This is a genomic window from Specibacter cremeus (assembly GCF_003946885.1).
Lineage (GTDB): Bacteria > Actinomycetota > Actinomycetes > Actinomycetales > Micrococcaceae > Specibacter > Specibacter cremeus.
Genome location: NZ_RWKQ01000044.1, coordinates 1 through 41090, shown reverse-complemented (window position 1 = coordinate 41090; position 41090 = coordinate 1). Strand labels below are relative to the sequence as shown.

The 41090-nt window shown below is 69.6% G+C and carries 39 protein-coding genes, 1 pseudogene and 2 riboswitches; of the genes and pseudogenes, 19 read left to right on the top strand and 21 right to left on the bottom strand.

The annotated features are described in order from the left end of the window. The first annotated feature begins 237 nt into the window (after nt 1–237). A complete protein-coding gene (locus tag EJC77_RS15815; protein ID WP_125614753.1) occupies nt 238–3606 on the top strand; it encodes a DEAD/DEAH box helicase in 3369 nt (1122 codons plus the stop codon). A gap of 77 nt (nt 3607–3683) precedes the next feature. On the opposite strand, the gene EJC77_RS15810 is transcribed toward EJC77_RS15815, so the two are convergent. The 5 genes from EJC77_RS15810 to dnaK form a co-directional block, all read right to left on the bottom strand. Beyond that, nucleotides 3684–4613 carry a hypothetical protein gene (locus EJC77_RS15810; protein ID WP_240630294.1) on the bottom strand — a complete coding sequence of 310 codons (930 nt, stop codon included), beginning with the start codon at nt 4611–4613 and terminating at the stop codon, nt 3684–3686. Between the two features lie 205 nt (nt 4614–4818). Then, entirely contained in the window at nt 4819–5259 is a 441-nt protein-coding gene (locus EJC77_RS15805) for a heat shock protein transcriptional repressor HspR (RefSeq protein WP_125614740.1), read from the bottom strand. 140 nt (nt 5260–5399) lie between these two features. Then, nucleotides 5400–6374: a DnaJ C-terminal domain-containing protein gene (locus EJC77_RS15800; protein ID WP_125614737.1), complete on the bottom strand. Its 975-nt coding sequence runs from the start codon at nt 6372–6374 to the stop codon at nt 5400–5402. Between the two features lie 124 nt (nt 6375–6498). Then, nucleotides 6499–7062 carry a nucleotide exchange factor GrpE gene (locus EJC77_RS15795; RefSeq protein WP_125614733.1) on the bottom strand — a complete coding sequence of 188 codons (564 nt, stop codon included), beginning with the start codon at nt 7060–7062 and terminating at the stop codon, nt 6499–6501. 2 nt (nt 7063–7064) lie between these two features. After that, complete coding sequence (dnaK, locus tag EJC77_RS15790) at nt 7065–8927, bottom strand: molecular chaperone DnaK (RefSeq protein WP_125614730.1); 1863 nt, start codon at nt 8925–8927, stop codon at nt 7065–7067. Nucleotides 8928–9215: 288 nt separating this feature from the next. On the opposite strand from dnaK, the gene EJC77_RS15785 reads away from it, so the two are divergent. From EJC77_RS15785 to EJC77_RS15735, 11 genes are all read left to right on the top strand, one after another. Next, nucleotides 9216–10028, top strand: coding sequence for a MerR family transcriptional regulator (locus tag EJC77_RS15785; RefSeq protein WP_125614727.1), 813 nt, complete (start codon nt 9216–9218; stop codon nt 10026–10028). Nucleotides 10029–10136: 108 nt separating this feature from the next. Further along, on the top strand, nt 10137–10943 hold the full coding sequence (locus EJC77_RS15780) for a methyltransferase domain-containing protein (protein WP_125614724.1): 807 nt from the start codon (nt 10137–10139) through the stop codon (nt 10941–10943). A gap of 23 nt (nt 10944–10966) precedes the next feature. After that, the gene (locus tag EJC77_RS15775) at nt 10967–11548 is read left to right on the top strand and encodes a TMEM175 family protein (RefSeq protein ID WP_125614722.1); all 582 of its coding nucleotides are present in this window, start codon (nt 10967–10969) and stop codon (nt 11546–11548) included. A gap of 92 nt (nt 11549–11640) precedes the next feature. Beyond that, nucleotides 11641–12102 carry a hypothetical protein gene (locus tag EJC77_RS15770; protein ID WP_125614718.1) on the top strand — a complete coding sequence of 154 codons (462 nt, stop codon included), beginning with the start codon at nt 11641–11643 and terminating at the stop codon, nt 12100–12102. Between the two features lie 145 nt (nt 12103–12247). Then, nucleotides 12248–12715 (top strand): IS66 family transposase, encoded by a 468-nt coding sequence (locus EJC77_RS21620; RefSeq protein ID WP_420820328.1) that lies wholly within the window; start codon nt 12248–12250, stop codon nt 12713–12715. Nucleotides 12716–12719: 4 nt separating this feature from the next. Continuing rightward, nucleotides 12720–12977, top strand: a complete 258-nt coding sequence (locus EJC77_RS15760) for a type II toxin-antitoxin system Phd/YefM family antitoxin (protein WP_125614712.1) — start codon at nt 12720–12722, stop codon at nt 12975–12977. A gap of 7 nt (nt 12978–12984) precedes the next feature. Then, complete coding sequence (locus tag EJC77_RS15755) at nt 12985–13374, top strand: PIN domain-containing protein (protein ID WP_125614709.1); 390 nt, start codon at nt 12985–12987, stop codon at nt 13372–13374. Between the two features lie 114 nt (nt 13375–13488). Beyond that, entirely contained in the window at nt 13489–14112 is a 624-nt protein-coding gene (locus EJC77_RS15750) for a LysE family transporter (protein ID WP_125614708.1), read from the top strand. 41 nt (nt 14113–14153) lie between these two features. Then, on the top strand, nt 14154–14495 hold the full coding sequence (locus tag EJC77_RS15745; protein WP_125614705.1) for a hypothetical protein: 342 nt from the start codon (nt 14154–14156) through the stop codon (nt 14493–14495). 30 nt (nt 14496–14525) lie between these two features. Further along, nucleotides 14526–15011: a low molecular weight protein-tyrosine-phosphatase gene (locus EJC77_RS15740; protein ID WP_125614702.1), complete on the top strand. Its 486-nt coding sequence runs from the start codon at nt 14526–14528 to the stop codon at nt 15009–15011. After that, nucleotides 15004–17124 (top strand): chorismate-binding protein, encoded by a 2121-nt coding sequence (locus EJC77_RS15735; protein ID WP_125614699.1) that lies wholly within the window; start codon nt 15004–15006, stop codon nt 17122–17124. The genes EJC77_RS15740 and EJC77_RS15735 overlap by 8 nt, the downstream gene beginning before the upstream one ends. Nucleotides 17125–17221: 97 nt before the next feature. Here EJC77_RS15735 and cls read toward each other — a convergent pair whose 3' ends face one another. Then, nucleotides 17222–18700 carry a cardiolipin synthase gene (cls, locus tag EJC77_RS15730; protein ID WP_420820326.1) on the bottom strand — a complete coding sequence of 493 codons (1479 nt, stop codon included), beginning with the start codon at nt 18698–18700 and terminating at the stop codon, nt 17222–17224. A 103-nt stretch (nt 18701–18803) separates the two neighbouring features. Between cls and EJC77_RS15725 the strand changes: the two genes are divergently transcribed. Next, nucleotides 18804–19733 (top strand): aminodeoxychorismate lyase, encoded by a 930-nt coding sequence (locus EJC77_RS15725; protein ID WP_125614693.1) that lies wholly within the window; start codon nt 18804–18806, stop codon nt 19731–19733. Here EJC77_RS15725 and EJC77_RS15720 read toward each other — a convergent pair. Then, on the bottom strand, nt 19704–20264 hold the full coding sequence (locus tag EJC77_RS15720) for a Pr6Pr family membrane protein (RefSeq protein ID WP_125614689.1): 561 nt from the start codon (nt 20262–20264) through the stop codon (nt 19704–19706). The genes EJC77_RS15725 and EJC77_RS15720 overlap by 30 nt on opposite strands. 123 nt (nt 20265–20387) lie before the next feature. Beyond that, a riboswitch (SAM riboswitch) is annotated at nt 20388–20507 on the top strand. A 90-nt stretch (nt 20508–20597) separates the two neighbouring features. Here EJC77_RS15720 and EJC77_RS15715 point away from each other — a divergent pair. From EJC77_RS15715 to EJC77_RS15705, 3 genes are read left to right on the top strand one after another with little or no spacing between them, the layout of a single operon-like run. Further along, nucleotides 20598–20813 (top strand): DUF1737 domain-containing protein, encoded by a 216-nt coding sequence (locus tag EJC77_RS15715; RefSeq protein ID WP_125614746.1) that lies wholly within the window; start codon nt 20598–20600, stop codon nt 20811–20813. Next, nucleotides 20810–21202 carry a rhodanese-like domain-containing protein gene (locus EJC77_RS15710; RefSeq protein WP_125614686.1) on the top strand — a complete coding sequence of 131 codons (393 nt, stop codon included), beginning with the start codon at nt 20810–20812 and terminating at the stop codon, nt 21200–21202. The genes EJC77_RS15715 and EJC77_RS15710 overlap by 4 nt, the downstream gene beginning before the upstream one ends. Before the next feature lie 10 nt (nt 21203–21212). Continuing rightward, entirely contained in the window at nt 21213–22421 is a 1209-nt protein-coding gene (locus tag EJC77_RS15705; RefSeq protein WP_125614683.1) for an O-succinylhomoserine sulfhydrylase, read from the top strand. Between the two features lie 170 nt (nt 22422–22591). Here EJC77_RS15705 and EJC77_RS15700 read toward each other — a convergent pair whose 3' ends face one another. Then, the gene (locus tag EJC77_RS15700; RefSeq protein WP_125614680.1) at nt 22592–24124 is read right to left on the bottom strand and encodes a UDP-N-acetylglucosamine 1-carboxyvinyltransferase; all 1533 of its coding nucleotides are present in this window, start codon (nt 24122–24124) and stop codon (nt 22592–22594) included. 243 nt (nt 24125–24367) lie between these two features. Between EJC77_RS15700 and EJC77_RS15695 the strand changes: the two genes are divergently transcribed. Next, nucleotides 24368–25435 carry a LacI family DNA-binding transcriptional regulator gene (locus EJC77_RS15695; RefSeq protein ID WP_125614677.1) on the top strand — a complete coding sequence of 356 codons (1068 nt, stop codon included), beginning with the start codon at nt 24368–24370 and terminating at the stop codon, nt 25433–25435. A gap of 21 nt (nt 25436–25456) precedes the next feature. On the opposite strand, the gene EJC77_RS15690 is transcribed toward EJC77_RS15695, so the two are convergent. The 7 genes from EJC77_RS15690 to EJC77_RS15660 all read right to left on the bottom strand — a co-directional run bounded on the left by EJC77_RS15690 (nt 25457) and on the right by EJC77_RS15660 (nt 33076). Next, nucleotides 25457–26719 carry a glycoside hydrolase family 32 protein gene (locus EJC77_RS15690; protein WP_164520450.1) on the bottom strand — a complete coding sequence of 421 codons (1263 nt, stop codon included), beginning with the start codon at nt 26717–26719 and terminating at the stop codon, nt 25457–25459. 14 nt (nt 26720–26733) lie between these two features. Then, nucleotides 26734–27609, bottom strand: a complete 876-nt coding sequence (locus tag EJC77_RS15685; RefSeq protein ID WP_125614671.1) for a carbohydrate ABC transporter permease — start codon at nt 27607–27609, stop codon at nt 26734–26736. A 10-nt stretch (nt 27610–27619) separates the two neighbouring features. Continuing rightward, a complete protein-coding gene (locus EJC77_RS15680; protein ID WP_125614668.1) occupies nt 27620–28579 on the bottom strand; it encodes a carbohydrate ABC transporter permease in 960 nt (319 codons plus the stop codon). Continuing rightward, nucleotides 28579–29973 carry an extracellular solute-binding protein gene (locus EJC77_RS15675; RefSeq protein ID WP_125614665.1) on the bottom strand — a complete coding sequence of 465 codons (1395 nt, stop codon included), beginning with the start codon at nt 29971–29973 and terminating at the stop codon, nt 28579–28581. The genes EJC77_RS15680 and EJC77_RS15675 overlap by 1 nt, the downstream gene beginning before the upstream one ends. 195 nt (nt 29974–30168) lie before the next feature. Next, nucleotides 30169–30966: an energy-coupling factor transporter transmembrane component T family protein gene (locus tag EJC77_RS15670; RefSeq protein WP_125614662.1), complete on the bottom strand. Its 798-nt coding sequence runs from the start codon at nt 30964–30966 to the stop codon at nt 30169–30171. Continuing rightward, nucleotides 30963–32444: an ABC transporter ATP-binding protein gene (locus EJC77_RS15665; protein WP_240630293.1), complete on the bottom strand. Its 1482-nt coding sequence runs from the start codon at nt 32442–32444 to the stop codon at nt 30963–30965. The genes EJC77_RS15670 and EJC77_RS15665 overlap by 4 nt, the downstream gene beginning before the upstream one ends. 8 nt (nt 32445–32452) lie before the next feature. Further along, the gene (locus EJC77_RS15660; protein WP_125614659.1) at nt 32453–33076 is read right to left on the bottom strand and encodes an ECF transporter S component; all 624 of its coding nucleotides are present in this window, start codon (nt 33074–33076) and stop codon (nt 32453–32455) included. Nucleotides 33077–33124: 48 nt separating this feature from the next. Beyond that, a riboswitch (TPP riboswitch) is annotated at nt 33125–33245 on the bottom strand. Nucleotides 33246–33337: 92 nt separating this feature from the next. Between EJC77_RS15660 and EJC77_RS15655 the strand changes: the two genes are divergently transcribed. Further along, nucleotides 33338–33598 carry a DUF4235 domain-containing protein gene (locus EJC77_RS15655; protein WP_125614657.1) on the top strand — a complete coding sequence of 87 codons (261 nt, stop codon included), beginning with the start codon at nt 33338–33340 and terminating at the stop codon, nt 33596–33598. A gap of 134 nt (nt 33599–33732) precedes the next feature. Here the strand turns inward: EJC77_RS15655 and mnhG are convergent, their stop codons facing one another. From mnhG to EJC77_RS15625, 6 genes and pseudogenes are all read right to left on the bottom strand, one after another. Then, on the bottom strand, nt 33733–34080 hold the full coding sequence (mnhG, locus tag EJC77_RS15650; RefSeq protein WP_125614652.1) for a monovalent cation/H(+) antiporter subunit G: 348 nt from the start codon (nt 34078–34080) through the stop codon (nt 33733–33735). Continuing rightward, the gene (locus EJC77_RS15645; RefSeq protein WP_125614648.1) at nt 34077–34352 is read right to left on the bottom strand and encodes an MrpF/PhaF family protein; all 276 of its coding nucleotides are present in this window, start codon (nt 34350–34352) and stop codon (nt 34077–34079) included. Before EJC77_RS15645 ends, mnhG begins: the two co-directional genes overlap by 4 nt. Continuing rightward, nucleotides 34349–34906 carry a Na+/H+ antiporter subunit E gene (locus tag EJC77_RS15640; protein ID WP_420820327.1) on the bottom strand — a complete coding sequence of 186 codons (558 nt, stop codon included), beginning with the start codon at nt 34904–34906 and terminating at the stop codon, nt 34349–34351. The genes EJC77_RS15645 and EJC77_RS15640 overlap by 4 nt, the downstream gene beginning before the upstream one ends. A gap of 56 nt (nt 34907–34962) precedes the next feature. Continuing rightward, a complete protein-coding gene (locus EJC77_RS15635; RefSeq protein WP_125614642.1) occupies nt 34963–36585 on the bottom strand; it encodes a Na+/H+ antiporter subunit D in 1623 nt (540 codons plus the stop codon). Next, nucleotides 36582–37031 carry a Na(+)/H(+) antiporter subunit C gene (locus tag EJC77_RS15630; RefSeq protein ID WP_125614639.1) on the bottom strand — a complete coding sequence of 150 codons (450 nt, stop codon included), beginning with the start codon at nt 37029–37031 and terminating at the stop codon, nt 36582–36584. Before EJC77_RS15630 ends, EJC77_RS15635 begins: the two co-directional genes overlap by 4 nt. Beyond that, nucleotides 37032–39612: pseudogene (locus EJC77_RS15625) on the bottom strand (proton-conducting transporter transmembrane domain-containing protein). 87 nt (nt 39613–39699) lie between these two features. Between EJC77_RS15625 and EJC77_RS15620 the strand changes: the two are divergent. Beyond that, the gene (locus EJC77_RS15620) at nt 39700–41001 is read left to right on the top strand and encodes an MFS transporter (RefSeq protein WP_125614636.1); all 1302 of its coding nucleotides are present in this window, start codon (nt 39700–39702) and stop codon (nt 40999–41001) included. The last annotated feature ends 89 nt before the right edge of the window (nt 41002–41090 follow it).

Below are 41090 nucleotides of genomic sequence, written 5' to 3'. Positions count from 1 at the left end.
ATGACCCGGAGGCTGGCACCGGCCCCGGGACGCCGGCCATGGCAGACGGGAACAGCACAATGAGCGCTTTCCCAACACGTTCTAAGTGCGCTCTACTTGGGACTGATGGGTCCGGCCCAGCGCGGGGCCCGGCGGAATCGCACTAAGATTGATTGGATGTGGTCCCGTTCCCCGGGGCCGCCGGTTCCTGCAGGAAGATTTTTCGTGACGCCAGCCTCCGCCCGCTCACAGGACCTCATGACACGGGTCACCGGGTTCAAACCGAACGCCATCGCCGCGGGCCGGCTCTACGCAGCCCAGGGCCGGGTTTCGAAGATCACGCTGGAACCGGCCACCGGGCTGCTTTCCGGCCAGGTGCTGGGCACGCGCGTCTACCAGTCGACGGCGAAGCTCGTGAACGAGCACGACGGCCGGGTCGCCTGCCGCGTCGGCATCTGCAGCTGCCCAGTGCAGCAGAACTGCAAGCACGTGATCTCGCTCATCAGCGCGGCGGAGAACGACCCGGCGCTGCGCCACTTCTTCATCCCGGAGCGGAAGATCCAGGAGCCGACCTACCTGGAAATGTTGTTGAACAGGTCCAGGCTCCACGACGCGGCGGCCCGGGCCGCCGCCGCCCGGGTCCCCGACTGGGAACTGGCCCTGCAGGGGTTGCTGCCCGCCGCCGAACAGCAGACCCCCGCCGACGTGCCGCCGCTGGCGCTGCAATTCGAGGCGCGGACCCATACGCCGCGGTTCGGCCAGCGCGGCGGCGAGAGCGAGCTGGTCCTGTACGCCCGGCCCGTGGTCCGCGGCAACAAGGGCAAATGGGTCCGCACCGGGATCGGCTGGACCCAGCTCGGCTACCTGGGCTACACGCGCAGCCACGACGCCGCCCAGGTCGGCTGGCTGCAGGACATCCTGAAGTCGCACTCGACCCGCTCCTATTCCACCAGCACCCCGGCGTGGCTGTCGTTCAACGACTTCGGCGGCCGCGACCTGTGGCTGCTGATCCACGAGGCCGCACGGCACGGCGTCGCGCTCGTGCAATCCGGCACCGGCGACCCGGTCCGGGTTCTGCCGGACCCGGTCACCATCGCGCTTAATGTGACCCGCACGGCGGACGGGCTCGACGTCGCGCCCCGGCTGGAATCGGCCGGGCGGGTGCTGCCCGCCGAGCACCTCGGCCAGATCGGCCACCCGGCGCACGGGCTGTTCCTCGTCGACCCGGCCACGGCGAAGGGTGCCCGAACGGCGCAAGGCGGCGACGCCGTCGTACCCGGGACCATCACGCTGGCGCCGCTGGCGGCCGGCACGCCCCGGCAACTGCTCGACTTCGCGCTGGCGCACCGGCGGGTGCATGTGCCGGCCGCGGACGAGGACAGGTTCCTGACGCAGATGTACCCGCAGCTGCGCCGCCAGAGCGCCATCGTCTCCGCGGACGAGTCGATTGAGCTGCCGGAGACGGCCGCACCGGTGCTGTCCCTGCTGGCCCAGTACGGCGGCGACCACCGGGTCCGGCTGCACTGGGAATGGCACTACGCCACCGGCTCGCGCACCACCTCGCTGCCTCTGCGCCCGGAGCCGGGCGAATCCGGGCCGCGCGACGACGCCGCGGAGGCCGCCCTCCTGGCCACCCTCGGCGAGCCGTGGCAGGACGTGCCGGCGCTGGGCGAGCTGCCGGACCACGAGTGGGGCGCGCCGCGGCTGGCCGCGGTGGCCGTGCTCGACGGGCTGGACACCATGGTGTTCACCGAGGATGTGCTGCCCCGGCTGCGCGCACTGCCCGGCGTCGAGGTGGAGACCAGCGGCGATCCCGCCAGCTACCGGGAGGTCACCGAGGCGCCGGTCGTGAAGATCTCCACGACGGAGACCGACGACCGGGACTGGTTCGACCTGGGCATCGTCATCACGCTCGAGGGCCAGCCGGTGTCGTTCGCGGCCGTGTTCTCCGCGCTGGCGGCCGGCCACACGCGGCTGCTGCTGCCCTCCGGCGCGCACTTCTCCCTCGACATCCCGGCCCTGCACCAGCTGCGCGACCTGATCGAGGAGGCGCGCGGGCTCGACGACAACAACGACGGCCCGTTGCGGTTGAGCCGCTTCCAGGCCGGGCTGTGGGACGAGCTGGCGCAGCTGGGCATCGTGGAGGCACAGGCCGCGGAATGGCGGCGGCAGGTCTCCGGCCTGCTGGAGGCCGCGACCGCCGAGCCGCTGGCGGCCCCGGACACGCTGCACGCCACGCTGCGCCCCTACCAGCTGGAGGGTTTCAACTGGCTGAATTTCCTGCGCACACACGGGCTCGGCGGCGTGCTGGCCGACGACATGGGGCTGGGCAAGACGTTGCAAACGCTCGCCCTGGTCTGCCAGGCGAAGACGGACGACGCCGGGACGCCCCCTTTCCTGGTCGTCGCACCGACGTCGGTGGTGGGCAACTGGGCCAGCGAGGCCGCGAAGTTCGCGCCGGGGCTGTCCGTGGCCACGGTGACGGAGACGTTCTCGAAGAGCGGCCTCGACGCCACCGCGTTCATGGGCGCCGCGGACGTCGTCATCACCTCCTACGCACTGTTCCGGATCGACTACGAGTCCTACGGCCGGCACCGCTTCGCCGGGCTGATCCTGGACGAGGCGCAGTTCGTGAAGAACCACCAGTCGAAGGCGTACCAGTGTGCCCGGAAGCTGGACGCCCCGTTCAAGCTCGCCGTCACGGGCACGCCGTTGGAGAACAATCTGATGGAGTTGTGGTCGCTGACATCGATCGTGGCCCCGGGCCTGTTCCCCAGCCCGAAGCGGTTCGGGGAGTTCTACCAGAGGCCGATCGAGAAGAACAACGACCCCGCACTCGTGGCCCGGCTGCGCAGGCGGGTGCGCCCGCTCATGCTGCGGCGCACGAAGGAAGAGGTCATCAAGGACCTGCCCAGCAAGCAGGAACAGATCCTCGAGGTCGTGCTCAACCCGCGCCACCACAAGGTGTACCAGACGCACCTGCAACGGGAACGGGCCAAGATCCTGGGCCTGTTGGAGGACGTGAACAAGAACCGGTTCACCATCTTCTCGTCGTTGACGCTGCTGCGCCAGCTCAGCCTCGACGTGACCCTGGTCGACGAGGATTTGAAGGGCGTGCGCTCGTCCAAGCTGGATGTGTTGTTCGAGCAGCTCGAGGACGTGCTGCAGGAGGGCCACCGGGCACTGATCTTCAGCCAGTTCACCGGGTTCCTGGGCAAGCTGCGCGACAGGCTGACCGCGCAGGGCGTGCCGTTCAGCTACCTGGACGGCACCACACGCAACCGCGCCGCCGTCGTCGACGGGTTCAAGAACGGCACGGACCCGCTGTTCCTCATCAGCCTCAAGGCCGGCGGGTTCGGCCTGAACCTGACCGAGGCCGACTACGTGTTCCTGCTCGACCCGTGGTGGAACCCGGCCTCCGAGGCGCAGGCCGTGGACCGCACGCACCGGATCGGCCAGCGCAAGAACGTCATGGTGTACCGGATGGTCGCCAAGGACACGATCGAGGAGAAGGTCATGGCGCTCAAGTCGAAGAAGTCCCAGCTGTTCTCCGACGTCATGGGCGGCGACGGGCTGTCCTCCGGCGCGCTCACGGCCGCCGACCTGGCCAGCCTGTTCCAGGACTGATCTCTTATGTATCGAGTGATCGATACATCGGGGTGCGGCAGGCTCACACGGCGATGTATCGATCACTCGACGGGTTGTTACGGTGTCCAGCCGCGTTCCCGGAGGGCGTGGTCGAACATTGCGGCGACCCAACGGTCCCCGTGACGCATGTCCTGGGCGTACACCTTGACCTGCAGCCAACCGCGTCGGGCCGTCAGCTGGTCCCGGTAGCGGTCATTGGCCTGCTTCTGCGGTGTCAGGTGGTGCTCTCCCTCGTACTCCCCGCAAACCCGATACGGGCGGCATCCCACATCCGCCCACAGGGGGCGCTCACCGGATTCCCCCTCGATCGCCACGTCGGGGACGAACTCGGGCAGCCCCGCCCGGTACAGGATCAGGCGCAGTTTTGTCTCCTGCGGCGAGTCCGCGCCCACCCGCATGAGTTCCAGTGCGTGCCTGGCCTTGACCAGCCCACGCACGCCGGAGACGCCCGCCAAATGGGCGCGCAACTCGTCGGCGGGGACGATGGCCGCCCTGTCCCGGTACCCGTGGTGGTGTTCGCAGATGAGGTAATCCGCCGCGGCAACCAGGTCGTCGAGGGAGAGGAGCGCCGACAGGTCGAGCAGCGTTCGGGCCGGGGTCGTGACGGGAATGCCAGACACCACCGTGAGATCGCCGGGCGCCAGCGGCAGCCGGTGTCCGACCACCCCGGCACGCCGCATCGGGGACATGCCGAGTGGGCGGGACAAATGGAGAGTTTGCTCTCGCTGCAGCCGCCACGGCAACGGGATTCGGTGCAGGCAGGCCGCCGTCACGTGCGAGGCGAAACAGGCCGGGTCCAGCACGATGAAGGGTCGAAGGCGATCCGCCAGCGACTCGGACACGTTCTGTGGAACCCGAACGCCGGGCGTTGGCATCGTCAAGTCCCGGGCGCCGAGCCTGTCCTTGGAGACACCACGCCGCCGGGCCTCCTGGACGGTGAACGAGTGGCCGAACAATGCCTCGGGCAGCGGAACGAGCTTGGTCATGCCTTGATTGTGCCTGTTGGGGCGAGGTCCCACGGAAGTTATCCACAGGCGAGGCGCCGGCACGCCCCTGCTGGAAATCGAGTGATCGATACCTCGGGGTGTAACGAACCCGCACCCCGATGTATCGATCACTCGATGCAGGATGGCGTCACCGTTGTCCGCCGATGACGTGCGCGGCCTGTTCTACGCGTAGGCCGGGAACGTTTCAGAGGTGCGGACGCCAGACCACGAGCGCCTGGCTGCGGGCGCGCGGGCGCTTGCCGCGTGCCAGCGGCACGACGTCGCCGCCGGTGACGCCCACCGCGAACACACGTCCGTCCTGCACGGGGGCGCGCAGCATGGCCCGGCCGTTCACCGCGTCGAGTTCGTCCGCCAGCTCCAGTACGCGTGCCCGCAGCGCCGCGACCTGGTGCTCCAGCTCCATGATGCGCCGGATGCCCTCGAGGGACACGCCCTCCTGGGACAGCCGCTGCACCTCACGGAGCATGTCGACGTCGTGCTGTGAGTAACGCCGCGACCTGCCGGGCGCCCGGCTCGGCTTGACGATCCCGAGCCGGTCGTATTGGCGCAGCGTCTGCGGGTGCATGTCCGCCAATTGCGCCGCCACGGAGATCACGAAGATCGGCATGTTGGGATCGACGTTCATCGTGTCCTCCTTTCTTTGGTCTCGACAGGCTCGACCACCGGGATCTCGCTGGTTGAGCCTGTCGAAACCAGGATCTCGACAAGCTCGATCACCGGTCCCAAGCTCGATCACCGGGCCCAAGCTCGATCACCGGGCCGTTGCTACAGCTTGGCTTTCGCGGCCAGCGATTGGCGCGGGTCGCCGTCGTTCGTGGCCGCGGCGAACGCGCGCACCGCCGCCTCGGCCTCCTTGTTCAACTTCTGCGGGACCACCACGTCGATGGTGACCAACAGGTCGCCCTGCGCCTTGGCGGTCTTCACCCCGGCGCCCTTGACGCGCAACGTGCGCCCGGACGGGGTGCCGGCGGGCACGCGAAGCTTCACGTGGCCCGCAAGCGTCGGCACGGAGATGTCGGCCCCGAGCGCGGCCTCCGCGAACGTGACCGGGACGTGGATGCGGATGTTGTCGCCGTCCCGGGTGAAGAAGTCGTGCGGTTTGACATGCACGGTGACGTTCAGGTCGCCCGGGCCGGCCGCCCCGGCGTTGCCCTTGCCGCGCACGCGCACCTTCTGGCCGTCCTTGATGCCCGCCGGGATGCGCACGTCGATGACCTCGCCGCTGGGTTCGCGCAGGCCGATGGTGGTGCCGTGGATGGAGCCGGCGAACGAGATACTCGTGGACGCGGTCCGGTCGCTGCCCTTCGTGGGGGTCGGCTGGAAGCCGCCGAAGCCGCCACCACCGCCGAACAGGTCGGCGAATTCCGGTGGCAGGCCGGAGCCGTTGAAGGTCTGCTGCCGGCCGCGGGAGGACCTGGCGCCGCCACCGCCGAACAGGTCGCCGAAGATGTCCTCGAACCCGGCACCGGGCTGGCCGGCGCCTCCGGAGGTGAACCGGGCGCCGCTGCCCATGGCGCGGATGGCGTCGTACTGTTCACGGTCCGTCGCGTCCGACAGCACGGAGTAGGCCTCGGAGACGTCCTTGAAGTTCTTTTCGGCCGCCGCGTCGCCGGCGTTTGTGTCCGGGTGGTACTTGCGCGCCAGCTTCCGGTAAGCCTTCTTGACGTCCGCGTCGGACGCGTCCTTGGGGACACCGAGGATCTTGTAGAAATCCTTCTCGACCCAGTCCTGACTTGCCAAGACCTCTCCTTGTCTTAAGGGTGGCGGCCGGGGCGGTGGTCGAGCCTGTCGAGACCAAAGATCTTGGCGAGATCAAAGATTTCGACAGGCTCAGGTCTCGACAAGCTCGACCACCGGTTACCGGTTATTCCGGGACGGCGACGATCACCTGGGCGGCGCGCAGGATGCGTTCGCCGGACTTGTAGCCGACGCGCAGCACCTGGCTGACGGTGTCGACCTCGACGTCGGTTCCCGGCTGCTGGATGAGCGCCTCGTGGATGGTCGGGTCGAACGCCACATCCGTGGCGTCGATCCGTTCCAGCCCGTAGGTGCCCAGCGCGGCCTCGATCTTGCTGGCGATGGCCGCGAACGGGCCATCCACCAAGTCGCCGTGCGTGCGCGCCGCCTCGATGTCGTCGAGGGCCGGCAACAGCGAGTTGAGCACGCCGATCACGGCCATCTGGCCGGCCACGGCACGGTCCCGCTCCACGCGCTTGCGGTAGTTGACGTACTCCGCCTGCAGGCGCAACAGGTCGTTCTTCAGCTCGGCCGCGGTGTCCGCGTCGCTGCCCTGGGCGACGGATTCCTCGGCGGGCACCTCAACACCGTTGAGGATGTCCTTCGCCTGGGAGAGCGCGTCACCGTCGGGGGTCTCGGCAGGCTCGACCACCGGCTCGCCTTCTTCTTCGGGGTTCGGGGAGTCGGTCATGGTTACTTCTTCTCGTCCTCGTCGATGATCTCGGCGTCAACGATGTCCTCGTCGGCGTTGCCGCCGGCGGCGCCCTCGGACGAGGCCCCCTCGGAGGCGGACCCGGCGTCGGCCTGGGCGTGGGCGTAGATCGCCTCGCCCAGCTTCGACTGGGAGGTCTGCAGCTTCTCGAACGCGGCCTTCACGGCGTCGTCGTCCTCGCCGGCCAGCGCCGTCTTGAGCGCCTCGACGTCGGCCTTGACCGTGGTCTTGACGTCCTCGGGCAGCTTGTCGTCGTTGTCGGTGAGGATCTTGTCCACCGAGTAGTGCAGCTGCTCGGCGCTGTTGCGCAGGTCGGCGGCCTCGCGGCGCGCCTTGTCCTCCGCGGCGTGCTCCTCGGCCTCGTGCACCATGCGCTCGATGTCTTCCTTCGACAGCGCGGTGCCGCCGGTGATGGTCATCGACTGCTCCTTGCCGGTGCCCTTGTCCTTCGCGGACACGTGGACGATGCCGTTGGCGTCGATGTCGAACGTGACCTCGATCTGCGGGACGCCGCGCGGGGCCGGGGCGATGCCGGTCAGCTCGAACGTGCCCAGCGGCTTGTTGTCGCGGGTGAACTGGCGTTCGCCTTGAAACACCTGGATGGCCACGGAGGGCTGGTTGTCATCGGCGGTGGTGAACGTCTCCGAACGCTTGGTCGGGATGGCCGTGTTGCGCTCGATCAGGTGCGTCATCACACCGCCCTTGGTCTCAATACCCAGGGACAGCGGGGTGACGTCGATCAACAGCACATCCTTGCGCTCACCCTTCAGCACACCGGCCTGCAGGGCGGCGCCAACGGCCACAACCTCATCCGGGTTGACGCCCTTGTTGGGCTCCTTGCCGCCGGCCAGCTGCTTGACCAGATCGTAAACGGCGGGCATACGGGTGGAACCGCCCACCAGGACAATGTGGTCGATGTCGGAGACCTTGATGCCGGCTTCCTTGATGACGTCGTGGAACGGCTTCTTGGTGCGCTCGAGCAGGTCGGAGGTCAGGTCCTGGAACTTGGCACGGGTCAGCTGCTCGTCCAAGTGGACGGGGCCGTCCGGGGTGACGGAGAGGTACTGCAGGGAGATGTTCGTCGAGGACGAGGACGACAGTTCCTTCTTCGCCTGCTCGGAGGCCTCGCGCAGACGCTGCAGGGCGATCTTGTCCTTGGACAGGTCGATGCCCTTGACCTTCAGCTGGCCCAGCAGGTAGTTGACGATGCGCTGGTCCCAGTCGTCGCCGCCGAGGCGGTTGTCGCCGGCGGTGGCGCGCACCTGGATGGTGGAGAAGTTGTCCTCGTCCTTGCCGACCTCCAGCAGGGACACGTCGAACGTGCCGCCACCCAGATCGAAGACCAGGATGAGCTCGTCTTCCTTGCCCTTGTCCAGGCCGTAGGCGAGCGCGGCCGCAGTGGGCTCGTTGACGATGCGCAGCACGTTCAGCCCGGCGATCTCGCCGGCTTCCTTCGTGGCCTGGCGTTCGGCGTCGTTGAAGTAGGCCGGGACGGTGACCACGGCGTCGGTGACCTTCTCGCCCAGGTACGACTCGGCGTCGTTCTTGAGCTTCATGAGGATGCGGGCGGAGATTTCCTGCGCCGTGTACTTCTTGTCGTCGATCGCGATGGACCAGTCGGTGCCCATGTGGCGCTTGACCGAGGCGACGGTGCGGTCGATGTTGTTGACGGCCTGGCGCTTGGCGATCTCGCCGACCAGGACTTCGCCGGTCTTCGAGAACGCGACGACGGACGGGGTGGTGCGCCCGCCCTCGGCGTTGGCGATGACGACGGGTTCGCCGCCTTCCAGGACGGAAACGACGGAGTTGGTGGTTCCGAGGTCGATACCTACGGCACGTGACATAAGTGGTGTTCCTTTCGCGGTCCGCTGCCTGAACCTGGTCCGCGCCGTGGTGGCGCGGGGCCGCCCAACCAGCGGTTGTTGAGCGTTCTGGGCTCAACTTTACTCGTGAGTGATCCGCTGTCAAATAAAGTTGAGTCGAGTACGCTCAACTTTCACTCAGGGCAAAAGTACGACGGCGCGTGCCCGGCCCGGGTGCCCTGGTGCGGGTGGCGGCGTGGCGGCCCGAGAAAGAACCGGAAGAATACCCTTGACCCTGACACCGTGTGAGGCCGTAGACGTAGGAGTGTCATGTTCCAAATAGGAGATTTCGCCAGGGCCGGCAACGTCTCGGTCCGCATGCTGCGCCACTACGACGGCATCGGCCTGTTGCGCCCGGCCCGGATCGACTCGACCGGGTACCGGCTGTACGAGGCCGCGCAACTGGCCCGGCTGAACCGGATCGTGGCGCTCAAGGACCTCGGCTTCACGCTGGAAACGGTGGCCGGGATCCTTGACGACGCCCCCGGCGCAAGCGAGCTGCGCGGCATGCTGGCCCTGCGCCGGCACGAGTTGCAGCAGCAGCTCGCCGCCGACTCGGCCCGGCTGGCCGCGGTCGAGGCGCGTCTTCGCATCATCGAGAAGGAGGGCACCATGCCCGAGTACGACGTCACCATCAAGTCCCTGCCGGCCGTGCGCCTGGCCGAGCTGTCCGGCGTTGCGGACAGTTTTGAGCCGGCCTCGATCAGCCCGGTCATCCAGCCGCTCTACGAGCAGTTGTTCGCCGAACTGCGGACTGCCGGGATCACCCCGACCGGCCCCGGCATCGCCTACTACGAGGCGGGCACCGAGGGCAGCGTCCGCGTCCACGCCGGCTGCCCCATCCCGGCCCACGCCACCGGCGCGTTCGACGTGGTGGACCTGCCGGCCGTCGAGCAGGCGGCCACGCTCATCCACCGCGGCCCCATGGACGACGTCATGCCGTCCGTGCAGGCCCTCGCACGGTGGATCGAGGCGAACGGGTACACCTCCACCGGTTACAACCGGGAGCTGTACCTGGACTACGGCATGGGCGCCGACCCGCAGCAGTGGGTGACCGAACTGCAGGAACCCGTCACCCGCTGACACCGGGACCGGCGGACGACGGCGGCACGCGCGCGCCGCCGTCGTTCCTCCGTTTCGCTGGGCGGACGCGCTCTGGCACCGGCCCGCGCGCGGGCGTACGCTCCCCCCATGAGCACCGACGACGTCTACAGCCACGGCCACCATGAGAGCGTGCTGCGGTCGCACGCGTCGCGCACCGCGCAGAATTCCGCCGCGTACCTCCTCCCGCACCTCACGCACGGGCTGAGCGTCCTCGACGTCGGGTCCGGGCCGGGGACGATCACGGCCGACTTCGCCCAACTCGTGGCCCCCGGGCAGGTCCTCGGGCTGGACCGGGCCCCGGAGGTCGTGGCCACCGCGACCGAATACGCGGCCGGGCGGCACCTGAACAACATCAGCTTCGACATCGGCGACGTCTACGGCCTGGACTTCCCGGACGACACCTTCGACGTGGTGCACGCCCACCAGGTGCTCCAACACCTGAGCGACCCGGTGGAGGCGTTGCGCGAGATGCGCCGGGTGGCCAAGCCGGGTGGCGTCGTGGCCGTACGCGACGCCGACTTCCACGCCATGGCCTGGTACCCGCTTCTGCCGGAGCTGGACGAGTGGATGGCGCTGTACCAGGAGCTGGCCCGGCACAACAACGCCCAGCCGGACGCCGGGCGCCGGCTGCTGCACTGGGCGCGGGCGGCCGGGTTCACGGACATGCGCGCGTCGTCGTCCAACTGGCTGTACGCCACGGAGGAGGAGCGCCGCTGGCATGCCGGCGTCTGGGCGGACCGGGTGCTGCAGTCCGCCTTCGCGGAGCAGGCCGGGCGGTACGGGCTGGCCGATGCGGCCAAGCTGGCACGGATCTCGGCGGGCTGGCGGGCGTGGGGCGAGTCACCCGACGGCTGGTTCCTGATCCCCAACGGGGAGATCATCGCCCGGGCATAGGGCACAACCGCCCGGGAGAAGATATGGAGAAGAACCGGCTCGAGGCGCTCAGCGACGGGGTGCTGGCCATCATCATCACCATCATGGTGCTGGACCTGCACACGCCGGTGGACCACGGCTGGGCCGGGCTGGTCGGCGCGGTGCCGTCCCTGTTGAGCTACGTGCTCAGCTTCCTGTACATCGGCATCTACTGGAACAACCACCACCACATGGTGAAACTGGCCGGTGACATCAGCGGCGGCATCCTGTGGGCGAACCTGCACCTGCTGTTCTGGTTGTCGCTGGTGCCGTTCATGACCCGGTGGATGGACGGGTCCGGGTTCGCCGTGGTGCCGGTGTTCGTGTACGGGGTGAACCTGCTGCTCGCGGCGGTCGCGTACGCCATCCTGCAGGCCCTGTTCATCCGCCGGCAGGGCCGCGGCGGGCCGCTGGCGCGGGCGATCGGCCGCAACGTCAAGGGCCTCGTCTCGCCGGTCATCTATGTGGCCGGCTGCCTGCTGGCGCTCGTGCAGCCCGCGCTGGCGTTGGCGGCCTACGCCGTGGTGGCCGGCATCTGGCTGGTCCCGGACCGCCGGCTGGAGCGGGCGCTGCGGGGCCTCTCCTGACCCGTCCTCCACAGGGGCCGGCGCGCTGGGCGGCGTCCATAGGGGCGCCGGACGGTCTGGCTGACGCGCTGGGCCGGCCGTAGCGTCTGGACATGATCATCCAAGCAGGCTTTGACTTCGAAATACTTGCCCAGCCCCATCTCCTGTGCGACGGCGGCACGACGGACAAGCTCGTCCTCATCGAGGCCGACCGCGACCTGGAGCCCGTTTCCGTCCGAGTGGTGTCCGAGGAGTTCGATGGTTCCCTGAAGCCGCATATCGACGCGATCGTCGAGCGCCTCGACCCGGAAGAGACACGATTCTTCGGCATCGCGCATGCGGGCGACATAGCGCCCTGGGGCTACGTCGACAAGGACCTGGACGCGGATTCCGAAGCCCTGCGGAAGCTTGCCGATTCTCGCGGGTTCCGGCTGCTCGCCCACCTGGTATTTACCGCGGACAGCTGGATATCGCTGTACGGCAATTCGTACTTCGAGCTGTACGGCGACCGCTACGCCGACCTGCCGTCGACCATGCGCGAGTGGAAACGGTCCCCGTCGGGCGGCGATGGCTGACTGGTCGCGAATCGCCGACCTGCCGCCGTCTCGAGCAGGCCGGATTGGGGCGAGGGCCTTCACATCGTGGGCCGAGCCAAGCAGCGGGCTGGAGGCCTGGGTGAGGCCCCCGATCAAGGTGCAGGCGACATGAACGTTGACCCCAGTGGTGCGGCGCCTACCCGCGTGGAGTTCGGGCAACGCCAGCCACGACCACGCCGCGGCTCCGGTGCTGGAGGCGGACGAAACCGGCATCCGGGTCGACGGGCCCCTGGCCTGGGAGCACGCGGCGCGCACCGATCAGCTGACCCGATCACCATCTCACCCAAGCGCCGGTTCACGGCCATGGAGCAGCCCGGGGTGTTTCCGACGCTGGCACCCGGAGACGATGCTGGTGACCGACTTCTGGGCACCGTACTGGAACTTCGAGGTGCTCCACGTCGTGTGCGGGGCGCATCCGGGTCGCGAGTTGGTTGCCACCGCCGAGGTGCCGAGACAGATATTCGGCAACGGGCGGTTCGGTGCGGCTCTTGCACAAGTCGAGTTCGTGAGACGACTCGATAGCCACGCCGCAGCCCCGAATGCCGTCATGCGAGAATACCTCACCGCCTGTGCTACAGATGTGCTACACTAGGCGAGTGAAGTCCATCACACAGCGAGAGCTGCGCAATGACAACGCCCAGGTCATCCGCGCGGTCGAGGCGGGAGAATCGTTCCTGGTGACGAAGAACGGCGTGAGCGTGGCCGTCCTCCGCCCGGTGCTGCCTTCGGAGAAGGAGGCCGGCCTGCCGCTGGGGAGGCCGGCGCGGCGCCGGGTCCGCTACGCCGAGCAGCCGCGTGTGACGGGAGCGGTCCCAACCGGGCAGATCCTTGAAGAGCTCCGCGGGGAGCGCTGAGCGGCAGATGGCCACCTGGTACATGGACACCTCGGCCGCGCTCAAGCTTATTGTCGAGGAGCCCGAGTCGGCAGCCCTCGCCGAGGCCATTGATGCCGCCGGACCGTCCCTGGTGGCCTGCCGCCTCCTCGAGACGGAGATGCGCCGCGCCGCCCAGCGGGCCCCGTCCATCTACCAGGAGCACGTCAGCGCCTTCCTCGAGGGGATCGACCTCTACGAGATGCCGGCTCCCCTCTTCCTGCAGGCCGGCCTCCTCCCCGGCGAACACCTGCGGTCGCTCGACGCGCTGCACCTTGCCGCAGCCATCGCGTTGGACGTCGATGCGATCGTGACGTACGACGACAAGCTCGGCGACCACGCCCGCTCCGTCGGTGTCGCCGTCGTCCAGCCCCGGTAGTGCGATGACCGTCATTCTCGGGCGGGGTTGGCCCGGCTGCCTCGGCGGTGTCATGCCGACCCCGTCTGCGCACCCCGTCCAGTCGCGGGCACGCCGACCCCGTAAACTTGGCTGGTGGAATTCTCCTTGTGGCTTGCCCTGGCCGGCGCCGGCGCGATGATCAGCCTGACGCCCGGGGCCGGGGCCATCAACACCATGTCCAACGCCCTCACGGCCGGGTTCCGGCGCTCCCTCTGGGGCATCCTGGGCCAGCAGCTGGCCCTGGTGGTGCATGTGGTCATCGTGGCCGCCGGCGTGGGCATCCTGGTCGCCAGCTCGCCGCTGGCCTTCCACCTGATCCGCTACGTCGGCGCGGCCTACCTGGTGTACCTGGGCGTGCGGAAGCTCCTGGCCAAGGTGGAAAAGATGGACGACGACGCCGCACCCGCCGTGGCCCTCGAGTCGGGCACCTCGATGTTCACCCGCGGCCTGTGGGTGAACCTGCTCAACCCGAAGGCGATCGTCTTCTTCCTGGCCTTCATGCCGCAGTTCATCCGGCCGGCCGAACCGCTGCTGGGGCAGTACATCATCCTGACCCTGACCGTCGTGGCCATCGACGTCATCGTCATGTGGTTCGTGTTCGCCGCCGGCGCCAAGCAGCTCAAGCACCTGACCCACAGCGAGCACGGGCAGCGCACGCTCAACCGGACCTTCGGGGTCCTGTTCATCCTCGTGGCCATCCTGCTGGCAGTGGTGTAGGCTTCCTCGCGCCGCACCACGCGAACAGTTAGGCCACGCACATGAGCACCAATGGATTCGGCCGCCGGCCCGTCGCGGCCGGCGACACCGACGCCTCGGGTGAGCCGCTGCCCTGGCTGAGCCGGGCCCGCACCGGTGGCTTTTTGCGCCTGCCCGGTCTGCGCCATCCACTCGGCGCGTTCAGCTACGGGTTGGCCCTCATCGCACTCGGCGTCGCGGCCCTCCTCGCCGGCCTGGCCTGGCACGCACCGGCCGCAACGGCCGCCGGCATCGTCTTCCTCATCGTCGCCGCCGGGCTCGGCGTCTGGCTGGTCGTCGCCGCCGCCATCCGCTGGCCCTGGTACCGGAGCTACGTGCGGAACCACGGCCACCCGCCGTTCTGACCGGGCCCCTCGGGCGCTACGCTTGGATCCATGACGTCGCCGTACCGGATCATCACCGTTTGCACCGGCAATATCTGCCGCTCCCCCATGGCCGAACTCATGATCGCAGCGGCCGCGGCCGAACGCGGCGTCGACGTCGCGGTCGACTCGGCCGGGACCACCGGCTGGGAGGTCGGCAGCCCGATCGACGAACGCGCCGGGCGGCTGCTGGCGCGGCACGGCATCGACTCTTCCGGGCACCGGGCCCGCCAATTCGAGCAGGCCTGGTTCGCCGAACGCGACCTCATCCTGGCCCTGGACGTCGACCATTACGAGGCGCTGCTGGCCCTGGCGCCCGACGACCGCGCGGCCGCCAAGGTGCGCATGCTGCGCGGCTTCGACCCGGCAGTTGTCGGCAAGCCGCCGGCCCAACTGGGCATCTACGACCCCTGGTATGGGGACATGCGCGATTTCGAGGCGAGCCGGCAGCTGATCCAGGCGGCCATCCCGGGCATCCTGACGCACGCCCGTGGCTGATGCCGGCCGCCCGGTCATCATCGCCGTCGACGGGCGCTCCGGGGCCGGAAAGACAACGCTGGCGCTCGAGCTGGCCGCCCTGCTGCGCCGGCACCGGAGTGTGACGCTGTTCCACCTCGAGGACATCTACCCCGGCTGGAACGGGCTGGCCGCCGGCGTCGACAGGTACGTCGCCGCCGTCCTCACGCCGCTGGCCGAGGGTCGTGACGCGCACTGGTCCGGGTGGGACTGGGCGCACCATTACGACGGCGCCTCCCGCACGAGCGCCGTCGCCGACGTCGTGCTCGTGGAGGGGGTGGGGGCCGCCCATGCCTCGGCGCTGCCGTTCCTGGACGCCGTGATCTGGGTCGACGCGCCGGACGAGGCGCGCAAGCACCGGGCGCTGGACCGCGACGGCGAGACCTACGCCCCGTTCTGGGACATGTGGGCGGCCCAGGAGGACGCCTTGTTCGCGGGTGCGGACATGCGGGCGCGGGCGGACATCGTCGTGGACGCCTCGGTCGGGGACGCGTCCGGGGATGCGGCCTCCGGCACGCCGGAACGCGTCTTGGACGGGCTTGGCGAGCTGCCGGCGCTGGAGCAGCTGCTCGCGCCGGAACGGGCGCGGCACCGCGGCCTGGAATTCACGGTGGAGCGCCTCGGCTGGCCGGCCGGGCTGGCCGTGGAGGACCTGTTCGACGCACTTTGCGGCGCCCGCGCGAACGCCGTGTGGCTGGACAGCTCCAGTGCGGAGCCGAGCCCGGGCGGCCCGGCCGTCCTGCCGACGGCCAACGTGCCGGCCGGCCAGTCCCGGTTCTCGATCCTGGCCGACGATGCCGGGCACTTCGGCCGCACCGCCGAGCACCGGGACGGCGCCACCACGGTCACCGCCCGGACGGACGCGGGCACCGTGTCCACGCGCATCCCCGGCCCGTTCTTCCGCCGGCTCGACGCGTCCTGGGGGCGCCGGGCCGTGAAGGCGCCGGACGGCTACCCGTGCGAGTTCACGCTCGGCTGGCTCGGCTACCTGGGTTATGAGCTCAAGCGCGAGACCGGCGGCACGGCGCCCGGCCGCGCGGCGGACACCCCCGACGCCCTGCTGCTGTTCGCCGGACGGGCCGTCGTCGTCGACCATCAGGGGCGCTCCCTGTTCCTGCTCACGCTGGCCGAACCGGGCAACCGGGCCACGCTCGACGAGGCCGAACGGTGGCGGGAGGGGGTGCGCCGCGTCGTTGGCGCGCCCGGGCACCCGGCCCGGCCCACGCCGTCGTTCCCTCCCCTGCATTTCGCCATCCGCGACCCCGAGCCGGCGTACAAGGCGAAGATCGCGGCGGCGCAGCGGCAGATCCGTGACGGCAACACGTACGAGGTGTGCCTGACCACGGCACTGACCACGGAAACGCCGGCCCGCCTGGACGGCTGGGACTGCTACCGGGCGCTGCGGCGGCGCAGCCCGGCCCCGTTTGCGGCGTACCTGCGGTTCGGGGCGCTGGAGGTGTGCAGTTCCTCGCCGGAGCGGTTCCTGCGCCTGGATGCGGCCGGGCTCATGCGGGCCGAGCCGATCAAGGGCACCCGGCGGCGCGATCCGGACCCGGTGGTGGATGCGGCGCTGCGCGCGGACCTGGGGGCGTCGGCGAAGGACCGGGCCGAGAACGTGATGATCGTGGACCTGCTGCGCAACGACTTGTCGCACTTCGCGCAGCCGTCGACGCTGGCCGTGCCGCGCCTGTGCGCGCTCGAGAGCTACGCGACCGTGCACCAGCTGGTCAGCACGGTCGAGGCGCGGCTGGCCCCCGGCGTGTCACGGGCGGAGGCGGTGGCGGCGGCGTTCCCGGCCGGGTCCATGACGGGGGCGCCGAAGATCAGCACCATGGCGATCCTGGACGCGCTGGAGGATGCGCCGCGGGGCGTGTATTCGGGCGCGATCGGCTATTTCTCGCTGAACGCGGCCGCCGACCTGTCGGTCCCGATCCGCACGCTGGTCCTTGTGCCCACGGACGACGGCGGCACCCGGCTTGGCCTGGGCGTGGGCGGGGCGATCACGGCGGACTCGTCGGCGGACGACGAATGGCGGGAGATCCAGGCCAAGGCGTTCGGCGTCCTCTCCACGCTCGGCGCCGAGTTCCCGGACTAGCTCCCCAGCCGCTCCCCACCCTCGCAAGCTCGGGCGGGGCCCCTCGCGGCCGTGGGCCCAAGCTCGACCACCGGTGGTCGAGCTTGTCGAGACCCGGTCATTGGAGCGTGGCCGTGAGCCGGGCGACGTTGTCGACCCAGCGGGCCAGGACGGGGCGGTTCACCCATTCGTCCAGCAGCAGTTCGCGCGAGACGTCGCGGTAGTGTTCCTCGACCACGTGCATCTGGTCCACCACGCCCTTGTCGATCATCATGACGGTGACCTCGAGGTTCAGCGAGAAGCTGCGCATGTCCATGTTGGACGAGCCGATGATGGCCACGTCGTCGTCCACGGTGAAGTGCTTGGCGTGCAGCACCAGCGGCTTCGGATACAGGAAGATCCGCACCCCGGCCCGCAGCAGCGCCTCGTAGTACGACCGCTGGGCGTGGTGGACCAGGAACTGGTCGCCGGCCTCGGAGACGAACAACTCCACCCGGACACCGCGCTGGGCGGCCGTCGTGATGGCGTACAGCAGCGAATCGTCGGGCACGAAGTACGGGCTGGAGATGGTGATCGTGTGCTGCGCGGAGTACAGCAGCGTGTTGAACAGGCGCAGGTTGTTCTCGGTGACGAACCCGGGGCCGCTGGGCACCACCTGGCACAGCACGCCGCCGGTGAACGTGTCCCACTGCTCGGTGTCCAGCTGGCGGGAGAGCGTCTCCTCCGTCTCGGACGACCAGTCGGTGGCGAACAGGACGTTCAGCGTGCCGACGATGGGACCCTCGAGCCGAATCATCAGCTCCACCCATTCGCGCCCGGCCTTCTTGTTGTTCGGCTTCCGGTAGAACGGTTCGATCAGGTTCTGCGAACCGGTGAAGCCGACATGGCCGTCGACCACCAGGATCTTGCGGTGGTTGCGTAGGTCCGGCCGGCGCCACTGGCCCTTGACGGGCAGCAGCGGCAGCATGCGCCGCCATTCCATCTTGCTGGCCTTGAGCCGGCGGACCAGCTCCCGGTAGCCGGGCACGCGCAGCGAGCCGATGTGGTCGAACAGCACGCGCACGCGCACGCCGCGATCGGCCGCGGCCTCGAGTTCGCGGAACAGCTTCTCCGTGGAATCGTCCACGCTCATGATGTAGAACTCGGCGTTGACGTAGTACTTGGCGTTGCGGATCTCCGCGGCCATGGCGTCCAGCGAGTCCTGGTACCCCTCGATGAGTTCCACCGTGTTGGCGCCGAGTGCCGGGAACGAGCCCAACTCGCGGTTCAGTTCCACGGCCGAGTTGATCCATTCGGGCCCGTCGTACGGCGGCACCTGGGCGGCGATCTCGCGCGTTCCCGCCACGACCCTGGCGTTGATGGCGGCCTGGGTTTCGCGGCGCCGGCGGGAGAGCCGGAAGTTGCCGAACATCAGGAACAGCAGGAAGCCGACGAACGGCAGGAAGAAGATGAGCAACAGCCAGGCCATGGCCGTGGTGGGTCGCCGGTTGCCGGGGACAATGCCCAGCATGGCCAGGCGGATGGCGAGATCCACGAGCAGGATGATCGCCGACAGCAGCGCCGAGCCGGTGGGGATCTCCAGGGCCGTCCAGAGCAAGCGGTCCTCCCAGGAATCAATGATGCGAATGTGCCCCCAGACTACCGGCAAGCCCCGGATTCCCGGGCATGGGGACGGGTGTGGCCACACTAAGCTGGGAATCATGACAGTCCTGGTGTTCCTCGATCCCGCCTGCCCCGACGGCCGCCTCGCCGACGCCGGCGTCCCCGCCATCCTGGCCACCGACCAGGGCGTCACGCGCGGCGACGGCGTCTTCGAGACGTTGCTGGCCGTCGACGGGCACCCGCGCAAGCTCGAGGCACATCTGGCCCGGCTCGCCGTCTCGGCCCGCGGCATGAGCCTGCCCGCCCCGGATCCGGCGGCGTGGCGGCGGGCAATCACGACGGCGGTCGCGGCTTTTGCGGCGGCCGCGCCGGCCGCGTGGGCCGGCACCCCCGGGGGTGCCCGCATCGCCGTGAAGCTGATCCTGACCCGCGGGCCCGAGGACGGCTCCGGCCCGACGGCCTGGGTGCAGGCGTCCGCCGTCTCCCCCGCCCTGGCCGAGCAGCGGGCCCACGGCCTGGACGTCATCCTGCTGGACCGCGGCTACGACAGCACCATCGCCGAGCGGGCACCTTGGCTGCTGCTGGGCGCCAAAACGCTCTCCTACGCCGTCAACATGGCCGCGCTGCGCCACGCCCACAGCGTGGGCGCCGATGACGTGATCTTCACCAGCGGTGACGGACAGGTGTTGGAGGGACCGACGTCGTCCGTCCTGCTGGCGCACGTGAGCGACGACGACGGCACCCCGGTCAAGCGGCTCATCACGCCGCGGCTGGACAGCGGCATCCTGCCCGGCACCACGCAGGGTGCGCTGTTCGCGGCGGCGCGCGCCGCCGGCTGGGAGCTCGGGTACGGGCCGCTGGTGCCGGCGGACCTGTTCGACGCCGACGCCGTCTGGCTGATCTCCAGCATCCGGTTGCTGGCGCCGGTGAACCGGCTCGACGGCCGCGAGATCGGCACGGCCGACGTGCGGCGGGCGCTCACGGACGAGCTGTCCGCGCTATTGGAGGCGTCGTTCGGTCACGACTGAGTTGGCGGCGTGGCCGGCAACGCGGCGCACCAGGGGGCGTAACCGGTTGGCCAAGCCCACCAGCGCCGCACTGACCACGATGAACACCACGGCGATGCCCAGGCACGTCACCGTCACGGCCCCGTAGCCGGACGCGCCGGGGTTCAGGAACGGGTACGGGTACCAGTTGATGGCGGCCCCGCGAACCAGCGAATAGGCCAGGTAGGCGACCGGGATCAGCACGGCGATCCAGAGATTGCGGAAGCGGACCGGGCGCGGCGGGGACTGGACCAGCCAGTCGGCCACGACCACCACGGGCATGACGTAGTGCAGCAACACGTTGATCCAGGGCAGCAGCGAGCCCAGGTCCACGTCGCGCAGCAGCGTGTTGAACACGATGCCGACCAGCGCCATGCACACCACGGATGAACAGCGCAGCACCTGGCCCATCGGCCCGAGCTCGGCACCGCGCAGCAGCAGGACCGCCCCGATGATGAACATGACGGCGGCGAAGATGAGGCGGATCCCGGCCAGCGCGGCACGCTTCGTCATGGGCCCATCCTGCCACCCGACGCCGGGACGGCCGCGGCGGCCACGCGGGGCGCCGCTTCATGTTCTGCCATATTGGGCGCCGCGTTTAGCACCCGGCTTCCCACGTGTGTACCTTTGCTACAGAGTAATGAGTGCCGGTGCCAAGCCCTGACTTGCCGGTCGGCAACCCTCTTCCCGGCGGGGTGCCTCAGGTGACTACTCGGCAACCCGGCTACCCACAGCCGGGGCGTGCAAACGTGAACCGTGAGAGCTGTGCCCCGATTGACGCTTGTCCGCCCCGCACGCGCAAGAGGAGTACACGTGTCCGCTGATGAATCCCCCCTGACCTACCGGATGATCACCGGCCCCGACGACAGGTCGTTCTGCGAGCGGGTTTCCGCCGCACTGGCGGACGGCTACGTGCTGCACGGCAGCCCGGCCCTGACGTACAACGGCACGAACGTGATCTGCGGCCAGGCCGTCATCCTGCCGCACGCCGTCGCGTCCTCGGATGCGGCCGTCGCCGACGCCGTCCAGGAACTCGAGTACGTCGGCGAGGGCCACGCATGAGCTATGCCGGCGATCTGACCCCCGCCCAGGCCTGGGCCAAGGTGGCCGACGGCGCAACGCTCGTCGACGTGCGCACCGCCGGCGAATGGACGCACATCGGTGTCCCGGACACCGCCACCTTGGACGTTGCGCCCCTGTTCATCCAGTGGACATTCGCCGACGGCTCCGCCAACCCTGAATTCCTGGCCTCGTTGCGGGCCGCCGCTCCCGCCGACAAGCCGCTCGTGCTCCTGTGCCGTTCCGGCGCCCGCTCCGTCGCGGCCGCCGAGGCGGCCACGGCCGCCGGCTTCACCGCGTTCAACGTGCTGGAGGGGTTCGAGGGCGTGCCGGACGCGTATGGCGACAGGGTCGTCAACGGTTGGAAGAACAGCAAGCTCCCGTGGAAGTAGGTATCACCCAATGAGCAGCTTCAACGAGAACGCCGCCACCTGGTCCGCCGACACCCAGGCGGTGCGCGGCGGCCTGGACCGCAGCAACTTCCAGGAGACCTCCGAGGCCCTGTTCCTCAACTCCGGCTTCGTGTACGAATCGGCGGAGCACGCCGAGGCCGCCTTCACCGGCGAGGTGGACCGGTTCGTGTACTCGCGCTACGGGAACCCGACCGTGGCCACGTTCCAGGAACGGCTGCGCCTGCTCGAGGGCACGGAGGCGTGCTTCGCCACGGCGTCCGGCATGTCCGCCGTGTTCACGGCGCTGGGCGCGCTGCTGGCCGCCGGGGATCGCGTCGTCGCGTCCCGGTCGCTGTTCGGATCGTGCTTCGTGATCCTCAACGAGCTGCTCCCCCGTTGGGGGGTGGAGACCGTGTTCGTGGACGGCCCGGACCTGGACCAGTGGCGCGAGGCCCTGTCCGTGCCGACGACGGCCGTGTTCTTCGAATCCCCGTCCAACCCGATGCAGGAGATCGTGGACATCCGCGCCGTGTGCGACCTGGCCCATGCGGCCGGCGCCACGGTCGTCGCCGACAACGTGTTCGCCACGCCGCTGCTGCAAAAGTGCGCCGACTTCGGCGCCGACGTGATCGTGTACTCCGGCACGAAGCACATCGACGGGCAGGGCCGCGTGCTCGGCGGCGCCATCCTGGGCACCAGGGAGTTCATCGACGGACCCGTCAAGAATCTCATGCGCCACACCGGCCCGGCCCTGTCCGCGTTCAACGCGTGGGTGCTGACGAAGGGCCTGGAGACCATGGGGCTCCGCGTGGCCCATTCGTCAGCCAACGCGCTGGCCCTCGGCGAGTTCCTCGAGGCGCAGCCGCAGGTCCGCTGGGTCAAGTACCCGCTGCTGCCCTCCCACCCGCAGTATGAGCTGGCGAAGGCGCAGATGAAGGCCGGCGGCACGGTGCTCACGTTCGAGCTGGAACCGGGCGCCGGCACGGCGAAGGACGCCGCGTTCGCGCTGCTGAACGCGCTCACGGTCATCGACATCTCGAACAACCTGGGCGATTCGAAGTCGCTCATCACGCACCCGGCCACCACGACGCACCGCGCCATGGGACCCGAGGGCCGCGCCGCGATCGGCCTGACCGACGGCGTGCTGCGCCTCTCGGTCGGCCTCGAGGACCTCGAGGACCTCAGATCCGATCTGGCGAAGGCCCTCGCCGCGATCTGACCGCCGGCGGTGATTGAGCCTGTCGAAATCCCGCCCGGTGATTGAGCTTGTCGAAATCCCGCCCGGTGATTGAGCCTGTCGAAATCAGGTCTCTCTGACAGGCTCGACCACCGGTGATTGAGCCTGTCGAAATCAGGTCTCTCTGACAGGCTCGACCACCGTCGTACTTTTTAGTCTTGGAAGTATTCGATATCCGCGCCGAGGCTGTTCAACCGTTCGGCCAGGTCCTCGTAGCCGCGCTCGATCACGTAGATGTTGCGTAGCTCGGACGTGCCCTTGGCGGCGAGCATGGCCAGCAGGATGCACGCGGCCGGGCGCAGCGCCGGCGGGCAGCCGATCTCTGCGGCGCGCCACGCGGTGGGGCCGGTGATGTCGATGCGGTGCGGGTCCAGCAGGCGCACGTTCGCGGCCAGCCGGTTCAGCTCGGTCAGGTAGATGGCGCGGTTCTCGTACACCCAGTCGTGGATCAGCGTGGTGCCCTCGGCGCAGGAGGCGATCACGGCGAAGAACGGCAGGTTGTCGATGTTCAGGCCGGGGAACGGCATGGGGTGGATCTTGTCCGGCGCGGCCTTCAACGCGGAGCGCAGCGTCGTGATGTCCACAAGCCGGGTGTGGCCGTTGCGGGCCGTGTACTCCTCCGACTTGAGGTAGCGGAAGCCCATCTGTTCGAGCACCTTCAGCTCGATCTCCATGAACTCGATCGGCACGCGCTTGATCGTGACCTCGGATTTGGTGACGATGCCGGCGGTGATCAGGCTCATGGCCTCAATCGGGTCCTCGGACGGCGAGTACTCGATGTCGACGTCTATGCGGGACTTGCCGCGGATGGTCAGCGTGGTGGAGCCGATGCCCTCCACCTGGACGCCCAGCCCCTGCAGGTAGAAGCACAGGTCCTGGACCATGTAGTTGGGGCTGGCGTTGCGGATGGTCGTGGTGCCGGGGCGCAGCGCGGCGGCCATGATGGCGTTCTCCGTGACGGTGTCGCCGCGCTCGGTCAGCACGAACGTGCGGTCCCGGGTGTCCGCTTCCGGCGCCTGGACCTGGTAGAAGCCCGCGTGCGCCGTGACGGCCAGGCCGAACTCACGCAGCGCCTGCATGTGCGGTTCCACGGTGCGGGTGCCCAGGTCGCAGCCGCCGGCGTACGGGATCTTGTAGGCGTCTTCCTCGTCCAGCAGGGGGCCGAGCAGCATGATGACGCTGCGGGTGCGCTTGGCGGCCTCGACGTCCATGGCGGCGAGGTTGAGCCGGGCCGGGCGCCGGATGAGCAGGTCGCTGCCGTTGAGCCATTCGCAGTGCACGCCGATGCTGGCCAGCAACTCGACGATCCGGTTGACCTCCTCGATGCGGGCCAGCCGGCGCAGCGTGGTGGTGCCGCGGTTGAGCAGGCTGGCGCAAAGCAGGGCGACGCCGGCGTTCTTGCTGGAGTTGACCTCCACGGCGCCGGACAGTTCACGGCCGCCGACTACGCGCAGGTGGGTCATGGAGTTCTTCGGGGCGCCGCCGACGTTGACGATGCTGGTGCCCAGCAGCGATTCCATGCGCTGGATCATTTTCAGGCTCAGGTTCTGCCGGCCCTGTTCCATCCGGGCGACGGCGCTTTGGCTGGTGCCGAGCTGGGCGGCGAGTTCGCCCTGGGTCCAGCCCTTCTCGGTCCGTGCGTCGCGAACGAGCACGCCTACGGTTTCAGCAGCCTGTTGAGTCATATAACGTTTATATCACGGTGCGCATATTCTGCTTGAAATCCGTGAAATACGACACGAAATGCGTCGCTTTGCGCCACAATTAACCGATCCATGCGATAAATTCCGACGCGCGGGCCGCGGGTGTGGTCATCGGGCCCCCGGTCAACATTACCCCCATTCGGCGTATAAACCCGGCACGCCCGGCTCGAAAGAGTCCCACCCGCGGCGTGCGATACGCTGGCCTCACACGATTTAGGAGGCGGGATGCCGCGGAAGGCCACATCGGCGGACGTTGCCCGGCTGGCGGGGGTGTCGCGCAGCGCCGTCAGCTTCGTCCTGAACGGGCGCGCCGACGGCAACATCGCCAAGGACAAGCAGGAACTCATCCGCGCCGCCGCCAGGGAACTGCACTACACCCCGAACGCCGTGGCCCGGTCGCTGCAGAGCAGCCGGACGCACACCATCGGCGTCGTCACGGACGCGATCGCCGGCAGCCCGTTCGCCGGGAAGCTGCTGCAGGGCGCCGGCGACGCGGCCCTGGCGGCCGGCTACCTGCTGCTCGTCATCGACACGCACAGCGACGCCCACCGGGAGGCCGGGGCGTTCGCGGCTCTGCACGACCGGCAGGTCGACGCCCTCATGTACGCGGCCATGAGCCTGCGCGAGTACACGCCGCCGGCCGCCATGGCCGGGGGCCCGGCCGTGCTCGCCAATAGCTACGACCCGGCCGGATCGCTGCGGGCCGTCATCCCGGACGAGGTGGCCGGCGGCCGGGCCGCCGCCCAGGTGCTCATCGACGCCGGGCACCGGCGCGTCGCGTTCCTGTCCGGCACCGACGAACTGGTCGCCCCCGGCCTGCGCGCCACCGGGTTCCGGCAGGCGCTGGCCGCCGCAGGCCTGCCCGAGGCGCCGATCATCCCGACGGGATGGCAGATCAACGACGGATTCGCCGGCGCCATGGCGCTGTTGACGGACGCGCTGGTGGCGGACGATGGCGGCCCGCGCCCGGGTGCCGACCGCCCCACCGGCATCGTGTGCGCCAACGACCGCGTCGCCATGGGCGTGCTGCTGGCCTGCGGCCGGCTGGGCCTGCGCGTCCCCCAGGATGTGAGCATCGTCGGCTATGACGACGACGAGACGATCGCCGCGCCCTCGGTGCCCGCACTGACGACGATCGCACTGCCACACCGGGAGATGGGCGAGCAGGCGATCTCCCTGCTGCTGGGCGCTCTGGCCGAGGACGCGCCGGCGCATCCGGCGGCGGGAAACGGACCCCTGCTGCTCGAGTGCCCCGTGATAAGCCGCGACTCGGTGGCAGCGCCGGCTGCGTGACCGGGATCCGCGCCGAGAAGCCTACAGCGCCAGTTCGTGCACCGTACATTCACCGAGGGCACGCACCTCGAACCGGGACGTGGCCGTCGGGTAGGCATGCAGCGTCCGCGGCACGGATTCCGAACCGAACACCTCCACCACGGACCCGTCCACCAGGATCCGGCCCGAGGAGACGGCGGCCACTACGGTGCAAGCGGCACCGTCCACAACCACGAGCTGCACCGGACCGTCGGCGGAGACCTCGAACGCCCGGGCGGCGGCCGGCACCGCAAACGACCCGGCCCCCCGGAACAGCACGCCGGAACGCAACGAGGAAACCTCGGAAACGGGCTCCGACCGCAACTCGCCGTCCCGGTACGACAGCGAGCGCGCGTAGGTCAGCGCCCCGCACCAGCCTGCGGCGTCAACGTCCGCGGCCGGGCGGGACTCGTCCCACGTCCACGCCCACATCAGCGTACGCGGCTCGGAAAGTGACGCGGCCAGCACCTGCGGGGCGTAGAAGTCGGGGCCCGCGTCCACGGGACCGCCGGACGCGGGCAGGAATTTCAGCCCCACGCCGCCCTCGCTCAACTCCCCCGCAAGGTAGGCGACCCCGCCAAGGTGATGGCCGGCGTCGTGCCTGCTCCACAGCGACACCACCAGCACCCACTGCCCGTCCACGCGGAACAGCTGCGGGCACTCCCAGATGTGCGCCGGCGCGTGCGCGGCGGCGACACCGCTGCCGCCGGTGACCAGCGGGCCCAGATACTCCCAGTCCGTGCGCGTGTGGCAGCGGTAGAGCAGGATGACGGGCGTGCCGTCCGTGTAGCCGGAGCCCTGGATGGCGTAGTCGCGGCCCTCGAAGCTGAACAGGAACGGGTCGCGCACCTCGGTCAGCCCGGGCTCGTCCGGCATGCCGGCCACGGGCACCTCCGACTGCACCCACTCGATCATGGCGCTGTCCGAGGTGGCCGTGAGCACGCGCGAGTCGGCCGGGGCCCCCCGGATGCCCGTGTAGAACGCGGTGGGGGTGCCGCCGTCGAAGCCCATCACGCCGGACCAGCAGCCGAACGCATCGGGGCCGCCGTCCCGTGGCCCGAACGCCACCGGCTGCTCCGTCCAGCGCACCAGGTCCGTGGACGTCGCGTGGCCCCACTGGATCCGGTGGTGCACGGGGCCGTCCGGGTTGTACTGGAAGAACACGTGGTAGGTGCCGTCGACGTATGCGCAGCCGTTGGGATCGTTGACCCAGCCGCGGGCCGGGCGACCGTGCAGGGCGGGGAAGGACGGGTCGGTGATAGGCAAGGGGTTCCCTTTCATTACTTGTTGCTGCCGGCCGTCAGGCCCTCGCGCAGGTAGCGCTGGCCGAAGACGAACACGACGGCGGCGGGGATCATGGACAGCACGACGCCGGCGAGCACCGTGGCCACCGAGCCCGTGCCCATGTTGCCCTGCAACGAGACCAGGCCCAGCGGCAGCGTGAAGTTCTGTTCGCTGATGGTCATGATGAGGGGCCGGAAGAACTCGTTCCAGTGGTAGTTGAAGGCCAGGATGCCGACAATCGCCAGGCCGGGCCAGGCCAACGGCACGTACACGGACCGGAAGGTGCGCAGCGGCGACGCGCCGTCGATCGCCGCTGCCTCGGCCAGCTCCGGCGGGAGGCCCAGGAAGTACTGGCGCATCAGGAACGTGCCGAACGCGGTGGGCAGGGCCGGGAGGATCAACGCCAACAGGGTGTCCGAGAGGCCCATGCCGCGAATGAGCATGAACACGGGGACGATCGTCACCTGCAACGGCACCATCATGGTGGCCAGCACGATGCCGAACAGCAGGCCGCGGCCCTTGAAGTCGATGCGGGCGAACGCGTACCCGGCCAGCGCGGCCGTGAACATCTGCCCGGCCGCCACCAGCCCGGTGACGAGCACCGAGTTCCACAGCAGCAGCCACATGTTGACCTGGTGGAACACGTCCTTGAACGCGTCGAACGTGATGCCGTTCGTGAAGAGCGAGCCGCCGCCGAGCGACTGCGACGGGGACTGCAGCGCCGAGGCGACGGTCCACAGGACCGGCCCCAGGGTCAGCACGGTGCCGGCGACGAGCGCGGCCGCCCGGCCGATGGTCCGTCCGCTCACGGGACGGCGCCGGCGCACCGGCACCTCGGGCGTGGACGTGGGATTTTGAATAGTGGTGGTCATGACGGCTCTCCTACGAGTAGTACACGAAGCGTCGGGACAGCCGGAACTGGACTGCCGTGGCCGCCATGATGAGCAGCGTCAGGACCACGCCGATGGCGGAGGCCCGGCCGAAGTCAAGCTGCTTGAAGGCGGATTCGAAGATGACCATGACGGCGGTGCGGGTGGCGTCGCCCGGCCCGCCGCGCGTGATCACATACGGCTGGTCGAAGATCTGCAGGGCGGAGATCACGGCCATGACGCTGGCCACCAGCAGCGTGGGGCTCAGCAGCGGCAGGGTGATGCTGCGCAGCTGCTTCCACCCGCCGGCGCCGTCGATCGAGGACGCCTCGTACAGCTCGGTCGGGATGGAGCTGAGCCCGCCCAGCACCAACAGGAACGTGAAGCCGAAGTTCTGCCACACGTACACCAGCACGATGACGGCCATCGAGGCCGCCGGCGAGGTCAGCCACGGCACCGGCGGGATCGCGACCAGCCCGAGGATCTTGTTCACCAAGCCGAAGTTCTGGTTGAACAGGTAGGACATGATGATGGACACGCTCGATGCGGACAGCACCAAGGGGAAGAAGAAGGCGGACCGGAAGAACGTGCGCAGCCAGATGGGCATGCGGGTCTGCACCAACACGGCCAGCGAGATCGCGACCAGCAACTGCAACAGGACGGCCACGATCACGAACATGATGGTGTTCAGGAACGCCACCCGGACGGTCGGGTCGGCGCCGATGGAGGCGAAGTTGTCCAGCCCCACGAACTTCGGCGCGCTGATGATATCCCAGCGGAAGAACGCCAGCAGCACGGAGGCGACGATCGGCACCAGGGTGAACAGGGCGATGCCGCCGATGGTCGGGGCCAGGAACAGCGCGGCCATCCACTTCCGGCCGTCGCGCCGGGCGGTGGCGGTCTTCGTGCCGGTGGGGTCGTTCGACGCCGATCCAGTGGTTTGGGCGCGTTGGTTGCGCAGGGTGGTGCTCATCAGTTCCTCCTCAGGGCCAGGTCGAGGTCACGCTGCAGCGTTGCGAGCGCGGGGGCGACGTTGGCGGCGGAGCCGGTGACGGCGCCGACGACGTTCTTGATCAGGGCGCTCTCCACGGCCGCCTGCTGCGGCGGGGCCGGGATGGGACCGGACGTGGGGAACTTGTCCAGCGTGTCGTAGAAGACCTGCCAGTGCTTGGGTCCCTTGCCCGAGTACAGCGCCTCGTTCACCATGGAGCGGCGCGTGGGCGTCGTCGTCGGAGTTGGCATGGCGATTTCCATCGCCTCCTTGGTGGCGCAGAACTTGATCCACTCCCACGCCTCGTCCTTGCGCGTGGAGGTCTTCATGATGGCGTAGCCGGCCGCGCCGAACTGGTGCCGCTGGCTGCGCCACTTGGGGAAGAACTGGACGTCGAACTGGTCCTCGCGCATGCCGGCCTCGTGCAGGCCCTCCACCCAGTAGCCGCCGGCCGGGGTGGTGCCGATCATGCCGGCCGCGAACTGACCCACCAGTTCGTTGCCGCCACCCTGGGCCGGGCTGGTGCCGAGGCCCTCTGCGACGAGCGTGCGCAGGAACTCGAAGCTTTCGGCCACATGCGGGTCCTCGGCGTTCGGTTCCAGCCACTGGAAGCCGCCGGAGCGCTGCGCCCGGGTGGGGTCCTTGGCGTAGAACGTGTCCCAGAACCAGGAGCCGCCGGTGCTGCGCGTCTCCTTCAGGAAGCTGGTCTCGTTCACGTACAGCCACGGCACCACGCCGCCGAACAGCCGGTTGGTCCAGTAGTACGGCACGAACTGGTTGCCGTTGGTACGCTTCATGGCGCCGAGCATGTTGTAGAAGTCGTCGCGGGTCCAGTGGTCGTCCGGGCGCGCCAGCCCGGCCTTCGCCAGGGCACCGGTGTTCAGGTACATGTTGGCGCTGTTGAAGTCCATCGGCAGCTGGAACAGGCTGCCCTGGTACATGAACGCCTCCACCAACGACGGGTGGACGTCGTCGAAGTAGTCCTGCACGGCGGCCCTGTCACGCTTGACATACGTGTCCAGCGGCTCGGCCAGGCGTTCGGCGAACAGTTGCGCGCCCTCCGTGGCCACCAGGACCACGTCGGGCGACGTGCCGGCGGCGACCATGGTCAGGATCTTGGCGAAGAAATCGCCCCAGTCCGCACCTTGGATTGCCTGGATTCGGACCTTGATGCCCGGATGCGCAGCCTGGAACGCCTGCACCAGCTTGGCCCGGCTGGCCGCGTCCTGGCTGGTGCCCAGGATCGCCACGCTCAACGCGTTCTCGCCCCGGCCCGGGATGTCCGCCCCGGTCAGCCGCGGCCAGCTCGCCGTCACGGCCCCGAGGGCGCCCAGTCCCAGCACACCCAGGACCGCCCGCCTGCTCACATCGCCCATGTCGCCTCCTCATTGCACCTAACACGAGTTAGGTATCTGTTATGCAATGGTGACAGGAGGACCTAACACGTGTCAAGGGTCACAATCCGGGCGGGGCCAAGACCGTTCTGCGCATCGTAGACCCCGCTATCTTGCGCAGGGGTGCATCATGCGCACCCTAGGACCCCATAACTTGCGCAGAACGGTCGGGCGCACTTACCCGAACACGGGGTTCCAGGTGCCGAGCACGACGGCGGCGCCCACCGCCACGGCACAGATCACGAGTCCCCCGGCCGCCACGGCGGCGTCGCGGCGGCTGAACACGGACTCGCGCGCCCATGTCCGGGGCCCGGCCCCGAACCCCTTGGCCTCCATGGTGACGGCCAGCCGGGACGCGCGCCGGATCGCCTGGACCAGCAACGCCATCGCCTGCCCCAGGGAGGCGGCCACGCGGCCGGCCACACCCGTGTTGACACCGACCCCGCGGGCCCGCCGGGCCATGCCGAGCGTTTGCCATTCGGCCACCAGCAACCCCACGAGCCGCATGCCGGCCAGCGCGCCCAGCACGAACCGGTGCGGCAGCCGCAGCCGCTGCGCCAGCGCATCGGCCAGATCGGTCGGGTCGGTGCTGGCCAGCACGATCACGCCGGGCAGCGCAATGGCCAGCCCACGCAGCGCGATGGCGATGCCGGACTCCACCGACCCGGTCGTGAACAGCACCGGGCCCAGTACCAGGAGCACGTTCCCCGTCTTGGGCGCCAGCAGCGCGGTGCCGTAACCGCCCACGGCCGCCGCGATGAGGATCGGCCAGCCGCGCAGCAACAGCATCCGCGCGCCCAACCCGGCCAGCGGCAGCAGGCACAGTTCCAGTGCCAGCGCCGCCACGGCGGACACCCAGTCAACCGTCAGCAGCAACACCACCGTGATCAGCACGCCGGCGCCCAGCTTCGAGAGCGGGTTCGCGCCCGCCAGCCACGCCGTGGACCGCGGCTGGGCCAGGATGTCCGCGCTCATCGGCGCACCCCCTGCGTGGCGACGGCGCCGAGCACCAGCCGCTCCCCACCGAGCATGTCGGCGAACGCGGCGTCGTGGGTCACGGACACCACGGCCGTGCCGGCGTCGAGCAGTTCGGTGAGCATGGACGCCAGCTCGGCCCAGGTGTTCGCGTCCTGTCCGAACGTCGGCTCGTCGAGAATCAACACCGACGGGCTGGCCGCCAGCACGGTCGCCACGGACAGCCGCCGCTTCTCCCCGCCGGAGAGCGTGAACGGGTTCGCCTCGGCCAGGTGGTCCAGCCGCAGCCGGGCCAGCAGCTCATCGACCCGGTCCGTTTCCAGGCCCAGGATATGCGGGGCGAAGTCCAGCTCCGCGCGCACGCTGCCTGTCACGAATTGGTGCTCGGGCTCCTGGAACACCGTGCCGATCCGGCCGATCAGCTCGCGCCCGCGCCACCGGAACGGGTCGGCCCCGGCGCCACGCGCCAGCGGCTCCCGGGCGCCCAGCCGTCCGTCGGCCGCCGGCAGCAGCCCGCCAAGGGTCAGCGCGAGCGTCGATTTCCCGGCGCCGTTGGGCCCGGTCACGCTCAGCGCCCGCCCCGCCTGGATCTCAAGGAGGGGGACGACGGCGGCTGGTACCGCGGGGTGCCGCCGTCGTGCCTTCTGGCGTGAGACGGCCAGGGCCGCCGCGTCGAGCAGCACCTCCCCGGAGCCGGAATTCACGCGCGGCCGCACGGCCGGCACATGCCCGGGCACCCACACGCCGGCGGCGGCGAGCATGCCGGCGGCCCGTGCCAGCACGGCGTCGGGGGCGCCGTCGAGCAGGACGCCGCCGCCGGGGGCGAGCACGACGATCCGGTCGACGACCTCCAGCCACACGGCGACCCGGTGCTCGACGACCACGAGCGTGGCGCCGGTGTCGTCGAGCGTGCGGCGCACGGCGTCACGAACCTCCAGGACGCCCTCGGGGTCAAGGTTCGCGGTGGGTTCGTCGAGCAGCAGCAGGCCCGGCTCCATGGCCAGGATGCCGGCCAGGCCGAGGCGCTGCTTCTGCCCGCCGGACAGCGCCGAGCTGGAGTGCTCCAGCGGCAGGTCCAGGCCCACCGCCTCCAGCGCGGCGGGCACGCGGCGCCAGATCTCCTCGCGCGGCACGGCCAGGTTCTCGGCCCCGAACGCGACGTCGTCGCCGATCCGGGACAGGACCACCTGGGCGTCCGGGTCCTGCTGCATGAGCCCGGCGCGGCCGCGTGCCCGGGTGGCCGGCACGCCGTCGATGGTCAGCGTGCCGTATTCGCTGGCGTCGTCGTCGGAGTCGGCGCCGAGCACGCCGGCGAGCGCGTGCAGCAGCGTGGACTTGCCGGCGCCGGAGGGGCCCAGCAGCAGGACGCGCTCGCCGGCCGCGATGTCCAGGTCGAGGTCGTGGACGGCCATGGCGGTGCGGCCTGAGTGCTGCCAGCCCCAGCCGCGGGCGCTGACCCGGGCGGGGGTGCAGGACACGGCCACGGTTACAGGACCGGTTCGGTGGCGGCTCGGCGCGAGGGCAGCGCGGACAGCGCCCCGGTCCGGGCCAGGCCGCGCACGGCCAGCCAGGACAGCAGCCCGGCGATGACGGTGCCCGAGACGGCGCCGAAGACCAGGTAGACGGCCTTCCATGCGAAGTCCCATTCGACGTTGGAGACCAGGTTGTCGTTCAGGCCCATCCCGACGCCGGCCAAGGCCCCGGCAAGCAACGCGACCGGCAGCGTGAACTTTCGGTAGCGGAACAGCGCGAACGCCAGTTCGGCGCCGACGCCCTGGACCAGGCCGGAGAGCAGCACGGTGAGGCCGAAGCTGCTGCCGAGCAGCGCCTCGACCAACGCCGCGACGATCTCGCAGTACAGCGCGGCGCCGGGCTTGCGGATGACCAGCCCGCCGATGACGCCGGCGATCAGCCAGCCGCCCCCGTACAGCCCGCCCAGCGGCGGGAACGCGGTGGTGGCGGCGGCGATCAGCCCGTACCCGGCGGACCAGAGCCAGAAGATGACGCCGACGGCGACGGAGAGGACAGACGCGACGACGATGTCGACCACGCGCCAGCCTTGCTTCCGGGGTGCGGTGTTTGCGGACGGGGCCGCAACGGACTTGTTCATGGGATTCCTCCTTGTGCAGGAGGGGCGGGTGGCGCGGGCATGCGCGCACCCGAAGAGAACTCGACTCCCTTCGCCGGTACTAGCCGGAGCAGGTTCGAGGGTCTGCGGCTTCCCGCACTCTCAGCGCCACACCCGTGATGAACGGGCCGACGCTCCCCTGTCGTGTTTGTAACCCCACCAGTCTACGCGCCGGCGGCAAATCGAGAACCGGCACGTTACGCTGGATCCAGGGTCAGGCCAACCGGGGTCGAAGGAGTAATGATGAATGTTCTGTTCAAGCTGCTGGGCGCCGGGGTGAGCCTGGGCGCCGGGTTCCTGGCCGGCAAGCTCGTGGACAAGGTCTGGGAGAAAAGCACCGGGCACGAGCCGCCCAAGGACGCGGACAACCTCGAGAACAGCCTGCGCTCGGCGCTGGCGTTCGCCGTGGTATCCGCCACCGTGGCCGCCATCCTGAAGGTGCTGACGGAACGCAGCACGCAGAGGGCCATCGCCCGGTTCCACGAGCACCCCGAAGAGGTGTAGGTCTCGCTCCCCAGCCGCTCCCCGCCCTCGCAAGCTCGGGCGGGGCCCCTCGCGGCCGTGGGCCCAGGCTCGACCACCGGACGCGGTGATTGAGCCCGTCGAAATCCCGGGTCTCGACAAGCTCGACCACCGATCTACTCCCGCCCCTCCCGCTCGGCCGACACCACGTCGTCGAGCTCGTCCGTGGTGAGCAGCTCCGGGTGCCGGTGCTTGGTGCGGTACCCGGCCCGGCCCACCATGTGCGCCGACACCGGCACGGTCAGCAGCTGGAACAGCCACGCCACGGCCAGCACAGGCAGCAGCGCCCAGGAGCGCAGCTGCAACGCCACGCCCGCCAGCAGCAGGAACAGCCCCAGCACCTGCGGTTTCGTGGCCGCGTGCATGCGGCTCATCAGGTCCGGGAAGCGCAGCAGGCCGATCGCGGCGGCCAGGCTCATGAACGCGCCGCCGATGAGGCACACGACCGTCAGCACGTCGATCATCGTTCCTCCTTGCGGGTGGCCACAAAGCGGGCAACCGTCACGGACCCGATGAACCCGACGATGGCCAGCACCACCAACAACGCCAGGTTGTCCAGGTGGTGGTTGACGGCCATGTCCGTCGCGAGCGCGGCGCCGACGATCGCCAGCAGCACGTCGGCGGCGATCACCCGGTCCAGCAGCGACGGGCCGGCCGCGATGCGGTAGATGGCGCCCGCCGCCGCCAGGGAAAGCACGACGGCGACAATCACCACGGTCACGCCGAGCAGGCTCATGCGCGCACCCCCTTCGCGGCGGCCTGTTCCTCGCGGACCATCGCCACCTCCGCCCTGGTGCCCAGGATGCGGATCAGGTGCGCCTCGATGGCGCGGATATCCGCCCGCACCTTCTCGACCGCCTCGGGCGTCGGCACGTTCAGTGCGTGCACGTACAGCGTCGAGGTGGCGCGGTCGACGTCGACCACGAGCGAGCCGGGGATCAGGGAGAGCACATGGCCGGTCGCCGTCATGATCAAATCCGAGGTGCTGCGCAGTGGCACGGCGATCACGGCGTTGCGGATCCGCGGCCCGTGCACAATGGCCTGGTACAGCACGGCAACGCTGGCCGTGGCCACGTCCCACAGGAAACGGAACGCGTACAGCACGGCGCGCGGCACGTTGAACCGGCCGCTCAGCGCCACCGGCGGGAGGTAGAACACCCACGTCACGGCGAGGGCGATCAACGCCCCGAACAGCAGGTTCCCGGCGCTGAAGTCACGCCACAGCGCGCCCCACACGAACACGAGCCACAGCAGCAGCGGCAGCCTCTGCCACCACGGCACCCGGGCCACCTTCGCGCCGTGGGCGCGGCGCGCATGGCGGCTGCCGGACCGGCTGCCCGCGGCGCTCATGGCGCGCCCCCGCTGAGGACGGCCGTGATGTACGGCGTGCGGGCCAGCATGCTTTCGGCTGCGTGCACGGACAGCTCGAACAGGGGTGCGGCGAACACGGTCAGGGCGATGCCGAGCACCACCAGGCCCAGCGTCGAGTAGACCATCATGCGCGGCAGGATCGGAACCTCGGTCTCGCCGGCGAAACGGCCCTCGGTCGCGTCGACGTACTTGCTGGTGCGCAGCGCCCGCATGTTCCAATCCCCGGACGAATCCGGGGCGGTGGCCAGCAGCACCGGTTCCGGGTTCTCCGCGTCGGCGGGGCTGCGCCAGAACACCCTGCTCCACACGCGGGCCATCGCCAGCAACGTCAGCAGGCTCGCCAGCACGGCACCGGCCACCAGCACGTACGCCAGCGGCGTGCCGGCGGCCACGCCGGCCTCGAGCAGCCCCATCTTGCCCAGGAAACCGGAGAACGGCGGGATGCCGGAGAGGTTCATGGCCGGGATGAAGTACAGCACGGCCAGCAGCGGCGACATTTTCGCCAACCCGCCCAACCGCAGTAACGACGACGTGCCGCCGCGGCGCTCGATCAACCCGGCCACCATGAACAGGGACGTCTGCACGGTGATGTGGTGGATGATGTAGAAGATCGCGGCGGCCAGGCCCAACACGTTCGCCACGGCCACGCCGAAGATCATGTAGCCGATGTGGCTGACGAGCGTGAACGAGAGCATGCGCTTGATGTCGGTCTGCGCCACCGCGCCGAGGATGCCGATGACCATGGTCAGCAGCGCCACGACCATGAGCACGGTGTCGAAATGCCCGCCCGGGAACAACAGCGTCTCGGTGCGCACGATCGCGTACACCCCGACCTTCGTCAGCAGGCCGGCGAACACGGCCGTGACCGGCGCCGGCGCCGTCGGGTAGGAGTCCGGCAGCCAGAAGGAGAGCGGAAACACGGCCGCCTTGATGCCGAACGCCACGAGCAGCAGGATATGTAGCGTGTTCTGTGTGCCCTGCGGCAGTGCCGCCAGCTTCACGGCCAGGTCGGCCAGCGTCACGGTGCCGGTGGCCCCGTAGATCATGGCGATACTGACGAGGAACAGCATTGACGAAACGACGCTGACGACGACGTATGTGGTCCCGGCCCGTACCCGGGACGCCGTGCCGCCGAGCGTCATGAGCACGTAGCTGGCGGTCAGCAGGATCTCGAAGCCGACGTACAGGTTGAACAGGTCCCCGGCCAGGAACGCGTTGGACACGCCCGCCACGAGCAGCAGGTAGGTCGGGTGGAACACGGACACGGGACCGCGTGCGTCGTCGTCGGCGGCGCCCTGGCCGGCGGCGTAGGCGAGCACGGCCAGGCTCACGGCGGAGGAGACCACTAGCAGCAGCGACGAGAACTGGTCGGCGACCATGGCGATGCCGAACGGCGGTGCCCAGCCGCCCAGGTGCACGGCGACCGGCCCGGCGTTCCAGACCAGCGCCAGGACCAGAACCTCGACGGCCAGGGTGAGCGCCACGGTGGCCAGGCTGGCACGGCGCTGCGCCTTGGGGTGGCGGACCAGCACGAAGGCGAGGGCGGCGCCCAGGAACGGCAGCGCGACCGGCAGCGGGACGAGGGCGGCGACGTTCATCCCCGATCGCCCCCCGACACCGTCTGGCCCGGGGCGTGGAAGTCGGAGGTCTCGACCGGGATCACGGAGTCCTCTTCCTCGTCATAGCCGTCCTGCGCGGCCACGCGGCGGTCCTCGCGGTCGTCCTGGATCTCGTCGACGCGGCCCAGCAGCCACGACCGGTAGATGATGCCGAGCATGAACGCCGTGACGGCGAACGAGATCACGATCGAGGTCAGGATGAACGCCTGCGGCAGCGGATCATTGTATTCCTGTGGCGGAATACTCTTGTCGTAGATCGGGGCCGGCCCGGCATACCCGCCGGTGGCGAGCAGCAGGATGTTGGCCGCGTTGGCCAGCAGCATGAGCCCGAGCAGCACCCGGGTCAGGCTTCGCTCGAGCAACAGGTAGATGCCCACCGCGAACAGCACGCCCATCACGAGCAACAGGGTCAGGTTGACGCTCACTCAGCCCACCTCCAGCGGCTCGTCGTCCTCGATGATCTCGATGTGGCGCACACCCAGCTCCTCATGCGTGTCGATTTCGGCACCCAGGCTGCGCAGCACGTCCACGACGAGACCGACGACGACCAGGTACACGCCGATGTCGAAGATGGTCGAGGTGACGAACTTGACGTCCCCGACCACGGGCAGCCAGAAGGAGACGATGGCGCCTTGGAACACCTGGCCGCCGAACAGGATCGGCGCGATGCCGGTCAGGGCGGCAATGGCCAGCCCCACGCCCAGCAGGGTGCCGGCGGAGATCCGCATGGCCTCGGCCAGCTCGAACCGGCCGCCGGCAAGGTACCTGACGGTCAGGGCCAGACCGGCCACGAGGCCGCCGGCGAACCCGCCGCCGGTGCCGTTGTGCCCGGCCAGCAGCAGGTAGACGGACACGATGATCATCGAGTGGAACACCAGCCGCGTCACGACCTCGAAAATGATGGAGCGGCGTTCCGGGGCCTGGGTGCGGCCCGCGACGAGCCAGGCGCTGCGTTCCACCCACGTGAAGCGGCGGGCGAGCGCCCAGCCCGGCCGGCAGCGAGCGCATGGCCAGCACGAACGCCACCAGGATGATGGTCTCGACGAGCATCTGGGTCAGGGCCAGATCGGGCGCTCCCTGCAGGGCGAAGACCAGCGCGATGCCGTACCCGGCCACGGACACCATGAGCACGGCGAGGAAGCGCTTGTTCGCGCGGGCGGCGGCCAGCGCGCCGAGCACGATGGCGGCGCCGGCGACCAGCTGGCTTGGCGAACCCGGGTCGATGACATACACGTGATCGGGCCAGCTGGGGCCGGAGATGAACAGCACCGCGAGCGTGGCCACGATCGCCGCGCCGAGGATGACGGCCAGGTAGAAGAACAGCGAACCGCGCTGCGTGCGCCCGGTGACCCAGATGGCGAGCCGGTCCACGGCGACCACGGACCGCCGGTACCCGCGCTCGAAGTCGACGGCGTCCGGGATCCTGGCCTGGAACGCCGCGAACGGCGTGCGGGCCGCGAACAACGCCCAGCCGCCCGCCACGACGACGGCGCTCAGGCCCAGCGCGGGCGTGAACCCGTGCCAGAGCTCCAGGTGGGCGGCCTTCCCGTCCGCCGGGAACAGCGCGGCGTACGGCTGGATCCACGTGTCGACGGGGTGCGGGGAGACGCCGTACGCGACGGACAGCACGGCCAGCAGCGCCGGCGCGGCCAGGAACAGCGCGCCGACGGGCTGGAACGCGGTGTCCTCGCGGCCGGGCTTGCGCGCGAACCCACCCCACACGAAACGCGTGCTGTACGCGAACGTGAGGATGGAGCCGAGCACCAGGGCCCCCAGCACGACGACGCCGGCCCAGTCCGTCGCGTTCGTCACGAACGCGCCGAACACGGCCTCCTTGGCCACGAACCCGGCCAGCGGGGGCAACCCGGCCATGGACGCGGCGCCGAGCACGGCCACGACGCCGAGCGCCGGGGCCTGTCGGAACACGCCAGAGAGTTCCCGGATGTCGCGCGTGCCGCTCTGGTGGTCGATGATGCCGACCACCAGGAACAGCGCCGCCTTGTACAGCCCGTGCGCCAGGACCAGGGCCAGCCCGGCCAGTGCCGCCGCCCGGCCGCCCAGCCCCACGACGACCGTGATGAAGCCGAGCTGGCTGACGGTCCCGTAGGCGAGGATGAGTTTGAGATCGTGCTGGCGCAGCGCCCGCCACCCGCCCACCAGCATGGTGGCCAGGCCCAGGACCGTCACCATGAGCTGCCAGTACGCGGTGTCGGAGAACGCGGGTGCCAGCCGCGCCACCAGGTAGATGCCGGCCTTCACCATGGCGGCGGCGTGCAGGTAGGCGCTGACCGGGGTGGGTGCCGCCATGGCGCCGGGCAGCCAGAAATGGAACGGCACGAGGGCCGACTTGGCGACGGCGCCGGCGAGGATGAGGGCGACACCCACGTCCAGCACGGGGCCGCCCAGTTCGGGCGCCTTCGCCAGCACGCCGGAGATGTCATACGTGCCGGCGCTCTCGCCCACCATGATGAGCCCCACCAGCATGGCCAGGCCGCCGAAGGTGGTGACCATGAGCGCCTGCAACGCCGCACGCCGGGCCGCGATCCTCGTCCGGGCGTACCCGATCAGCAGGTAGGACAGGATCGTGGTCGCCTCCCAGAAGACGAACAGCAGGACCATGTTGTCGGCCGTGACGAGACCGAACATGACCCCGGCGAAAGCCAGCAGCTGGGCACCAAAGCCGCCCAGGCCGACGTCGTCCGCCTTGAAGTACCGCGCGCAATAGGCGAGGACCAGCGCACCGACCCCGAGCACCAGCAGCGACATCAGCCAGGCCAGGGGGTCCAGGCGGAACGTGAGGTCCAGGTGGATGGCCGGGATCCAGGCGATGTCGACGGCGGGGCTCGGCTCCGTGGGTGCATAGACGGCGCCGTAGGTGGTCAGCAGCCAGGCGAAGCTTGCCGCCGGAACGGCCGCCAGCCCATAGAACGCGGCACGTCCCAGCCGCGCGAAGAGCAGGGGCGCCGCCAACGCCACCACGAAGTGTGCGAGCAGGACTATGAGCACGTGGGGGTCTCCGAGGGTCGGGGGCCTGGGTTGCTGGACGGCTTCCCCAGCCTATCAACTGCCCCGGCACGGGCTAGCATGTGGCCTATGACAGACATCACCGCCGGTCCCGCGGCCCTCCCGGCCGCCACGAAATGGCAGGTCATCGCCTGGTCGTCCTGGGACTGGGGCGGTGCCGCGTTCAACGCCGTCATGACGACGTTCATCTTCACGGCCCTGTACCTGACCGGCCACGCGTTCGGCGGCGCCGACCACGCCTCCGCCGTGCTGGGGCTGACGGTGTCACTGGGCGGCGTGGCGATCGCGCTGCTGGCCCCCGTGACGGGGCAGCGCACGGATCACAGCGGCCGCCGGAAGCTGTGGCTGGGCATCAACACGCTGGTCGTGGCGCTGCTCACGGGGGCGTGTTTCTTCGTCCAGCCGCACGAGTCGTACCTCTTGCTGGGCTGCCTGCTGATCGCCGCCGGTCATGTCTTCTTCGAGATCGCCGGCGTGAACTACAACGCCATGCTGCTGCAAATCTCCACGCGGTCGACGATCGGGAAGATCAGCGGCATCGGCTGGGCGTCCGGCTACCTGGGCGGCATCGTGGCGCTGCTCATCGTGTACTTCGCGCTGATCAAGCCGGATGTGGGAATCTTCGGGATCACAAGCGCCGACGGCATGACGTACCGGGCCGTGGCCGTGTTCTCGGCCCTGTGGATCATCGCGTTCTCCATCCCGGTCATGGTCGCCATCCCGGAATCGCCGCGGAACCCGGACATGCCGCGTGTCGGGTTCCTGCGCTCGTATGTGGAGTTGTGGCGCACCATCGCCCGGCTGGCGCGCACCTCGCGGCACACGCTGTTCTTCCTGGCCGCCAGCGCCGTGTTCCGTGACGGGCTGGCCGCCATCTTCACGTTCGGCGCCGTGATCGCCGTCGGCTCGTTCGGATTCAAGACCGGGGACGTGCTGATCTTCGCCATCGCCGGCAACGTGGTGGCCGCGATCGGCGCCTTCTCCGCCGGCTTCTTCGACGACAGGGTCGGCCCGAAGGCGGTCATCGTGACGTCACTGGTCGGGTTGATCGTGTGCGCCGGGGCGCTGTTCTTCCTGCACGGCAAGACGGCGTTCTGGATCTTCGGGCTGCTGCTGACCCTGTTCGTGGGCCCGGCCCAATCCTCGGCGCGGACCTTCATCGGCCGGCTGGCACCGGACGGGCAGGAGGGTGAGCTGTTCGGGTTGTATGCGACGACCGGCCGGGCCGTGTCGTTCCTGGCCCCGGCCCTGTTCGCCCTGTTCATCGCCGTGTTCGGCTCGCAGCGGTGGGGCATCCTGGGCATCGTGCTGGTGCTGGTGCTCGGCCTGGCCCTGCTGCTGCCGGTCAAGCCCCCCGCCCGTCCCAACTGAGGCGCAGTAAGGGTTTGCGAAATTATGACTTAGGATTTTGGTTCGTGTCCCCTTAAACTCGTGCCATGGCCGACCTCTCCCAGCATGCC

Excerpts from the sequence above, each read along its gene's own strand:
- EJC77_RS15745 (WP_125614705.1), top strand. The coding sequence starts at position 14,154 with ATGAGCACCAATGGATTCGGCCGCCGGCCCGTCGCGGCCGGCGACACC.
- EJC77_RS15725 (WP_125614693.1), top strand. The coding sequence starts at position 18,804 with ATGACAGTCCTGGTGTTCCTCGATCCCGCCTGCCCCGACGGCCGCCTC.
- EJC77_RS15715 (WP_125614746.1), top strand. The coding sequence starts at position 20,598 with ATGATCACCGGCCCCGACGACAGGTCGTTCTGCGAGCGGGTTTCCGCC.
- EJC77_RS15675 (WP_125614665.1), bottom strand. The coding sequence starts at position 29,973 with ATGGGCGATGTGAGCAGGCGGGCGGTCCTGGGTGTGCTGGGACTGGGC.
- EJC77_RS15740 (WP_125614702.1), top strand. The coding sequence starts at position 14,526 with ATGACGTCGCCGTACCGGATCATCACCGTTTGCACCGGCAATATCTGC.
- EJC77_RS15755 (WP_125614709.1), top strand. The coding sequence starts at position 12,985 with ATGGCCACCTGGTACATGGACACCTCGGCCGCGCTCAAGCTTATTGTC.
- EJC77_RS15670 (WP_125614662.1), bottom strand. The coding sequence starts at position 30,966 with ATGAGCGCGGACATCCTGGCCCAGCCGCGGTCCACGGCGTGGCTGGCG.
- EJC77_RS15795 (WP_125614733.1), bottom strand. The coding sequence starts at position 7,062 with ATGACCGACTCCCCGAACCCCGAAGAAGAAGGCGAGCCGGTGGTCGAG.
- dnaK (WP_125614730.1), bottom strand. The coding sequence starts at position 8,927 with ATGTCACGTGCCGTAGGTATCGACCTCGGAACCACCAACTCCGTCGTT.
- EJC77_RS15680 (WP_125614668.1), bottom strand. The coding sequence starts at position 28,579 with ATGAGCACCACCCTGCGCAACCAACGCGCCCAAACCACTGGATCGGCG.
- EJC77_RS15785 (WP_125614727.1), top strand. The coding sequence starts at position 9,216 with ATGTTCCAAATAGGAGATTTCGCCAGGGCCGGCAACGTCTCGGTCCGC.
- EJC77_RS15655 (WP_125614657.1), top strand. The coding sequence starts at position 33,338 with ATGAATGTTCTGTTCAAGCTGCTGGGCGCCGGGGTGAGCCTGGGCGCC.
- EJC77_RS15780 (WP_125614724.1), top strand. The coding sequence starts at position 10,137 with ATGAGCACCGACGACGTCTACAGCCACGGCCACCATGAGAGCGTGCTG.
- EJC77_RS15635 (WP_125614642.1), bottom strand. The coding sequence starts at position 36,585 with ATGAACGTCGCCGCCCTCGTCCCGCTGCCGGTCGCGCTGCCGTTCCTG.
- EJC77_RS15805 (WP_125614740.1), bottom strand. The coding sequence starts at position 5,259 with ATGAACGTCGATCCCAACATGCCGATCTTCGTGATCTCCGTGGCGGCG.
- mnhG (WP_125614652.1), bottom strand. The coding sequence starts at position 34,080 with ATGATCGACGTGCTGACGGTCGTGTGCCTCATCGGCGGCGCGTTCATG.
- EJC77_RS15700 (WP_125614680.1), bottom strand. The coding sequence starts at position 24,124 with ATGACTCAACAGGCTGCTGAAACCGTAGGCGTGCTCGTTCGCGACGCA.
- EJC77_RS15815 (WP_125614753.1), top strand. The coding sequence starts at position 238 with ATGACACGGGTCACCGGGTTCAAACCGAACGCCATCGCCGCGGGCCGG.
- EJC77_RS15620 (WP_125614636.1), top strand. The coding sequence starts at position 39,700 with ATGACAGACATCACCGCCGGTCCCGCGGCCCTCCCGGCCGCCACGAAA.
- EJC77_RS15645 (WP_125614648.1), bottom strand. The coding sequence starts at position 34,352 with ATGAGCCTGCTCGGCGTGACCGTGGTGATTGTCGCCGTCGTGCTTTCC.
- EJC77_RS15770 (WP_125614718.1), top strand. The coding sequence starts at position 11,641 with ATGATCATCCAAGCAGGCTTTGACTTCGAAATACTTGCCCAGCCCCAT.
- EJC77_RS15775 (WP_125614722.1), top strand. The coding sequence starts at position 10,967 with ATGGAGAAGAACCGGCTCGAGGCGCTCAGCGACGGGGTGCTGGCCATC.
- EJC77_RS15720 (WP_125614689.1), bottom strand. The coding sequence starts at position 20,264 with ATGACGAAGCGTGCCGCGCTGGCCGGGATCCGCCTCATCTTCGCCGCC.
- EJC77_RS15705 (WP_125614683.1), top strand. The coding sequence starts at position 21,213 with ATGAGCAGCTTCAACGAGAACGCCGCCACCTGGTCCGCCGACACCCAG.
- EJC77_RS15810 (WP_240630294.1), bottom strand. The coding sequence starts at position 4,613 with ATGACCAAGCTCGTTCCGCTGCCCGAGGCATTGTTCGGCCACTCGTTC.
- EJC77_RS15685 (WP_125614671.1), bottom strand. The coding sequence starts at position 27,609 with ATGACCACCACTATTCAAAATCCCACGTCCACGCCCGAGGTGCCGGTG.
- EJC77_RS15695 (WP_125614677.1), top strand. The coding sequence starts at position 24,368 with ATGCCGCGGAAGGCCACATCGGCGGACGTTGCCCGGCTGGCGGGGGTG.
- EJC77_RS15710 (WP_125614686.1), top strand. The coding sequence starts at position 20,810 with ATGAGCTATGCCGGCGATCTGACCCCCGCCCAGGCCTGGGCCAAGGTG.
- EJC77_RS15660 (WP_125614659.1), bottom strand. The coding sequence starts at position 33,076 with ATGAACAAGTCCGTTGCGGCCCCGTCCGCAAACACCGCACCCCGGAAG.